Below are 56547 nucleotides of genomic sequence, written 5' to 3'. Positions count from 1 at the left end.
CGAGCAGGCCGGGGTGGAACTTGCCCTGCGCCAGATCTGGGATGCCCCTGCCGTCCCGTTCGACCGACGCTGCATCGACATGGTATCTGACGCCGCGCGTGATGCCGGATTCGACCCGATGGAAATTGTGTCCGGCCCCGGCCATGATGCCGCCTATATGGCGCGCATGACCCCAACCGCCATGATTTTCGTCCCCTGTCGTGACGGGTTGAGCCATAACGAAGCCGAAAGCATTACCGAAGACGAGGCCGAAGCCGGTGCAAATGTGCTGCTGGGCGCCCTGCTGCGCGCCGACAAGGTATTTTGAGGCCAGGTGAGCCCGCAAGACAGGATCCCGACGGCTGAAAAAGCAGGAGACAGGACGGAATGACCGATAATACTGCGCCCCTCGCCGGAAGGATCCTGCCCCATAAGGATCACCTCGCCTCTGGTCACCATGACAGCGCAGGCAGTGACCTCGCCCCTCGTGGCTTCATGGCAAAAGCGTCACCTAACGCCGACACAATCAAGAAGCCCAGAAGACCCAGTGCCCCGCGCCAGGCGATGCTGCCCCAGATCCTCAATGCCGCCGAGACGACCTTCGGGACGCGAGGCCTGAACGGCACGCGCCTGGAGGAGATTGCTGCGCTGTGCGACATCCCCAAGGCCAATATCCTCTATTATTTCGGCTCCAAGGAGGAGCTGTACAACGCCACGCTCAAAAGGCTTCTCGATGTTTGGCTGGATGATGCCGATCACTGGCTCAGCGCCGATCGTGACCCGATTGACGGCATGGAAGGCTATCTGCGTGCCAAGATCGCGTTTTCACGCACCCGGCCGGAAGGCTCGCGGCTTTTCGCTCAGGAACTGCTTTCAGGGGGGCAGCGGCTCGAAGGCTTTTTGAAGGACGTGCTCCGCGCCCATGTAGACCGCCATGCCGCGATCTTTCTCGACTGGCAGTCACGGGGGCTCATGACCCCCATAGACCCCACCCATTTCCTGTGCCTGCTCTGGTCCGGAACACAGGCCTATGCCGATATGCAGGTCCAGTTCGAGACCCTGCTCGACACAGCCCCTCTGGGTGAGCGCGATTATGATACCGCGCTCGAAACCTTCATGATTCTTGTGAGGCCGCTCTTCCCCCGCGGGGGCTGAGGCCCGAAAGGCCGAAGTGAAACACGCCGCCGGTCACAAGCCCGATCACCCAGGCGTAATTCTGCGCGACATTCAGGGCGGGGACGAAGACCACCATGAGCCCCAGCACCACCGATAGCGCCAATGCCAGAACAGCACGCCGATTGACGCCGCCCCGGTACCAGTACGGGCCATCAGGCGCGGTGGAATAAAGACCGGGCAGATCGAGACTGGCTTTTTGCACGTGATAATAATCGACCAGCAGGATGCCTGTAACTGGTGCAATGAACAGGCCGAGAATATCGAGTGTCAGATGAATAAGCTCGGGATGAGCGTAGAGATTCCACGGTGTCAGCAGGACCGCCCCGATTGAGGCAATCAGCCCCCCTTTGCGCCATGAGATGCTGGCGGGGGCAACATTGGAAAAATCGAACGCGGCCGAGACGAAATTGGCCGAGATATTGATCCCCATCGTGGCGGAGACAAGGGTGATCGTCCCGACAAGCATGATAGTCGGACTGTCGAACATCATGATGGTTCCGGCAGGATCCAGGATCAGCCGCCCCAGTGCAGAACGCGCCAGCACGAGTGTGGTCAGAACCAGCATGACAAACGCCATGAAATTGACGGGCAATCCCCAGAAATTGCCCCGACGCACATCAGACATGCTCGTGCCGTAACGGGCAAAATCACCAAAATTGAGAATGATCGGCGAAAAATAGGCCAATGTCAGGGAGGCCACGCTGAAAACCCCGGCAAGGGCGACCGGCCAGCTGACGACCGACTGGGGTAGAACGGAGAGATGGAAGGCACCGTGCGTGCGCCATAAAAGCGCGATATCGAGCCCGAGAATGACAATATAAATGGCAGGCCCTGCCCAGTCGATGAAGTGCCTGATGGACTCCATCCCTCGCCAGAACACGGCAATCTGCAACAGCCAGACAAAAAGGAAGGCACCCCAGCCCAGCAGGGACAGCCCCAGAGCACCGTGCAGATGCGAATCCGCATAGCCCATCACACCAGGGTCCATGTGCAGGATGAAGAGAACGATTGCGTTCGAGGCCAGCCAGGTCTGTATGCCGTACCAGCCCACCGCGATGACGCCACGCACCAGCGCGGGAACGACCGCGCCATACACGCCAAAGGCCCCCCGTATGACCACCGGAAACGGCACGCCAGCGCGCAGGCTGGGTACCGCCACCAGATTGCACAGCACATGCACGATGATCACCGCCGTCAGAAGCCCAGACAGCACAGCACTGACCGGCAGCCCCATGGTGAAAAAGCTGCCAATGGTCATGTAGCCTGCAACGCTGTGAACATTGGACATCCACAGGAACAGATAGTCCTTCCAGGCCCAGTGCCGCTCCGACACGGGAGCGAGATCCTCATTCGATAACGGCCCAGAGAGCATGTTCACGTGTGCCTGCGTCATCGCCATCCTTTCCGGTCGTCCCGTCATGATCATTCTGTCATGACTGCCCCGCCCTGCCGAGCTTGTCACGACCCTTACGGCATGGCCATCCTGCATGATTCAGCCGAACGCCCTGCGTACCAGCAATAGATTGACCATCTGGTCAGGCTAGTCTTATGATTTCGGTATTACAACGATATTATAGCTGGTTCTTTTATCCGGGCTTTTTCACAGGAGAACAGTGTCATGCTGCTCATCAAGGGTGGAACGATCGTCACAGCCGAGCGCAGTATGCGCGGTGATGTCCTGTGTGACGATGAAGGCCGGATTGCCGCCACAGGTCCCGATCTGGAACAGCCAACAGATTGTACGCTGGTCGATGCCACTGGGCTGCTGGTCATGCCGGGTGGAATTGACCCCCATACCCATATGGAAATGCCGTTCATGGGTACGACCGCGAGCGACGATTTCTACACCGGCACGGCGGCAGGGCTGGCGGGTGGTACGACCAGCATTATTGATTTTGTCATACCCGCAGCCGGGCAGCGGCTGTTCGAGGCGTGGCAGGACTGGCGATGCAAGGCCGAGAAAGCCACCGCCGATTACGGATTCCATGTCGCGGTCACGCATTGGGACGAACAGGTACATGAGGACATGGGTCGTTTGGTGCAGGAAGGCGGCGTCAACTCCTTCAAGCACTTCATGGCTTATAAAAACGCCCTGATGATCGACGATACCGTCTTTCTGCGCTCCATGAGCCGTGCGGGCGCGCTGGGTGCCCTTTGCACCGTCCACGCCGAAAACGGTGACGCCGTATCATTCCTTCAGGCGCAGCTTCTCGCTGCCGGCGAAACCGGCCCCCACGCCCATCCGCTGTCACGCCCCGCCGAGGTCGAAGGCGAGGCAGCCCAACGCGCCATTGCCTTGGCGACACTTCAGAACACACCGCTCTATATCGTGCATGTCTCGACCCGCGAGGCCACGGAAGCCATCGCTGCAGCCCGTCTCAAGGGCATGAAGGTTTATGGCGAGGTACTTCCGCAGCATCTCGTTTTCGATGAGAGCGTCTATCATAAAGAGGACTGGCTCTCCGCTGCCCGCCATGTCATGAGCCCGCCCTTTCGCGCCAGATCCCATCAGCAGGCCCTGTGGGGCGGGCTGGTTTCGGGGCAGCTACAGACAACCGCCACGGATCATTGCTGCTTCTGTCGCGACCAGAAGGGACGTGGCCGCGATGATTTCACGAAAATCCCCAATGGCGTGCCAGGGATCGAGGAACGCATGAGCGTGCTCTGGCATCACGGGGTTGTCAGTGGTCGCCTGACACCGGAGCAGTTCGTGGCCATCACGTCGACCAACACGGCCCGTATCTTCAATATCTTCCCCAGAAAGGGCTGTATTGCACCGGGAGCAGATGCCGATCTGGTGTTGTGGGACCCAACCGCCTCACGCACACTCTCTGCCGCCACCCTGCATCAGAACGTCGATTACACGCTCTACGAAGGCATGACCCTGACCGGCGTTGCAAGAAAAACCATCAGCCAGGGCGAGGTCGTCTGGGATGATGGAACCCTTCGCGCCGTACGCGGCAAAGGCCGTTACGTACCCCGACCCGCTTTCAGCGCCGCACAGGCGTTCTGACGAAGGCGCATCCGGGGCTTGTCACGCCCCGCCATAGCCATGGGGATGCGCCTCGCGCCAGCGAAAGGCGGTCTCGACCATCGTGTCGAGATCCGACAGGCGCGGTGTCCAACCTGTATCTCTGCGGAAACTGTCTGAATCGGCGATCAACGTCGCCGGATCGCCCCCGCGGCGCGGTGCGGCATCCCATGGCAGCTTGCGACCACTGACGCGCTCGACGGCACGGATGACTTCGATATTAGAGAATCCGCGCCCACTTCCGATGTTGTAGAGCACGCTGCGATCGTCGATGCTAGCGAGCGCACATTCATAGGCGGTCGAGAGATCGCCAACATGCAGGTAATCGCGCACGCATGTGCCATCACGGGTTGGGTAGTCGGTACCGAAAACGCTCAGTTGCGGGCGACGCCCCAGGGCAGCGTCGATGGCAATTGGCACAAGATGCGTTTCGGGCCGATGATCTTCCCCGGCGCGGCCCAAAACATCGGCGCCGGCTGCATTGAAATAGCGCAGGCAGGCGCTGCGCAAACCGTGGATGCGATCGGCCCAGTGCAGCACCCGCTCGATCATGTATTTACTCTCCCCATAGGGGGAGCCGGGATCGACCGGCGCATTTTCCGGGATCGGGGCATCACGCTCAGGACCACCAAAAAGCGCAGCCGTCGAGGAGAATACAAGCTTGCGCACATCATGCCTGACCAGCGCGCGAATGAGGTTGAGGGACGAGACATAGTTCTGTTCGAAGTAGCGCAGAGGGTCGGCCATGCTCTCACCGACGAGTGAGATTGCCGCAAAATGCAGGGCCGCATCGAAATCCTGGCTGCCGACCACCGCGTCCAGAGCCTGCGCATCCATCATATCGATCTGATGAAGCGTCACACCCGATGGCACGGCCGCCAGATGGCCTGTGCTGAGATTATCGACAACAACGACCTCGTGCCCGGCATCCAGCAAGCCCAGCACGGCATGGCTGCCTACAAACCCAGCCCCGCCGGTTACGAGGTAACGCATCTCTCACTCCTCCATTCTGCCCTTGCGCGCCTCGCTTGCATTCGCCGCGTCTGAGGCAGGATGGATATGGCTCTACCTGATCATTGCCATAAAATATACGAGCACCTGCGGGCACTCATTATTCGTCATCCTGTTCTTTTTCGTTTTCATTAGACGAATAGATACGACAACAATTGAGTCTGATACACCGTGATAGACTTTTGCTTTGATAGATCAGGGCGTGACGGTTCATTTGACAGCACCATAATCTCATTACCCTGCGATCAGGCGCTGAACACATCTCAGCGAGGCAATGTGCCATCCTGCTTTAGAACCACACCTGCCAGATAGAGACTGCCGCAGATCAGCACCCGTGATGGTGGCCCCTCGAAACGGGGAAGGACCGCTGCGATTGTCGGCCCGGCAACAGCATGACCACCTGAGGCCTCGATGATGGCTTCAACGGGCAAAGCAAGGTGCTGGCCCTCTTCTGCCACAGCATGAAGTGTCGTCGCATGACGCTGTACGGGGCGGAGAAAACCCGCAGCATCCTTGCTCTGCTTCATGCCAACAATGACATGCAACGGACGGTCGGACCAGTCGGCTAACGTGGCCGAGAGCGCTTCGCCAGCGTTGGGGTTGTGCCCGCCATCGAGCCACAATTCCCACCCTGCGGGCAAAAGGGCGGCAAGCCTGCCCTCCAGACGCTGCAATCGGGCGGGCCACTGCGTCTGGGCAATTCCGGCCCAGGCCCGGTCAGGCAGGGGGAAGCCACTGGCCCGTAGAGCCGCCACGGCCAGGGCAGCATTCGCAACCTGATGCACCCCCTTCAGCCCCGGTGCCGGCAGTGACAGGACCCCGAGCGGATCCTGATAGGTCAGGGTGCCATCATGATCACGATCGCAGGTTACATCGCGTCCAACCTCCCACAGAGGGGCCTTGCAGGACGCGGCCTGGGCCTCGATCACCTGTCGGGCCTCATCATGCTGGAGAGCGCATACAACCGGCACGCCCGGCTTGATGATACCAGCCTTCTCGGCAGCAATCAGGCCGAGTGTTTCACCCAGAAAGGCCTGATGGTCGAGATCCACCGGCGTGATCACACACACAATCGGGCGCGCAACAACATTGGTCGCATCCAGACGACCACCCAGACCGACTTCAAGGATCGTCAGATCCGCAGGTGTTCGTGCAAACAGCAGCAGACCCGCAGCCGTCAGAACCTCGAACACGGTAATAGGCGCGCCATTATTGATGCGCTCGATTTCCTCGAGTGTCGCAACCAGCGCCTCTTCGGTCACCAATGTGCCCGCGACGCGAAACCGCTCCGTCACGTCCACCAGATGCGGACTGGTCATGACATGAACGCGCAGCCCGGCCGCCTCGGCTATGGCGCGCAGGGTGGCGCAGGTACTGCCCTTGCCATTCGTCCCGGCCACGTGAATGACGGGCGGCAGCGCGCGTTCAGGGTTGCCCAGCTTGTCGAGCAGGGCGTGCAGCCGCGTAAGGGAGAGATCGATCAGCTTGGGATAAAGCGCCTGCACACGGGTGAGCACGACACCGGTCCGGCCCTCATATTCATCGCTGAGTCTGGCCGGGGCGGCTTGGGTCGTCATGGGTCAATCCGTGTGGGAGAGAAAGAAAAAACCCCGCCCCGTTGCGCAGGACGGGGCCAGCAGGGAGCAGAGCCCGTCAGGCTGCTTCAGAGGCAGCAGCAGGCTTGTTCATCATCATGCCAATCAGACGGCCGAGCATGGTCTGAAGCTCGGGACGCGCCACAACCATGTCCACCATGCCGTGGTCACGCAGATACTCGGAACGCTGGAAGCCCTCGGGCAGCTTCTCGCGCACCGTATCCTGAATGACGCGCGGGCCGGTAAAGGCAATCAGCGCCTCGGGTTCGGCAATCTGCACATCGCCCAGCATGGCGAAGGACGCCGAGACACCGCCCGTGGTCGGGTTGGTCAGCACAACGATATAGGGCAGACCGGCATCCTTGAGCATCTCGACGCCAATGGTCGTGCGCGGCATCTGCATGAGCGACAGAACGCCCTCCTGCATGCGGGCACCACCCGAGGCGGTGTAGATCACCAGCGCTGCCTTCTGCAGCACGGCCAGACGGCAGGCCGCGATGAAGGCTTCGCCAAGAGCCGTGCCCATGGTGCCTGCCATGAATTCATAGGCCATGACGGCCACAACGGCATCATGACCACCGATCTTGCCGTGGGCCACAGCCAGCGACTCATCAAGATGGGTCTTGGTCTTGGCGTCCTTCAGGCGGTCGGCATATTTCTTCTGGTCACGAAAGCCGAGCGGATCGCTGGGAACCTTCGGCAGCTCGATCTTTGTGTATTTGCCGTCATCGAAGGTCCACTGAAGGCGCTCATTGGCCAGCGCCTTGCCATGATGGCCGCAATGGGGGCAGACGCGCTGGGCCTTCTCGAGATCCTTGATCAGGATCATCTGCGAGCAGGACTCACAGCTGGTCCACAAATTCTCCGGCACTTCGCGCTGCAGAAGGCCACGGATTTTCGGTCGAACGTATTCGGTCAGCCAGCTCATCTTGATCCTACTTCTCGCCCGATCCGCATGAATTTCCCTGGCGTGCAGGCGTTGCGGTCGAATGGGCAATCGTCATTCAGAGGCCGCTTTTAGCGATTTCTGCGGCGCAATGCCAGTTTCACGAAAAAGGGGTGGCCCCTCCCTGAAAGGCCACCCCTATCGTCAGGCGAACTGCCCTCCCGAAGCTATATGGCTCAGGCGGCGGCCTCTTCCTGAACGTCCTCAGAAACGATGCGTGTTTGCCCCTTGCTGGGGCGAAAGCGCTTTTCGTGCAGGGCGAGCTCGATATCCTCAAGCGTGGCGCCGGCTGTTTCTGGCACGAAGAAGAAGATGAACGCCACCGAGGCCAGATTGACCGCCGCATAGAACCACATGGTGCCACCCAGCGTGATGAGCTGTACCAGCGTCAGCGCTGTGCCCGTCACCAGCAGGTCAGAGCCCCAGAGCGTTGCAGCATGAAGGCTGGTGGCCTGACCACGCATGGAAAGCGGGAACATCTCGGCGCCAAGCAGCCAGCCGCAGACCTGGATGCCGCCCGAATTGAACGCCATGAACAGCAGCAGGAACACGATCACCAAATAGGAGCCCACGCTGCCTGCGGCAGGGTGCATGGCAAAGACAATGCCAAGACCAATCAGACTGACAATGGAACCCGGCCCCATGATCAGCATGAGACGACGACGGCCCACCCGGTCGACAATCAGACAGCCAATGAAGGTCATGATGCAATAGGTGATGGCCACACCCAGCGAGGCCATAAGCGCCGATGAAGCGCCGAATCCCGCATCGCGCAGAAAGGTCGGCGCGTAATAGATCATCATTTCCAGACCGCCGCACTGGGTGAAGAAGGCCACGCCCAGAGCGGCAACAAGGGCCGGACGCACCCAGGGCCGGAACAGTCCCTTCCAGCCACGATTGCGCGGATCGGCGGATTCCGCGTTCTCGCGCATCTCGCACACTTCCTTGCGGATCACCCTCTTCGATGTCCGGATGCGCCCGAGCTCGATGATAGCGCGCTTCATGCCTTCATTTTCAGCAGTCCAGCGTGGGCTCTTGGGCATGAAGAACATGGAGACAAAGACAATGGCAGCAGGCACGGCGGCAAGGCCCACCATCGGGCGCCAACCCCAGGCCTCACGTTCGGTATAGCCGATGATGTTGGCCAGAAGGATGCCAAGCCCGATGGCCACATTGAACATCGTGACCAGTGTGCCGCGCTTCTCCGCCGGTGCGAGCTCCGAAATATACATCGGCACGACCTGCGTGGACCCGCCCACGGCGAAGCCGAGGAACACGCGTGAGATAATCAGCAGCCAGACATCGGGCGAAAAGGCGCAGGCCAGCGCCCCAAGCACGAATACCCCGCTGACCAGCGTCACGCAGGCGCGCCGTCCGTATTTCTCGGAAAAGGACCCGGCCGCCAGGGCGCCAAGAATGGCGCCTGCCAGAATGGCAGAGGCCACCATCTCCTGCATGGTGCTGCTGAGATGAAAATCATCGGCGATCAGCAGCAGCGCACCGGAGATGATCCCGGTATCATAGCCATACAGACCGCCACAGATTGCAGCGACCACGGCCGCCAGAATCAGGATATATCGTGCATAGGGAGAGACCTCGATCGGATGATCGTCATGAGGGCGCGCCCCGGCGTCAGTTGTCTCTGAATTATTTTTCATGACGATATAACTGAAGACCAGCAAACTGGTTTAAGATCGTCGGGCAAAAAACAAGAAGGAGCCAGTGATGGCAAAGCCGCAGAAGCCCCGGCAGGATGTGCCGACAATCAACGTGCGTGAGCTGATCATCATGCATATCGTCCTTGCGCTGTTCGTAGTCGGCATCATGCTGCTCGACTGGCATCTGAACTGAGCCGTCGAGAACTTCGCCGACCAGGGAAACGGCAGACGCTCCGTCACGCTTTCAGAGCGGCAAATCCAGAGGACGGTATGATTCGTCCAAGAAGACGTGCTTTTACCGTTGTGTCAGCTATAGCCGCGCCGGTCGGATCATGAACGCGCAGCTGCGATAAGCCCGCGACTGGCGATGGCTCGCGCCAGCAGATAGCAAAGCGCCGCCCCCGCACTAATGCAGAACGAGACCGGCACCCCGGTATACCAGGCCACGACAAGCCCACCCCAGGACAGAGCCAGGGCCAGAAGTGCGGAAACCAGAAGCCCGATCCAGGGTGAGAGGCCAAGGCGCAGGGTGCATGAGGCTGGCCCGACCAGCAGGCTGAACACCAGCAGGATCCCGATCGTGCGCGAGCCTATGGCCGTGGCCAGCGCAACAAGTATCATGAAGCCGCAGGCCACAACGCGCAGCCGCACGCCCTTGGCTGCTGCAAGGTCAGGGTCGAGGCTGGCAAACAGCAAGGGCCGACCCAGCACGCAAAGCCCGGCCAGAGACACACCACCAAGCGCTAGCAACATACGCAGGGTCGCCCGGTCCACACCAAGCACATTGCCAAAAAGCAGGGCCGTGGTGCTGCTGGCAGGGGTATGGGCCATTTGCAGGAACAGCAGACCAAGCCCGAGGCTGGCAGCCAGCACGAGGCCGATCACACTATCCCGCTGACTGGCGCTCGCCGCATTGGCCCGCAGATCGCCCTGCGGCTCCCAGCCGAGCACCAGCGCTGCCGCCAGAGCAGAGAATACCATACCTGTCAAAGGCGTCATGCCGATGAGTACGGCACCGGTTGCCCCTGCGAAGCCGATATGCGAGAGCGCATGCCCCGCAAAACTCTGGCCGCGCAGCACCAGAAACCACCCCACCAGCCCGCACAGAAGCGCCACGACGCCCGACGCCATGAAGGCATTCTGCATGAACTCATAATGCAGCATCATGAAGCTCCAGTTTCTGATCACTGATCCGGAGCAGATGATCGGCATAGGGCCGGACGGCGTCGAGCCCGTGGCAGGACATGAGAACCGACATGCCGATGTCGCGGCATCGTTTGTGCAGCATGGATAAAATCCGCGTCTGCCATTGCGTATCCATACCGCTCAATGGCTCGTCCAGAACAAGAAAGGACGGGCTATCCAGCAGGGCCTCGGCAAGGAAAAGCCGTTGCCGCTCCCCACCTGAAAGCTGGCTGAGCGGTTGCCGGACCAGGGCCTCGGCTCCTGTGAGAGTCAAAGCAGCCCAGATACGGGCATTCAGTTTCTCGCCCCAGCCCGGCAGGCCGAAAGAGGCCCCCCGCCATGAAGCCGCCATGAGCGCATGGCCGGTCATCTGCGGCGCAGGCAGACGACGATCCTGAGGCATGTAACCGATCTGCCCTCTTATGGCGGCAGGATTGCGACCCAGCACTTCCATTCGCCCCTGCTGAGGGCGATGCAGACCAAGCAACGTGCGCAGCAATGTCGTCTTGCCATGACCGTTCGCCCCGTCCAGCACGGTGAAGCTTCCGGCCGGCAAGGTGAGATTTGCCTGCGCAAACAGGACCCGGCTGCCATGGGCCAGGGTCACATCATGCAGGGTCAGGGCATCGGGCAGATCAGTCATGGCTAATCAGTTACGAATGTCCAGCGCAGCTGCAAGCCGGTTGAGCCGCACGGTCATCCAGTCCTGCCACAGCAAAGGGGGGGCAGGAAATTCGTCAAAGGCCACGACAGCAATACCGGAGCGATGGGCCAGCGCGATCAGGCGTGAGATGGACGGCGTTTCGACCGCCGGGTTGATGACAAGCGCCTTGACGGCCTTCTGCTGGAGGGCCTCTTCCAGCCGCGCCACATCGCGCGGCGCAGGATCAACATGATTCATGACCGCCAGCGCAAAGTCCGGATCGATAATCTCCAGACCAAGCGCTGCAAAAAGAGGTCCCCCAACGGGCTCTGTAACAGCAATCTTCATGCCCTGCGTGCGGGGATGCAAGGTTTTCAGCCGGGCATTGAAGCCATCGAGCATCTGGTGAAACCGCGCCTGTGCGGCGGCAATATCGTCTGCCTTGTGGGGAAGCAGCGCAGCAAGGTCACGGGCAAGGGCATCCACCACCCGGCCGACAGCCTCGGGGTCATCGAAGAGATGCGGGTTGTCACCCGGCTTCAGCCCGGCAAGATCGAATGCCGATATGACACGACGCGCCGCATTGGGCTGGGCATCCAGCAGCGGGGTCATCCAGTCATCATAATGGCCACCCGTCATCACTACGAGACTGGATTGCGCCAGAGTAAGCGCCATATCAGGCGTGACCTGAAAATCATGCGGGTCGATGCGCGGTGAGGTCAGGACACTGGCAGGGCTGACAGAATCCCCCCCCAGCCCTGTGGCGAGATCGCACCAGAGCGCTTCGGCACAGAAAATCCGGGCCTTGGGCGGCTGCGTTGCGACCGGCGTACCGGCAGCAGACTGCGCCCGGCTGGTTCCGGCAAGGCCGTGCAGGGCGAGGACACAGAGCATGATGAGCAGAAGCTGGCGCAAAAAAGTCGCCTTTAGTTATATTATAACGACTGGGATACGCGATATAGAGGCGGAACTCTGGTCAGGACAAGCCGGAAAAGGAATTTCCAGATGCTCACCCTTACGGCAACGACAGATCAGCCCGCGTTTTCGGCAGACACACAGGCCCTTCTGGACCGTGCAGCGTCTTTCTGCGCGACGCGTGCCAGCCGCCTGACAGAAACCAGACGGCTGGTGCTCGGCCTTATTCTGGAAAGCAGCAAGCCGGTAGGTGCCTATGAGATACTCGACCATCTCAGGCAGTATCAGCGCAATGCCGCCCCACCCACTGTCTATCGGGCACTCGACTTCCTGCTCGCGCAAGGGCTGATCCATCGTATCGAGCGCATGAGCGCCTTCATTGGCTGCGCGCATCGTCTGGAGTGTCATCATGGTCACGGGTGCGGCCATCGCGCCCAATTTCTGATCTGCAGTGGCTGCGGCATGGTGAGCGAGGTGGAGGATAGCGAGATCTCCCACGCCATTGCGCGTGCGGCCGCAAAGATCGGGTTCAGGCCGCACCAGTCCACGGTCGAGATCGAAGGGCTGTGCGCAACGTGTCAGAAAGGCTGATCGGTCAAAGCCGCTTCTGATGGCCTCCTCGGGAAAGCTCCCCTTCACCGATGGCGAAAGCCGCTCGCGCCCTGCCGCTCGCCACTCACGCAGGACGCCACCCGGCCTGGTGTCCCCTGACAGCACCCAGCCCGACCTTTTCGATTATGTATCGCCCTTCAGACGCACCCGTCTCGACCCCGAGGAGGCTCCCCTTCTGCTGGTCACGACAAGGGCCTTTTCCGACCGGGAAAAAGACGATGGCTGGCTTTACTGCCTGACGAGCGCTGAAGCTGGCGAGGCATTGCTTCTGGACGGGCTTCCCCTCAATGCACGCCATCCCCTCCTGCTATGCGCCCGCCCCGCCGTGCTGGCGCTGCTGATCGACCACGCGCAAACAGAAGATGGGGTGCAGGTTGTTCTTCTGCGTGTGCGCCAGGCCCATGTCGCACCGTGGCTCGAAAATGACCCCGACATGAGTGCGCGTCTGGGCGCATCCTGCTATCTGCTGTCGAGACAGATACCGCTCGGCTGAGCCCGGGCCCTTCCAGCTTTCAAGGAAACCGTCATGGACGATATCGCTATCGCCGAAGTCACACGCGGCGGCCGCGTTGAATCACGTCACCTCGGGCGCATCGCTGTCATGGACGATGCCGGTCGCGTCGTTCATGGTCTGGGTGCCATCGACAAACCCGTCTTTCCACGCTCGACGGTCAAGGCCCTGCTGGCCCTGCCGCTTGTCGCTACGGGCGCGGCCGATCGTCTTGGCCTGACTGACGCCGAGCTTGCTCTGGCCTGTGCCTCGCATAATGGCGAGCCCCGCCATGCCGAGACGGCGGCTGCCATGCTAAGCAAGGCGGGTCAGGGTCTGACCTGTCTGGAATGTGGGGCGCACTGGCCCACCTATGACAAGGCAGCACAGGCGCTTGCCGCCTCGGGCGGCGTGCCAAATGCGCTGCACAACAACTGCTCTGGCAAACATGCCGGGCTGATCTGCCTCGCCATTGACCAGTCTCTCGACCCGAAGGGCTATATCGATCCGTCCCACGCGGCGCAGCGTCAGGTAACCGAGGCGCTCGTCATGGCGACCTCGATCCCGCATAATGACGAAAACCGCGGGCTGGATGGGTGTTCCATGCCAACCTACGCCGTTCCTCTGGCGGCACTGGCCACGGGTTTTGCCCGATTTGGCACAGGCAAAAATTTTTCACAAAGCGATGCGTCGGCAGCGTCACGCCTGCGTTCAGCAGTCGCGTCCAATCCCTTCATGGTGGCAGGGAGCGGACGTTTCGATACGACATTGATGACGCATTTCGGTAACCGAATCTTCTGCAAGATGGGTGCAGAAGGGGTCATGGTCGCGTCTCTACCCGAGCTGGGGCTGGGAATTGCGATCAAGACCGATGACGGGGCAAACCGGGCAGCCGAAGTGGCGCTTGCCGCCCTTCTGCTCGACCTGAAGGACGCGCACTGGTCTGACCAGGACCGCGAAGTGCTCGCCGGATTGTCGCATCAGGTCATGAGAAACTGGAATGGACGAGAAGTCGGCACACTGCGTGCCGCCGGTAAAGGATAAGACCTAAAGATGGCGATAGATACAGATGCCGGAAACTCAGATGGCGTGCTGGCGTCGGTTTTCGATGCAACCAAGTTCAAGATCATCGTAATCGGGGTATTGGCCGCGCTTGCGGGTTTGATGTCAGGTCTTGATATCGGCGTGGTGGCCGGTGCGCTCGATTTCTTCGCCAAGCAGTTCAATGCCTCAACCTTTGCCCAGGAATGGGTGGTGAGTTCCATGATGGCGGGTGCTGCCGTAGGCGCGCTTGCCGCGGGCTGGATGTCTCACGCGCTCGGCCGCAAGCGCTCACTTATCGCGGGTGCGTCGATTTTTGTCATCGGCTCCATCGGTTGTGCGCTGAGCTGGTCCATTCCCTCCATGATCACCTTTCGCGTGATCATGGGGCTAGCCGTCGGCATTTCGGCTTTCACTGCGCCGCTCTACCTGTCGGAAATCGCCAGTGAGGCAACACGCGGTGCAATGGTATCGACCTATCAGCTGATGGTGACAGTCGGTATTTTCCTCGCCTTCCTGTCCAACACCTATTTCTCCTATAGCGGCAACTGGCGCTGGATGTTCGGTGTGGCTGCCATTCCGGCTGGTCTCTTCCTGATCGGGGTGCTCTTCCTGCCCTACAGCCCGCGCTGGCTGATCATGCAGGGACGTCACAAGGAAGCGCGGGAAGTGCTGCTCTCCCTGCGTGAAGACCCGCTTGAGGCTGCGAAGGAAATCAAGGCTATTCGCGAGCAGCTTGAAATCAAGCAGCACGGCTTCGAACTGCTCAAGACGAACTCGAATTTCCGTCGCTCGATCGCACTCGGCATCATGCTGCAGGCCATGCAGCAGCTCGCCGGCATCAATATCATCATGTATTACGCGCCGAAAATCCTCTCGAGCGCCGGATTCGATGCGACGTCGCAGATGTGGTGCACGGCCATCATCGGTCTGGTGAACATGCTCGCGACGTTCATCGCGGTTGGTCTCGTCGATAAATGGGGCCGCAAGCCCATTCTCTATATCGGCTTTTCCGTCATGGCGCTGGGTATGGCTGCGCTTGCCGTGCTGCTCAACACCGACATGTCCGGTGAGACATCGAAATTCATCGCCATTTTCCTGCTGCTGCTGTTCTGCACGGGTTTTGCGATGTCAGCGGGCCCGCTCATGTGGGTGCTCTGCTCCGAAATCCAGCCGATGCAGGGGCGTAATCTGGGTATCTCGCTTTCGACACTCACCAACTGGATTACCAACATGGTGGTGGGTGCGAGCTTCCTGACGCTCATGAACACGTTCGGCACCTCAGGCACGTTCTGGCTGTTCGCCGGACTCAATGCCTTCTTCATCGTGCTTACCTTCGCCTTTGTGCCCGAGACGAAGGGTATGTCGCTTGAAGTGATCGAAAAGCGCCTGATGAGCGGCGAGAAGCTGCGCAGACTCGGACGCTGAATTTCCCACCGGGGGGCCACCATGCCCCCCGGCAGTTCATGGGCCCAACCGTGCCCTCAAGGCCCGAGGCAGTGTCTTTCCCTCGGCCATGTGACCCGCTCCTGATCGGTTTAACGTGGACCTTCCACGTTCCCATGCAGAGCCGGATGCGCCTTTCTCACCTTCAGATAGTTATCGGCCCCCTTTCGGGCGTCCCGTCCCCGAATCCTGACCATAGGCACGGGGCGATTGGCCCATTGCCCGCTTGAACGCTGCGCCAAACGCACTCTCAGATTCATAGCCAACCGAAAGAGCCACTTCACCCAGTGTGAGAGGCGAATGCTGGATTCGATCCGCTGCGAGCATCATGCGCCAGCGGGTCAGATAAGCGATGGGCGTTTCACCCGTAACGCGCCGGAAATACGCGGCAAAGCTTGCTCGGGACATGCCCGCCACACCGGCGAGTTCGCGCAGCGTCCAGCGCCGGGCGACATCTGCATGCATGGCGCCAAGCGCTCGGCTCATGGCCGGAACAGCCAACGCTGCGAGCCACCCCTGTCGCGCCGCGCCTTCTTCGAGATGAGCGCGCAAGGCTTCCACCAGAAGCGCCTGAGCCAGATGACTGGCAAGAAGCGCACTACCCGGGCGCGGTGTCCCCAGCTCGCGCATAAGGCGCCGTATACCATCGCGAAGCACAGCCTTGGTGGCATCAGCATGGATATGCAAAAGCGGTGGCACGGCGTCGAGCAGGCTATCGAGCGCCACCCCTTCGAACCCGAAAAATCCACCGATACCCCGACAGGCCTCGCCCCCATTGAGTGTTGCCAGCGCACCCGGCGGCACACTTGTCAGAAGGGCTATGGCATCGACAGGATCGACCGCCGCAGACGAAAATAGAAAGACCTCCCGCCTTGCAGCCATCAGCACGAGATCACCCTCCTGCAGGCGCACAGGCGCTTCATCTCCCGCGAAGCGGAACCAGCAGCTTCCCGCCTCGATTGCAAAGCAGCGCAGTCCCTCTGCTGCCGGGAAGGAGAGCGCCCAGTCGCCCCCGGCTGCCAGACCACGAAAGCCATAGCCACCCGGGCGCATCAGCGTGAGGATATCGGAGAGAGGGTCCATCAGTCTCAGACGATCGCGACGAGAATACCGACCATCGAGCATGGAGGGTCCATATCGATTACGCCTAGATCATGGTCAGCGCTATCAGAAAGGACGCACCTCATGGTTGAACACGCTGCCCTGTGGCTGCCCGCCAGACGTCGTGGGCTGATTGTGGGTCCTGCGCCCACTGTTGCGCCGGGCCCGGGCGAGATCGTGATTCGCGCCCATGCGGTCGCGGTCAATCCATTCGATCGCTACATCCAGACAATGGGCGACGTGATAACGTCCTATCTGACCTACCCCGCTGTGCCGGGTACCGATGTGGCTGGCGAGGTTCTCGCGATTGGCGCAGGCGTGACGCGCTTCGCCCCGGGGGATCGCGTAGTCGGGCAGGCCGCAGGGCTTGAAAAAAGCCGCAACCGGGCTGCCGAAGGGGCTTTTCAGGAGAAGGTCCTGCTGCTCGCGCATATGACCGCGCCCATACCGGCGCACCTCTCCTATGAACAGGCGGCCGTCCTTCCTCTGGGGCTATCCACAGCAGCATGCGGCATGTACCAGAAGGACTTCCTTGGCCTCGCTGCACCGCAGATCAACCCGGTCCCGACCGGAGAGACCCTGCTCGTCTGGGGTGGTTCGACCAGCGTAGGCAGCAACGCCATACAGCTTGCCCGTGCATCGGGTTATGAGGTCATCACCACATGCAGCCCTCATAATTTCGGCTATGTCCGGTCGCTCGGTGCAAGCGAGGCGTTCGATTATAACAGCCCCGACGTCAAACGCACGATTATCGGGGCGTTGCGTGGGCGAAAGATGGCCGGTGCCATCGCAATCGGCCAGGGATCGGCGCAGGCCTGTATGGAGATCCTTGCCCAAAGCACAGGTCGGCGCTTCGTAGCTCAAGCCACACCGCCTACATCGTTCGACAGTGTTCCAGCCGGAAAGGGACGATGGCGCAAATTGGTGCCTTCCGTCGCCAGAATGATCATGGGCAATCTTGCCCTGACGCTTCGATCCTACCGCCTTGGGGCTGCCACCAGGATAATCTGGGCCGGCTCTCTTATCCACAACGACGTCGGGCCGATGATTTACGAGACTTACCTGCCCAAAGCGCTCGCACAGGATGCTTATAGAGCCATGCCGCCCGCCTATGTTGTCGGGCATGGTCTTGGCCACGTTCCAGAAGCCATGGAACAACAGCGCCGTGGTGTCTCTGCGCGCAAGCTCGTGGTGACCTTGTGAGACAGCGCCCGGATATCGCTCGACCGAAAAGCCATCTCATCCCCTTGAAAGCTGCAAACCAGATTCAGACGGCCAACAGAACAAGAGAAACCTTCGCATAATATCCCCCTCGCTGGCCGGAGAGACATGACCCGGAATGGGCGCAGGCGGAGGCAGGAGATCCTCTGCGGCTGCGCTGCCTGGTGGAGGACAGGCTGGAACTCTGGCGAGATCGCGTCCCTCTTCCCTGCAATCATGAAGTTTCAGAGAAACCCTGCGTCAAAGTCTTTCACAAACGTCAACGCTGACAGAGATTGGGAGCATCCTGCTGCAAGGGCTTCCTGATCGATGCTTCACTTTGCTCCTTCCTCCACGGGATCGCTGATCATGCTCGCGATCTGCTTCCTGCTTGTCTGTCTCTTCGAATTTGCCAATGGCTTTCATGATACGGCCAACGCGGTTGCAACGGTGATCTATACCAACTCGCTCAAGCCCCGTGTGGCTGTTATCTGGTCGGGACTCATGAACCTGCTGGGTGTGCTGCTGGGCGGCATTGCCGTGGCGTATGCGCTGGTCGAGCTGCTCCCGCCCGATGTGCTGACACCCCCCAATGGCAACCCGGCGGTGCCGATGCTGGTGGCGCTTTTCGGCACGGCTCTGGCCTGGAATCTCTGCACCTGGTGGTTCGGGATTCCAAACTCATCCTCGCATTGCACGATCGGGGCGCTGATCGGCATCGCTATCGGCGATTCATTTCTGCATGCGCGGGATTTGGGTCATAGCGTCGATTGGGGGCAGATCTGGAAGGTCCTGCGTGCGCTTGCCATCTCGCCTCTGCTCGGCTTTTTTCTGGCCGGGATGCTCTATCTGCTCATTCGCTTCGCTGTGCGGATGCCAGCCCTTTTCACCCCCCCAAAACCCGATGAGAGCCCAAACCCGATTGTCCGGGCGCTGTTGATCCTGACCTGCACTTCCGTCAGCTTCTCGCATGGCAGCAATGATGGGCAAAAGAGCATCGGGCTTATCATGCTGACAATCATCGGCCTGATGCCCGCCACTTATGCCATGAACCCGGATCATCCGACCGACCGGGCAGCTCTGGCCCAGATGGCGCAGGAGGCAAGGCCCCTGATCGCCCAATATGACCGCTACAGCTTCAAGCCGGACGCACTGGCCTCCATCGACCGCCTGGAGATGGTTACCACACCTGCAACACCGGCCCAGATCCGCGGCGACGTTTATGAAATTCTCTCGGGACTGCGGGATGTCAGTGCCAATCCGGCCTCCTCGTCGCAGGAGAAACAGACGAGCACCCGACTTGCCAGGGCGCTTCGCCCGACTGTCGAATATGCGCCTTACTGGGTCCGTGTGCTCAGCGCCCTGTGTCTTGGTGTCGGCACGATGGTGGGGTACCGCCGCATCGTCAAGACGCTGGGAGAGGGCATAGGCAAGCAGCATCTGACCCCCGCGCAGGGGGCTGCCTCCGAACTTGTCGGCGCTGGCCTCATTGCCTCAGCGGGCTATACCGGATTGCCGGTTTCAACCACGCATATCATCACCTCAGGCGTGGCAGGCACGATGGTTGCCGCCGGATCGGGCATCAATATGCGTATGCTCGCGAAAATCGCCCTGGCGTGGCTGCTGACCCTGCCCGTCACAATCACGGTTTCGGCCTGCGCCTTTTACCTTTTGAACTGACTGCGTGACCAGGTACCGGCCCGAATGGGATCAGGGCACAAACAGCGTGAATTGCTCCCATCCGTCTGGCACAAGACGATCGCAGCAGACACGCCCATCGGGCAAGGCGCACAGGAAGCGCCCGGTGGCATGGTTTTTCAGGGCGACCCTGTCATGTGCAATGCGCTGGTAGCGAAAGAAGACAACCGCACCCTGCTGCGTGTTCTGTTCCACTGACAGACAATCCCCCGTCGACGTCGTCAGGGCTGCCCAGCCGTGATCGTCCAGACTGACGAGCACCTTCTCGATACGCGCTCCGCCGCCGGATCCATGCCGCAGCAACCCTGTCTGCCGGTCAATCTGAAGGCAGGTGTCATGAGCCGTACGCAAGGCGCGATCCGGCATGCGGTCAACCCTGACCGGGGGATCCTCATCTTTCACCTGAGCCCATGCACCTTGCTGCACCAGATCGCAGAAATGGCGCGCGACCCTTGGGGGATCGGTGAGGCGGTAGATTGCAGGCTCTCCAATAACAAATTTTTCCGTCCTGATACCGGGGGTCTGGGCATAGGCCATCCTGGCACGATTGACCTTGTCCATGAGCACGTAGTTGGAAGACACCAGCCCATCGCAGCACAGGGCAACTCCGATGGGTCGAGCGCAGAAAATGCTGTTGTGAAAAGCCGACCCGACAAATCCTGCTGTCGGACGATGGGATGAGAACAGCCCGATCTGCTGCCTGATCGACAAGGCCTCCGGTGAGATCACCATAAAGCCTGCATGGTGAAGCCGGGTCGCAACCTGATCTTCGCCCAGGATGACACGCATCTGGCTCTGGAACCCCGAGCGTGTGAGGTAGAGCGGAGCCGAGTCTGTTATTTGCTCGCCATAGCGTTCCCCAAGGTCATTACAGAACCGCGCAAACGCATGATGGGCAAAGTGATTTTCCTCAAAAGCTGAACCGGCAACGACGACAGCGCGCAGGCGCGTGGGCCGGTCGAACACCACAAAGTCGTCGCGGCACAAACCGAGGAGGTCGAAAAGCTCCCTTATCCACGTAAGAGAGAAGAGTTCTTCAAGCGATTTCTCGGCATGGACCAGTATCCGCAACCCTTGGTAACTCTGCCGCCCAAGCCAGTAACGCGGCAGAGTTTCGGTGAGGAAATGACCAAAATGGTTGGTGATATTGCCACCATAGAAATAGAGCAGGTCGGGTGCTGTGGGGAAGGCCGATGAGGGGCTGACACAGCAGCTCTGACTTTGCCCCAAACTGGCATTGGGCCAGCCACGGCGTGGACCAGCGGTCTGGATCAAACGTCCGTAGGGATCATAAAGTCCGAATTCGGCATCGTAATGCCCCGGGATACGGGGGATATAGAGCGTGTCGTAGCGGGTTTCGACAGGGGGATCCCGATCGAACACCTTCATTCCCGCATCCATACAGACTGCATTCTCGTACATAAGGAAATTATATTTATAAAATTACTATTGTTAAATCTCATTATAGAAAAAATTACCTATTTACATACCGAATAGAGAGATTTTCTATTTTTATGGCGCCGAAATCCTGATCACGCCTCGCCTGGCCAAATCAACGGTTGCGCCCAGCCCATTCCCTTCTTGTCGGCTGTCACAAAAATAATCGCTTTGCCTGACTCAGAATCACCAACTTGTGAGCACCACTCGCGTTCGGGATGGCGCGAAGTCGATGCGGGAGGGGTAGCGCGATGATGGCATCATTCTGGGGTGGTCGAAAACGCAAGGCATGCGTTGGCTGCAGCGATGGCACGGGCTTTGATGTTCCCATCACCATGGCCTTCCAGCCAATTGTCGATCTCTCAACCCGGCAGATCTTTGCTTACGAGGCTCTGGTTCGTGGGAAGAATGGTGCCAGTGCGCATGAAATTCTGTCACGCGTTACGCCTGAAAACCGCTACGCCTTCGACCAGACATGCCGGGTGACAGCCATCACCCTCGCTTCAGAACTTGGACTGGCTGAGCAGGGAGCGCTCCTCTCCATCAACTTCCTGCCCAATGCCGTCTATGATCCGACGACCTGTATCGGCGCGACGCTTGAAGCGGCGGAGCGCGTCAATTTTCCAACCGATCGCATCCTGTTCGAGTTCTGCGAAAACGAAACGCTGGATACAGAGCATCTTCTGCACATTCTCCAGACCTATGATCGCATGGGCTTCAAGACAGCCATTGACGATTTTGGTGCTGGCTATGCCGGATTGAGCCTGCTTTCGCGCTTCCAGCCGGACTACGTGAAGCTCGATATGGGCCTGTCACGTTCCATCGATACCACCCCGGTCAAGCAGGTCATGATGCGCCATACCATCGCCATGCTGGAAGGGCTCAACGTCACGCCGATCTGCGAGGGTGTCGAAACCCCTGAGGAAGCCAAGGTCCTGTCGGATCTCGGTATTTCGCTTCAACAAGGCTATATCTACGCCAAACCGGCCCTGGCCGAGTTGCCGATGCTGCACTGAACGGTGCTGACCCGCGTCACATCCCCATGACAGCAACCGGTCGGAAGAATTGCGTTACACGCTGCCGTATCAACCCTGCTGGCATATGGCGTAGGTTGTGCTTGTTCCTCAGGAGAGCTGTCGTTTCCGTCCAAGCATAACGACCCGTTCCGCGCTGGGAACACGGAAACGGACCCCCAGACCGTATGACGCCCCGAGCCGTGCCGACGGGGCGCGGATCGCATCACGATGCTCAATCTAGTGGCTCGGTCGAAACCCCTGAACTCCACGATTACTTTGGTCGGTCCGCTTCCACAGGACACCTCCGATGCTCAAGGCTATGTCATGTGTCGCTGATCGCGTGTCATCAAGTCGAAATACGAGGATAACAGGAATCGACCGAAGATATCATTGAGGCCCGGAAAATAAGGATGTTGATCACGAAGTCAGGATTTAACGACATGTTCTTTGAGTACTCCAGGTAACCTGGCCCTCATCAACCACCGTGATCTCAGTACATGATCGTGACATGATGCCGTCACCATAAGTCAGATTATTAACATCGTATTGATTACGGTCCATCCTACCGGGTTGTTATATCGAGCGGGCAAAATGCGATGATTTTGCGATAAACCTGCCTCACGGATCGGCTCTGAAATGCCCCTCATTTATTCTGACGAACACATTCAGGTCTTTTTCCGACCCGGCCAGAGCGACGTCACCTATATCTTTTTTTCCGAACTTACCTTCCAGGCAAACGGTCGCAATTTCTGGGGGGAACATCTTGCCGAACGGCTTGATCTGAACTGTGTGGCCTTCGTCGCAACTGGCCCGCAATGGTATCCTGAGAAATCCATGCGGCGGGCAATCGCTGCTGCCATGCCGTTCCTCGTCGACCGTTTCACTCTTTCATATGCCGCAAGCATGGGCGCCTATGCAGCCCTGCGCTATGCAGAACTGCTGGATGCCAACATTACTCTCGCAGTGGCGCCTCAGTGGTCGATCGACCCTGCCAAGGCCCCATATGAGCCTCGTTTCACCCGCTACTTCGCCCCCCATCTTCACGGAGCGATGGAGATACGGTCCAATTCCGGCTATTCGACGCTCAGGAACAAGATCTACCTCGTATCCGATCCAGTCGATCCGCCTGATTACGCTCACACCCAAGCCATAATGGCGGCCCTGCCTCACGCAGAACTCATACCGGTTCATTATATCGGTCACCCCGCAATTTTCGCATTTTCCGGATCGGCGACGATGTCAAAGATCTTCGCTGCGATGATTGATGGAAATCATCATGACGTACGCACCGTTCTGCGACGTCAGAAGAAAGACAAGTTGCCTTACCTGCTTGGCCTGCTCTCGGCCCTTATCATCAGGCAGCATCCGCGTTGGGTCAAAAGCCTGATCGGCCGCCTTCAGGCCGAGGGCGTCAATGTACCGTCGCATATGTACGAGCTGGCCCTTGACGCGAAAGCCATGGGCGATCACGAGAAAGTCGTCGCAATCTGCAAGGAGATCGTGCGGATACATCCCGAACATATCGAAGCCTACCACCGTATTGCGGAGGCTTCGAGGAAGACAGGGAGTGTCTCTCAAGGCGTTTCATACCTGCAGCGCGCAATCGCCCTGTTCCCCAAGGAGTGCCATCTATATGGACATATGGGAATCGCCTTGCAGGAAGCGGGACAGTATCACGAGGCCATCAACGCGTTCGACAAAGCCTTGTCGCTCAACGCGGATCTGGCGGATCTGGTGGCTCGAAGAGAACGCTGCGTGGCGGAAGTATCGCCCTGTTGCGTATAACTTCAGCTACGCTCCTTCCGGCTGGAATACTGGCTGCGTTCCTGGCCGCACCAATAAGCTGGGCTCAGGAAGGGGAGGCAAGGATCTCCCATCATGCAATGATGATTGGGAGCAATGTCCGCAATGCTTCCGGACCGGGTCAATACTCCTATCAGGCAGATTATTCTGTCCCGACCAGTTTCGAGACGATGCGTCTCATCCTGGTCAATACAGCGTTGAGCCCGCAAAAGCTGGAAGGCATCATCGTTGCACCAAGCCTATCGATAACGGACATGACAAACCCGGAGGGCGGCGCATGGACCGTGGTAACAGTAGCCGGCTCCCGCACCCCCATATTGGCAGCAGCTACCAACCCGTCACTGCCTTCCTATACGCTCAGTGATGAGATCAACCTTCATTCCCTGCCGAGGTCAGATGGGAAAACGGGTAGCCTCGTTTTCACAAGAGTCGTCACCGCTCAAGACGCCTATAGCGTAGCCTATCTCGTCGGGTCAGCACCCAATGGAAGTATCAACATACAGACCTTCAAGTCGGCCTTTCCCAGCGAGACTGCTGAATGGGGTTTCGCCAAGGGGGATTTCGTCAACAGCAACAGGCTCGCAATGAGGCCGGACAACACAACCCGGGATATGGCCCTCTTCTATGTTGGCGGCGTCGTTTACGGAAGCCACACGAAGAGCCGAACATTGATGGGCGTTGGCGACAGCCTGACACAGGGCTTCGCCACTGCAACCGGCTATGATGGATTTGGTCGCGTTGCGGCTTCGGTTCTGACGACCGCAGGCCATCCAACATCCTATGTCGATGCTTCCTGGGCCGGGCAAACAACCGGAGAGTTCCTTGCACGCGCCTATACGCTACTCGGTGCGGGCATACGACCTGACTACATCACCATCCCGATTGACAGCCCCAATGACTATGACGAAAGATCCGGTCAGTTGAGTGGGCGCTCCGGAGCCCAGACCCCCATGATGCAACATATCTCGGCCTTTGCTCTGGCTGGGTATGCACGCTCGCTGGGTGTCTTTCCCATCATGATTCCACCACTCCCTCTTGGCATGAAGGGACAATGGGATGCGCCGGAGCGATTCGATCCAAAAGGATTCACGCCCAGAAGCGCTGGCCCGAAAAACGTTTGGTTCAATGCTCCGGCACTGATCTGTTCATGCGAGCCCGCCGCGTCGATGATACCGGAAATACCTGTCGATCAGCTCGCTCATGACAGCGCGCATTATTCAGACGCATTGCAGCAACGACTGGGGAAGGCACTGGCAGCGCTTATCGCTTATCTTGACGCGAACAAGTCAGGCACCGTTTCCGGAGTGCATTAGAAGGTCGCCCGCTTCGGGCGTATTGGAGCTCGCCACCAGGGGAACACTACCCCTGCCTGTCGAAATGGCGTTGCAAAGAAGGCAGAACATCGAACGATGCCTTCGTCTCGCAGGCGAGCACAGACGCAGTCGGATAAACCGCGCAGAGATCATCTGTTGTTCGGGTGCATCGTGAGAGTCATGGTGCCGGGTGAGGGATTTGAACCCCCGACCTTCGGTTTACAAAACCTGTTCGTTTTTCCAACAAGTCATTGATATAATTACGATAACACCTGAGACTTGCGATGATTTATCCGGCTTTCTATCCGGGTAGGTGCCACGGTTCTATAACCGGCCCATATACCAAGATGGCGAAAGACCCCCAGATCGAGGATCTTTCGCATCGCCATGGCTACTCGATAAAGCCGACCTCAAATTTTGCCTTGCCGGCAAGCGACTGCAGGTTGGTGTTTTCCGGGTAGGACTTCATGAGCGGGAAGAATACCGACCCGCCGATGATACTACGGCCGTCAGCGTCTTTAGGACGCAAGCCCCAGACATCCTGATACGTCATCGGCACGGTTTGGCCGTTCACGGTAGTATTCCCGATATACATCATGATGTGACCGGGAATGTGAATGAGCGTGGTGAACGGCTTGCCGTTTTTAACGAGATAATCGAGCCGCGCCTCCACATCTTCCTTGCCAAGATCGACGGTGCGGCTTGTCGCCTGGATCTGTGCCAGCGAGTTGCGCGGCATGAGGATGCCAAAGGGTATGAGCAGGCTACGCAGCTCCGCCGAGCAGTCGTTGTAGAAGTTATAATTGCCCCAACCATAGGGACGGCTGACGAGCGAGCGCACAAGCATGGCAATATTGGCGCGATTCATCGCTAGCGGCATTGGCGCAAAGGCTTGATCCTGGTCTGCATACCAGGCGATCTGCGCATGTCCTGTGGCATCGCTCACTGGGATAGCCACCTCGGTCACGCCAGATTTGGCACTCCTGAACGGCAGAATCGTACCGATGCGGACCGTGAAATGAAAAACGTTATCGTCAAAAATCGAGACGGGCTGACGGGTCGCTGCACCGAGATGTGCTGACGCCATTTTGACCCAGCTATTCACGAACGGCTCACGTGCCTGGGCGATATCCTCATAATGCACCCAGCCTGTGACATCCGGCGAGACAACATATCTCCAGCGATGATCGCGGCTGACGGTCAGTGTGTAGACCGGCGTGCCAGGCCGCACAGACGACATCTGAAGATTATCGAACGGATAGCCCTCGCCTGCCTTGCGCGGGTCGTTATAGGCGGGGTCATCTGTCGGAAGCACCCGCACGAGGGTTTCCCGCAGAGCGATACCGCGATTGGCAGCGTGATAGCCGTTATCGATGTCTACCGCGGCGTTATCGCGCACGGCATTTTTCCACGCGTCATCGTGAATTCTGAAGTTCTGCCCCCAGGACTGACGCGCCGCACCCAGATAAGCATTGATGCCCCAGTCGCGCGTGCTCTCCACGCCGGCTGCGAGCAGCTTGCCCACAAAAACAGGGTTCCAAGGGGAATGACCGTCATCACCCATACCGAAATATTGTGATTTCAGCGCCGCGAAATAACGCTGCTGGGTTGCTGCGTCGATAATGGCCGCAGTCGGGTCTGCGCCGGCCAGGATCCATTGATCGACCAACTGCGAGTAGTTTGTAAGAGGGAAAACGGATTTGGTTGGGTCGATATAGTCTGGGCTCAACCTCGCCGTGTCCTGGGGTGAACGATCTGGCCCGCTCTGACAGGCAGCGAGGACGAGAGGTATAATAAGGAAAGACGAACGTAATATATGGGTTGAAACTCTATTTCTCACGGCGTTCCCTTTTATTCATGAAGAATATAGTTTGACTATATATGAAAATTAAAAAATGTAACTCACGATATTTTTATCATTGATACCGCCCATTCCTTTAATACGTGCACATCTACGGCGCACGCTCACGCCACGCTATGCAGCCGCTCAGGCATCAGCTTTTCCAGTCTGGCGAGGCCCTTCGCGGTGATACGCACCTGCTCTGTCACCTTTTCCGAGCCGTCGGGACGGGTAACGGTGGTGATCTTGTGGTCCAGATCGCCATTGGAGGTGTGGGCCTGATAGCCCAGCCAGTGATCGGCGCCGGGGCGGCGGTAGATCCAGCCATTATGCGCCAGCCAGTCGAACAGAGCCTTGGGGCGCATATGGAGGTTCTTGGCGGCGGCGGTGATGCACAGACTGCCCTCGGCATTCACCAGCCGATCGTACACCTCCGCTTTGGGCAATGTTTCCGCCAGCGCGGCTTTCTGCCGGGCTACCGTGGCCTGCAACACGGCCAAAGCGCGGGCGGCGAGGGCCTCGGGTGTTTCCTCCGGGGCAGCTGTCATGTAGCCACCGGTCTTGCGTATGGCGGGCAGGACTTCCTCGAACACCCAGCGCTCGAAGCGTTCGGCCTCGGGGCGCTTGCTGCGGACGATCAGCCGCAGCACATCGGGCTCAGACAGAACGCGGACATCCTGTACTCCGCCCTCGGTCGAAAGGGGGTAGCGTTTCGTTACCCCCTTGCAGTGGTCGGTCATCGCCTTGCTTGGGTTGGCGTAGCCCAGCCGCTCGGCCACGTCCCTGCCGACAAAGAACGGCTTGCCGCCGATCGTCACCACACGGATTTCCCTGCCCTCGAAGCTGAGGGGGATAAGCATCTCATTCATAAGGCATTCCTTTGTGCGAAGAAGGCGGCGTCTTGGATGAAACTGAGGAGGAGACGGATTTCCGGGCTGCGCTCGTCCACCTCAAACGCGTGGAAATAGGAGGGGAGATACAGCTGAATGAGGCATGCTTTGGCCCCGAGCCCCGTGGGCGTGACGGCCCGGATCTCGGCCAGGTCATCCAGCTGACTGTCAAACTCGTCCATGAGAGCGAGGTATTCCTCGTCGGAAGACTTGTGCGCTCGATCATTCATGACCCGATGCGTTTCGATAGCGCGAGCGATATGCCCCAGTAGCGTGGCATCGGCTTCGCCTAGTACCTGCGCAGCTGGAATGAATGCGGCGATTGAGCCGAGAAGAGGCACAACAGCAAGTTGAGAGAGAACAGCACGTCGAGACGTGCTAGGAGAGGCATCAGCCTGTGGCATGGGGAGTGATCCCTGCTGGAGGTTAGTTCGGGCCTGAGGCTGCAATCCCCAGGTCCGAACACTCAACTTACACACCTTACTCAACCGCGCAACATATCTTACACACTTTGCGCATATGATGTTTTACGCTATCGCTCGAATATGAATGATGAGAAGCAAGATCAGCGTATCCAGCTTGTCGCCTCGAAGAGTTTTATATCTTCGGTGGACGAATGGCGGCGTCTGCAGCCAGATCTTCCGTCAAGATCGGAAGCGATACGTCGCCTGACCATATTGGGGCTTGAAACAAATCATGCGTCCCCTCCCGCGAACTGAACGCAGCGAAGCCTAAGAACCTTTCCGGCTATCATCTGCATTCGCGGCGTGTCTTCCGTTCATCCCGATGCAGTTCACCAGGCGATAGACAATCAACCATCTCGATCCTGCAGCAGGGCGTGGCCAGAATCGGGCGATTACCGCGCAAAGCGAGACGAGAAACGTCCCAACCAATGTCATATCGGCCGAGATCTCGGCCGATATGAATGGGAGAATGGACGCGTAAAGGCTTTGCCAATCTAGTGTCATGGCAGTGTGTCTCCATATTCGATTGTGGGAGAGAAGAGAGACGGTCAGTCAGACCGTAAACGGTACACCCGCAATTGGGCGGCCCTGATAAACAGAAAGCTCGATACGGCGACGGCGCTGAAGGCCAGGCAGCACGATAAGGCGGCCATTCACCGTGGCTTTGTCCCAGCGTAAAAGCTGTTGTCCCGCCGCCGCGTAGAGGCCCCTGTTCAGAAGCGAGACAAGCGTAGAGCTACGCATGGCGGCACTGCCCACATTGAACTGCCACGACAGAAGCGCCCCCTCCTGCCACGGAGCCAGCGGGACATGCACCGCTTCGAGCAGTGTCTTGCTCAGCCCGGCCAGCGTTTTGCCTGCAAGATCGAGCGCCTCGGTTTCTGTAACGGGTTTCGTGACAGCCGTGACGGGTGAGCCATCACCGAGGAAGCGATTGCCAATCCCGATGGTCCAATACCCGGCCGGGCAGAGATAGGGCGCAAGACGCAGCCCCTCGATATCCTCCCGACGCAGAAGCGCCAGAGCGATTTCCAATGAAGCGATCATCGATCATGTCTCCAGAACGAAAAAAGCCGCCCGGGTTGGGGCGGCTTGGGTCAAGATCATCGTCGGCTGTTGCGGTCAGCCGAACATATTCAGGTCGATATTAGGGATACCAGAGCGCATTCATTGCACTGGTTCAGGCGCGTGCTGCGTTGGTGCGTTTGCAGCGCCCCCTTGAATCCTCGACCGAGCCGACGCGAAAGGCCCCGTTGGGCTTCTCTCAGGGGCGAAACGCTGCAAGCCAACAGGTTGATCCATCCCGACGTATACGGCCTCGATACCGCCACGGGCGTGATAGGTTTCATGCCAAAAACCCGCACCCGCCGTCATCTCTCGTATACGGCGCCACCAGTCGGCATGCGGTTCGCTGCGCGTAAAACGCTCGAGCGCATCCATATCGCGCCAGTATTGACGAAAGCCGATATGCGTCAAACTGAACCTCAGGCCCTCGTCAGCAAGCAGGCCATCTGGGCGATCACGAGCGATTTGCGCTAATCCCTGCCCGATCCGTCGCATGGCAAGCAGGCTGCGCCAGCTCCGCATCCGAAAACCGAGCATGATCATCACGAGATCGGGATACGCAGAAAGGTCGACGGATTGGCGGTTGATTGCGGCTTGCATGATGCAGCTCCATGGAGTTTACAATGTAAGCGTATTGAATTTGGTGTACATTGTAAACATGAATGATTCCGTTTCCAGCGATCTGCGGACACGCCTTGTCGCCGCAGCTTTGGCGTCTCTCGAGCGAGGAGAAGCGGTGGGGCTACGCGCCGTTGCTCGCGAAGCAGGTGTGTCAGCCATGGCGCCCTACCGACATTTTCGAGACAAAGAGGCTCTTCTGGCCGCTGTAGCCGTGCATGGTTTCGAGATGCTTCGCGAAGTATTGCTGTCCGCAGACCAGCAGCCGGATGCCCAAAGGGCCCTGCTTGCACAGGGCGAGGCCTATGTCGCTTTTGCCCGGAATCAGCCTAAGCTTTTTCGCCTGATGTTTGCCGGACATGATGGCGGGCCACCACCTGTTGAAGACAATGCATATGGCGTCATGGTCCGGCGGGTCCAGCAAGTCGCACCTGATAACCTGGAGGCCGCGACACTCGCGTGCTGGGCCGCTGTTCACGGCCTCGCCACGCTGGCTCTCGATGGAGGATTATCGGCTGCTGGATCGCCCTGCGAACGTGCGGCCATTATGCTGGTGATCAGAGGGTTGTGTAAGGATGGTGCTGATGGATGAGGAGGAATGGGGAGCGTAATACCCGACCGCTTTCACACTCCCCTCGAACATCTGGCTAATCGAACCAGCCTGCTGACAGTCGCCGCTTCGCAGAAATATCAGCCGTCTGTCGACCGGGTTAATTCCTCCCATTCTGCAATCTCTGCCTTCAAATGTGAGATCCGTTCCCGAACCAATCGTAGAGCATCGCTGCCCAAGAGGAGTTGCGGTGGAGGAGCGTCCGACGCAACGAGTTCGAGCACAGCGGCGGCCAGTTTATGTGGATCGCCCATCTGTTTGCCGTCCTTTTCGTGTCGCGCCGCACGGATCGGATCGAACAGAGCATCGTAATCCGCTATTGATCGATGAGTCCGGACCATCGAACGCCCAGCCCAGTCTGTACGGAATGATCCTGGGCACAGCGCCGTAACATGAACGCCGAAGGGTGCCATTTCGGCTCGCATCACTTCCGAAATGCCCTGCAAAGCGAATTTGCTACCACAGTAGGACGCCAGGCCAGGCATCGTGATCAAACCACCCATCGATGTCACGTTCACGATAAACCCGTTACGTCGTTCACGAAAAAGCGGCAGAAAGGCTTTGGCGACAGCAACGGCCCCAAAGACATTTACGTCGAACTGACGGCGCATTTCTCCAAGAAAAGACTCCTCCAAAATACCTTCATGTCCATAGCCGGCATTATTGATGAGCACATCGACAGGACCGTAATCTTGCTCTGCCTGTGCGACGATGTCAGGAATACGATCAAAGGCGGTAACGTCACACAGGACCGAGCGTGCATCCGGCAGGCGCTCCAGTAAAGACGCTCTCGCGCTTTGCGACCGGACCGTACCAATTACCCCATGCCTGCTTCGAGGGCGGCCTGGGCAATCGCCAATCCAAAACCTGAATTGGCACCGGTGATAAAAAAATTTCGCTTTGGCATGGCTTCGCTCGACTGAAGTGGGTTCACGCCTTGACCGATAATATTATATCAGCGTGACTTCGATTGCATTTCCTCCAGTTTTCTTGCCCGATCCTATGAATTTGCCATCCCTACCCTCTCCTCTTGTCGAGCTGGCCGCTGACCTTGCACCGCGCCTCGGCTACAACGACACACCCTTTCCGGGTATTCGAATCCTGCGTTCGGATACTAATCTTGAAGATGTTCCGGTCCTTTATCGTCCCGGTGCAGTCTTTGTATTACAGGGGGCCAAACAGGGCTTTTTCAACGATCAGGTCTACCTCTATGACACTGACCATTACCTCGCGATTTCGATCCCGGTTCCATTTAGAATGGCATCACAAGCCAATCCCGAACATCCGCTTCTTGCCGTATATCTTGATTTCGACTTGCATCTCGCCGCGGAAATAGCGCAAGCGCTGGTTGGACAGATCGGTCGTAACGAGAGAGTGCGGGCACAAAGCCTGATTTCAAGCCGGATGACGCCTTCCATTGCGAATGTGCTCCAACGTTTGCTTCACGCTCTGCATCATCCGCAGGAGTTTGCCATTCTCGGCCCGGGGTTGCTGCGTGAGCTGCATTACCGTGTGCTGATCGGCCCGCAGGGTGAAGCCCTGATGGCAGCGCTGCGCGGTAATGACATGGCAGACAGGATCGTGCCCAGCCTGACGCTTATCCGCGAACGTTACGCTGAAAGATTGTCCGTAGCAGAGCTTGCGACAGCAGCCGGTATGAGCGGCTCCTCTTATCACGCCGACTTCAAGTCTCTCACTGGCATAACCCCAATCCAATACATCAAAGCTTTACGGCTTCACGAAGCGCGACTGATGGTGGCACGGCGTCAGGGATCGATCGCCATGATCGCGACCCAAGTCGGTTACGTCAGCCCTGCCCAATTCAGCAGGGACTTCAAACGTCACTTCCATCGCAGCCCGACAGAAGAAGCCAGATGGATGCGGAGACATCTAGGAGAGCCTGTCTGAATTTGAGGGATAAACCCGGCCGCGATGACGTAGTGGTCCGATCATCTTCTCTTGTCTATCCGCCTACAGGCTCGTCTCTACTCAAGTGGTGTACGATCAGGGCGATCGGCAAGCCGAACAAAAACAGATGAACGAGTAAGGCCGCTAGAGGGGGCATCGATGTTACGCCCGCGGGCACCGCAAAACGGCTATGCGGCAAGATGATCAATCCCATGACCAGAAACACGCCGAAGCCAAAAGCCGGCCCGGCAAGCCACGGCATCCGGTTAAGAAACGGAAGACGCGCAACTGCGAGCGCAAAGATGATGGCTGGGATGACCGAGACAAGAAAATGCAAAGCGGTGCCGATAAAAAATCCAGGCGCGCCGTCATAGGCAGCCAGTCCCATGACGCTGCTGGCTGCAAGCTGCATTTCAGGGATCACCCCCACCCCACGTGCCTTCTGGAGAATCAGGACAGGAATTAGACCTACGGCACCCGTGACTAGGCCGGCAATCAAACCGGTCCGGAGCGGATTGGCATGACCGGGCACCGGTCGTGCCCTTAACTGCGAATCATAAGGAACGTTCACAAATTATCTCCTAATCATTCTTGCATCAGCGTCCCCGGGGATTGACCACGACGGTTTCCAGTGGGGATGCGTCTTTATAGAAATTCGGTTTCCAAAGGTAATCTGATATCTCTTAGTTATTGGGGTTTTTGAGTTACCAGTTGGAAACCAGCGGGAGATGGAACGATGGTTCTGAAAGTGCGCACCACAGTCAAAGCACTGCCAGGATGCCCAATGTCGCAATGCATGTCTTTGCTTAGCGGCCTGTGGAGCCCGGAGATCATCTGGTCACTTAGTACGGGAGCCCGCCGGTTTTCCGAACTGCGCCGGAATATTCCCGGTATCTCGGCTAAGGTCCTTACAGGCCGGTTACGTGACCTCGAACAACGTGGTGTCCTCGCGCGCAGCGTGATTGCCACGTCACCCCCGACGGTTGAATACGAACTAACGGCACTTGGCGAGGAGCTGTTGCCGGCGATCCGGTCAATCGTGGAGGTCGGAACACGGCTGATCTTACGCGATCGTGAGCAATCTGTAGGTGATGTCGCCGCTAGGGGACTAGCCATACCTGACGCTGTTGACGAATAGCAATATATGGCTGCGCCATGACGTCAGCTTCAAGTCGGCCTATCGCCCGCTCGTCTCGGCCTTGCTAGTCTTTATTGTCTCCCTTTTACCCAGCGCTTCTCGCAACAGAACATTCTGCGTTCGCAACTCTTGGATCAGCTCGAGATTAACCTTCTCCCTTGCCTCCAGATTATCCACGCGGGCATTCAGTCGGTCGATCTCCTCCTGCTGCGACGCAATCGTGGCTCTCGAACTCGACGCGCCGAAGCCGATCAGCCAGCGGATGGTGAAAAGCAGCCCGCCGATCACCGCAACCCACCAGGGCTGCGGGGTAAGGTTCTCAGGCATTGCCCATTCTCCCCAGCGCTGCCCGGATATTGAGGAGGGCAAGCGCGCCATAGGCCGCGATCGCAGGCACAAGCGCGTTCGGGGCGATCAGTCCGAAAGCGATGAATGCCCAGGCCGTGAAAGCCGCGATCGCCGAAGCGCGACGCAGGGCGGGATGATTGCACACCGCCCCCACGATCTGCGCACCGCCCGTCAGCCAGGCAAGCAAGGCATAAACCAGCGTTGGATGATCGGCGCGGGGCAGAATGGCGAGAAGCTGCCCTATGCCAGGCCATGTCACATCCGTCCGCGGTAGCGCCAGAAGCAGACAGGCCCAAAGAGCAAGCGCCGCACCCAGGCAGAACTCCTGCATCCGCATGGTGTTATCCTCCTGTTCGTTCAGACCGAAAGCCATGTGAGGGCGGCATCGGACAGGGCCGGCGTGAAAGTGAAATCCTGACGACTCTTCTTCAGCGTCACGATCGTGATCACCGCCCGGACCGTTTCACCCTGATCGAGATTGACGGCCATAGCGTTGACGATGATGGGCATAGGTCCATTGCGGTCGACGCGCAGGCGCCTTTGCTCCGCCGTGTAAGGCGCGGCCGATCCATCCGACCTCAGACGGTACAAGCTGCAGACGATCTGCAGGAATCCCCAGTCGGTCGCCGTAACGCCGCCCCAGTCCTTGAGCTGGATTATGCCGGCAAACTCAGCTTTCAGCGTGATACCGCTGACCCGGATATCCTGGCTGAAAAAATCCCGGCGCTGATCGTCCAGTTCGGCACCGGGGATCGATACGCGCCCCTGCGTGGCAGGCGGGGTGATGGCTTCAACGGGAATGTCGGAATAGACATAGACCAGCCCGGTGAAGTTGAGCCGATCCTGACGGTCGAACGTGTTGCCCAGCACCTGATCGCGCGAGATCATGGCAGGCTGGCCATGCGTCAGTCGACCAATGCCCCATTCGGCCTTCGTGCCGTCATCGGCGAAGTAGTAAACCTCGCCATCCTCAAAAACACCACTCCAGCCGCGTCGACCAGGGGGCGCTCCGCTCAGGGCAAAGGGGCCTGTGCCGGGGTTGTTGGACCGCTCGAGCACGAACGGGGCGAATTTCGGCATCAGAGGCGCTCCTTGATGGTCATCGATGTTGCCAGCCGATCGGCAGCGCCTGCCGGGCAGGTGATGTCGCCCGGTGTGAGGCGCCCGAAGATCATCGCGCTGTTGCGATCGGCGGCAGAGAGATCGGGTACGAAAAGGATGTTTCGTCCGGTCGCAGCCGTGCTCTCGATGCTGCGGATCATCGTCAGCTCGGCGATGCCCAGAGACTGGTGATCGATCGCGATTGCGCGTTGGCGATAGCGCAGGGTGGGATATTCCACCCCCGAGAGGCTGATGGCCTCGTCGATGGTGGCCTGCTGGCTCTCATTGCCCTGCCAGCTCATATTGCGCTCGGGCTGCCAGAGCGGCCCGAGATAGGCGAGCGGGAAAGATAGGAAGCCGTCAGGATTGTCCTGATCGCTGATCGAGATATCGAGCTGCGTGATTGTCTGGTCGTTCGGAAACACAACGAGGAACTGGCCCGAGACGGTTTGCGTCTGCTGGCCGCCCGAAGCGTAAACGACACCCGCCCCGTTGCGGGCAACGAGGGAATATCGCGCTCCCGCCGTGAGATTGGTACGGTGAAACGAAAAGCCCCGGCACAGGATGGGCCGGGGCAGGTGCGCGATGAGATAGGCTTCCTTTCCCGGCACGCGCCAGGCGGTCGAAGGTGCCCCCTGATCGTTTTGCAGATTGCTCAGGGGCAGCTCCGCCACCTGGGCATTGCCCTCCAGCCGCGCCTCCATGAGCGCGTTCTCTGCGCCGAACGCGCAGGTCCAGGCCTCGGCCATGGCCGTATCTCCCTGTATTCAAAGAGTAGATTTATTTGTGGATAATTCAGCGCTTAATCATGCCGATATATACATAAGTATATATGTATATTTTCGATCAAACGCGTTATGCAGGACTCGTCTTTTCGGTCCATTATTTTGGACCAATACATATTTCTAGTCGAACGGGAGAACGCATCTCTCCTGGGAGGATATCCATGCGCAGTAAAATAGAAAACCTCATCGACGATATAAAATTCGCATTTCCAGCCTATGTTAATGTAATGTATAAGATATTTATTATGTATTTCTAATATATTTAAATATCAGATGGGTTTTATATGTTGATATCTATTATTGATATAAATCAGATTGATTTGTCCAGTTTTCGTAGAGTATATTCGGATCAATCCCGATTGCTGATCATGATATCTAATATATGCCGCTACACCGCCGGAAGGTTCGCTTCTTTCGACCTAGCCTAGCATATGCGGGTTTATGGGAACGCTCTCGAAGACCCGAACTATCGTGCCCGCTCATCAATGCGGCGTAAGGCAAAAGGTGGCCCAGCCGCTGCCATCTCGTTAAAAACGGTGGGCCACCTTGCCTGCGACAATGCAACGGGGAGGGAGGAGACGCTCTCACCCGAACCACCAGAAAGAAAACGCTGCTTTCCCGGTCACACCATCGAAGCTCGGGAAGCATCTGACTGACCTCAGGGTTGGTCAGTCAGATGCTCAATTAGCGTTCATGCATCACGCCATGCACACCCTAACCTAAACCCCGCGCATATGTAACGACAAAATAACGATTCGAATAACCGAATATCATACCATCCGAAGAAGATATCAGACCAATACAGTCAGGGTTATGATTGCCTCGGCAGAGCGGATCTGCTCGCCAATCACGAGCCCAGTCACGCCCCCTCGCAAACCCGGCGCTGGCAGATCGAGCCGCAGAGCCTGACCGAGATCGATGCCCCCCGCGACGGAGCGCGGCAGCGTTACGGCCCATAGATGGCGCTCCGTCCCCCAGAGATCGCCATGGCTATTGGCCGCGTTCTGGGCATCGTCCTCGTCGAGAAGTACGGTCGGGATCACCGGCAGATCGCCAGGCTGGCGATAGCGCAGCTTGATGCTAGGCAGGTACCAAGTCGCTACCCGGTCTTCCTGCAGCACATAACTCTGCCGCCCGACCGTGATGCGCGGATGCAGCGCGTTGCCACCCTGCTGCACAGTCTGATTATGTGCGTAGCCGATCCGCCACCGATAGGGAGGTGGTGCCAGGCCGCTATCGAGCGCAATCCCTGACAGAGCCGTGACCTGGTCTGCCGTCAGCACCCGTGTGGGCGTGCCGCCGGGTATTTGCAGGCGCAAGGGCGTGAGCGTACCCTCGTGGCTGGGCACCAGACGGATGCCGAGCCCCGAGAGCCAGGTATTGACGATCTGCCGCCCCGTGACCGTCTGGCTCCCGTCCCAGTACCAGCCAGCCTGGCGCGCATCCTCCCATGATCCGGCAAGCCATTGCGCGGGCATGGTCAGATCCTCGATCAGCATCTGGCGCAGGAGCGGCAACACGGTGCGCGGCGCTGCCCCCGAAGGAAAATCGCCTGTGGCATCCACCGTGATCGCATAGACGGGCTTCGTGCCGAGACGGATGAACAACCCGCCCGAACTGCTTTGCATCTGCCAGGTGCCCGGCACTGGTGCGACCCCGTAGAGATCGCCTACGGCCCCGGCATAAGCGATGCCCCCGGCAAACCCGCCCTCATAAAGGGCCGTGACCACACCCGGCCCGTCGCTGATCTGGTAAACGAGATTGACGGCATCGATCAGCACCGGGGTCAGGTTGAGCGCGGTACCACGCAGGCGAGGCATCGAACGGCCCTTAACGTTGGCATCCCCGCCAAAGCGCCCCGAACCGGCATAGGAGCCAACTGGCATGATAACCTCATCAAGCCAGCCCGATACCTCACGCAGCGGAATCTGCACGTTCAGACGGTCGGATTGCCACGAACTGCCTAGGCCAGTGAACATGGGCATGAGAGCGCCGCTCACCGGGTCGAGATCGATCTGACGCACTGAATCCCGCGACTTGAAACCGGCCTGGATACGCACCGGCATCCGGTCGATCACGCGCTCGCGAATCAGCGCGTCGAAACGTCCGTCTGGATTGGCGATGGTAATCGCCCCCCAGCTTTCGCGCACCGAAGGTGAAGCTGGCGACAGATCGAGCCTGCGATCGATCGCGAAGGCATCGGTCAGCCAAGGCGGATAGGGCCGACTCGCCTCATCGACATATCCCGCATCTGACAGGCGCAGGGTGTCGATGATGCTGATACGGAACGGCAGCTGCGTGATCGTGCCTGCCGCCGCTGTACCCAGACCACGGACGAAGGTGACATCCACCACGCGCTCCATGTCGATTTCGACAAGATGGAACAGAGCGCCGCTCATGCTGCCCTGCCTTGTGCCTGGTGGCGCTGCTCGGCCAGCTGCTTGTTTGCCGTATCAAGCAGACGCTGCAGCAATTCCGCCAGGGTCTGATTGTTGCTCGCCAGCATGGCCTTGAGCGCCGATTCAGTGATCGTGTTCGGTCTGATGGTCCCGATCGACTGCAGCAGCTGCTGCACGCGGGTGTAATCAGAGACGAAATCACGCCCTGACCCATTGTAGCTCTGGCTTTGCGCCAGAAAGGTCTCGGACGCGCTGCGCAGCGATTGCAGGGCCTCATAGTCGCCACGCTGGGCTTGCGCGGCGATACTGGTGAAGTTGTCATTCGCCGCACGATATTGCGCCTCCGCCGAGAGCGGCGAATAGCCCGAGAGGTTCAGCCCCTTGGCAAAGTCGAGCAGGTTGCTGATGACCGAGGCCGCCGAGCCTTCCGCCTGGTCGCGTTGCTGCTTGGCCTGTTCAGCCGCCCGCTCGGCCTCCTGTTTGGCCTGGGCTGCGGCGGCGTCTGCGGCCTGTTTCGCCGCCTCTGCTGCCTTGTCCGCATACTCCTTCTGAATGGCCAGACGTTCGGCCCCCAGCGTCTTTTCCAGATCCGATGCCTGTTGCAGGTAGGTCTGGTTCGAACTGTAGGCATCCCCCAGGAAGTCGCGCCAGCTCTCGGCAAGCTGGCGTCTCTGTTGGGTGGCAGACAGATCGAAACTCATGAGCGCCGCGCCCTGGTCGTCGCCGGTTGCGGTGAGATACCGCACCCGGAAGGCTTGGGCGCTCTCGGCCAGGCTTTGCATGTTCTTCGCATAGCCCTGCTCATAGAGCGTGCCGAATTTGTCATACAGAGCGTTGCCGTCCAGCCCATAGCTGCTCGCCTGTGTTGCGGCAGCCTCATAGGTTTTCTTCAGTGCCTCCATCTGCTCGACCCAGCTTTGCTGCCCGTTCACCGTCGCTTTCATGAGATTGGGCATGGTGTTGGACACAAACTCGGTGATGGTCGCAACCTGCGATTGCAGATCGCTTGTTGCCACCGTCTTGCCGTTGAGCATCGTATCCAGCGCCGTGCGCAGATCACCCGTCGCCTCGGTAAAGCCCAAGACAGTCACGGTGCCGTCACTGTTGAATTTCGACACTGCCACGCCGAGCGCATCCACCGTGTCGGCCATGCTTTTCAGCTGCGTTACCGCGCTTTGGAATGAGGCCACGCTATCGAAACTTGCGGGCATCCCCTGCGATAGCGCCTGGCTGAATGTGGCGCTGTCATCGCTGCGCAGCTGCAGCTTGCCGAGCAAATCGGTCAGGCTGACAGAACGTTGCGATGGATCCTTGTTGTTCGGGTCATCGCGTACCGTGCCGAGATAGAGATTTTCAGCCTTCAGCCCGAGGCTTTTCATGGTGGCGTTGACGCTGGCCATATCGGCCTTGAGTTGCGCCGTGATGGTGTCGGTCTGCTTCTGGTTCCAGCTTTGCCCCATGCTCAGCTGATCGCCCTCCATTACCACCTGGTCGATCGTGTAAGGGTTTTTCTTGTGCCCAAACAGGCCGCCCAGGAGGCCGCCAAGCCCACCGCCGAGAACCCCGCCCATGACCGTGCCCACTACCGGGAACGCGGTACCGAGCCCGGCCCCGATGACGGCACCGACACCCGAACCGAGCAGGCCATATGTTCCGCCGCCGACATTGCCAAGCGCGGAGCCAAGCGCGAAGCCGCCACCGATACCGGCCAGGGAGTTCCCTACGGTTGCCCCGCCGGTCAGCTTTGTTCCCATCGCGCCCGAAAGCCAGCTGCTCGAACTCGATACGCTCGATGCGGGCGTGCCAGCCCCGGTAATCGAGACACTGGCCGCCTTGTTGCCGACCGAGCCACCCGAGGCCAGGGCATCAGAGATGCTTGTGAACGTGTTGCGTGAGCCCCCGTCGAGCGCGTTCAGGGCCGGGTTGACCAGCGCCATCTTGGCCACCAGCCCGACAATCTGCGTTTGCAGGCCGGACAGGATCGAGCCAAAATCGACCGCCCCCTTGCCGCTCTGCACGAAAGCCTGCGTGACACTGTTCGTCAGCGTGTCGAACATGCTGCCCAGGCTCCCTGTCAGATCATCGAGCGCCGATTTCTGATGCTGATAGGCGTTGGTCGCCATTTGTATGGCCGCCACATTGTCGAGAGTGGCCTGACTTGTTTTCGAGTGGATATCGCCACCCGCTTCAAGAATGCGGTTGCGCTCTTTCATCACCGCAATCTGCACGGACACCGCATCGCTGTTCTGCCCGATCGCCGCCGTCTGCGCCTTGATGACTTCCAGATCCAGCGACTGCCCGTACAGCTTGCCCGCATTGGCCATATCGACCTGCGAGGCGGCGGCGGATTTCATGGCACCCGTCAGGATATCGAGTTGGCGGGCCTGTTCGGCCGTGCCGTCGATCGAGGTCGCCCGCACTTTCTCGGCAGCCTCCATTGCCTGTTGGTACTGTGTCAGTGAGCCTTTCGAGGCGTCATAGCCCGCCAGCATATCCTGCTCGGCCTGGGTATGTTCATTGATGGCCGCAACGGACTGATTGAATTGCCCTGTCAGGATTTCCTGTTGCCTGGCCTCGGCTTCTGCCAGCTGGGCGGCGGTCGCGTGCGCCTGGCCCATGCGCCGCGCTGCTTCCTCCACCTGTTGATGCACCTGCACCATTGCGGTCTCGGCGGCCGAGTAGGTCTCGGCACTTTGCGCTGCGAGCTTCTGTTGATGGGCGATGGTCTCGATCGGGTCGCGCAATTCGTTGAGCGCACCGCGCTGCACGTTGATCTTGTCCGTCAGTACGCCGGTTTGCGCGGCATAATCGGCATCCGACACCTTGCCTGCGGTGTGCAGGTCATTCAGTGCCTTCTGTGTCGTGGTCAGGGCCGTAATGGCCTGCTCATGCTCGCGGATCTGCGCCGCCGTGCTGCCATCACTGCCGCGCAGCTGGTCATCGACCCGGCCCTGACGCGATGCGATTGCCTGCGCGCCATAAACCTCGCCGCCCGTGGCCTTCTGGGCATAGGCCGCAACACTGGCAGGCGGGCTGGCGATCTTGCCCGAGAGGTACTGATCGACGTTCCCTTCACCCCAGTTATAGGCCATGGCGACAAGCGCCTGATTGCCGTCATATTTGGTGTAAAGCCGCATGAGCAGCTGCACGCCAGCCGTGACGTTGCCCGTGGTCGTGCGCAGATCATTGCCATTGGCGCTGCCCGGCATGATCTGCATCGCCCCCAGCGCACCGGCAGAGGATTGCACGACTTTTCCGCTGGCATCGTATTGGCCCGTTGCGCTTTCGATCGGCTGAATGCGATGGGCGAGTGCGAGCACGTCCGAGCTTGCGCCGAGACTGGCCCCCACCTTGTCGATGGTCTTGCCCACCCCTGCGACATCGGAGGCCGCGACCTCGCGTTGCTGCAGGTAATTGTGAACGGCCGGAATCTTGTCCAGCTGCGCCCACTCCCAGTCGCGCACCTCCCTGGCTTTGTCGAGCAGATACTGGATGCCCTGCACGCCCTTGAGCGCACCGGCCATGATGCCATTGCCAATCCAGTCGATGAATTGCCCGAGCGGGGCCAGCCCCTCACGCAGGGACGTGCTCATGTCGTGCAGGGCATGGTGCAGCGGCGTCACGCCCTGATCGGCCGCGTTGGCCGTGGCCTTACTGACCTGCCCCATGAGCAGGGACCAGGCCCCCATACGATCGCCGCTGCTCTGCAAATCCCGTATGTGCTGCACCAGGCCTTCATGGACACCAAGCAGGCCTTTCTGCGCGAAATCCTCGGCGGCTTTTGCCGGGTCATCGAAGGCAGCGGCCATGTCTTTCGCCGCGTCCGGCACGTCCTTGCCGAGCACGGTGGCGAGGTTACGTGCTGTCATGGCCAGCGCATCGAGGCTGCTGCCACTGGTGGACGGCATGGCGGCAAAGGTGGTGGTGACGGCGCGGCTGTCGGTGAGGGACAAGCCGCTCTTGCCAGCGATGCGCCGTGCCGCGTCCTCGGCAGCCCCGGCCATGGCCGCGTAATCGCTGCGCGTGGCGCGAAGGGTCTGGCCGAGGGCAGCGAGGTGCGATTCCTCGGTCTCGGCGGCGCTCCCCATCTTGTAGATGGCGACACCCGCCGCCAGAGCGAGGGCCGCCAGACCGGCTGGTCCCATCAGGTAGCCTGTTACGATCTGCGTTGCCTTGCCAAAGCCGCCCATGACCGTAACCATGTTCGGCACCTGGTAAAATGCCGCCTTCATGGCCCCACCACCGGCCAGCACCTGATCAGCGAATTTATGCGCCTCACCCGCCAGGATGCCGATCTGGTAGCTGGATAGTTTGGCGGCGGCCGTGCCCTCGGCCAGGGCGACAGCATGTTGCTTGCTCGCACCCGTCGCCGCGTCGAATTTCTCTTTCTGGGCTGCGGCTGATTTGGCGATACCAGCCAGCGACCCTGCATATTGTTCCTGCGTGATCTCGCCGGCAGCGAGCGACTTCTGCAGCGCCTCGATATTGGCCGTGCGCTGGCGGATCTCGCTGCTAAGCTTAGCCTCGGCCCGTGTCGTTTCATCGAACTGCCGCGCAACCGACGCACCGGAACGGCCCAGCCTGGTCACTTTCGTATCGGCCACCTCTGCCGCATCGCCAAGCCTGGTCAGGGATTGCGCATCTTCCTGCGCCTTGGCCAGATTGCTCGCAAAAGCAATGTAAAGCTCGGAGATCGTGGTGGGCATCGTTACGCTCCATGCGTGCAGCATCGGACCGCGCATTTGTGAAATGCGGATGAGTCGAAATGTTGCCGTCATCTGATAGGAAGGTGCGCGCATGCCGCGAAACGCGCAGGCAAGCGCAACAGGAAGTGGAGCAGGACCATGATTCGTAAATTGACGGGAGCCGCGATTGCTTTGACAGCCATGACCGCTGTTGCATCCGCGCACGCAGAGACTGGCGATTCACTCTCGATTCCACTGTCGTCGTCGACCGACATCCACCGTCAGACCGTGTCCTACAACTGCAAGGCAAAAAAAGGCGCGAGTTCAGCCAGGCTGCGTGCTGTCCTGCCAGAGAAAATCGTCAAGGTAAGCTATATCAACGCGGGCGATATCAGCCTCGCTGTGCTTCCGGTCGACGGAAAAACGCAGATATTTACCGACGTGATTGCCGCAAGCGGCGCCAAATACGCGGCGGCTGAATATGTCTGGTGGAGCAAGGGCGACGATGCCATGTTCTCAAGCGAAATGGATGCCAGTGCCATGCTCACCTGCCACGAAATCAAGGGCTGATTGTTTCCGGTACAGTTTTCATGACCGCAGGGTGATCTGCAGAGCCGGATAGGTCATGACCGTGCCAGCCCGTGTCCTGCGCTCGCCCGAGGCGCCGCGCAGGATGTACGGGGCAGAGGGTGCGATGCCGCTGCCAACGCGCACGAAGGTCTTGCCAAAAATGAGTGTCGGAAAGCGCCGCATGAGGGTTTGACGCACGCGCTCGATCTGGTTGCGCCGTATGCTGGGCTCAAGCGCCCCCGTCTCGATCTTGCGGGCATAAGGCAGCGGATTGACGATCAGGATCGTGCCATCTGCGGGCAGATCCTTGAGAGGCTGTTTCCAGGGCCTGTCGTCACAGATCAGCACCCAGGCATCGCGAAAGCGTCCGCTGCGCACGGGCGATGTTGAGCGGCACAAAGCAAGCGCCGCCTCTGCTGCCTCGCCCGTAAGATTGAAGCGATAGAGAATGGTGCCGTCCAGCCGCACGCTTGTTTCTGGGGCGTCGGCTTTGCCGTCCACATAGCGCCGCCAGCTGGGCGGCGCCTCGCCGCGTGCAATCACCGCGTCACGCGCCGCAATGGCTTGTCTTGCCATTTCAGCCCGCAGGGCATCGGGGGAAAGATTGCGATCGACAAAAAGGCGCAGCGACCGGCTGAAGGCTGCAGCTCTCGCCATAGTTCATCCCTTCATGAACTGTTCGATATCCTCGGTGATCCTGCGGTTTCGATACGCCATGAAGACGCTATCCATGGCGCGGATCTGGTCCTCGATCCATGGCCGGTCGTCTTCCGAAACCGCATTGGCCTCACACCACCGTGCCAGCGCCTGCCAGGAGATACCGCCTGGGCGCGATACGCCCCGGATCTTGCCCATGGCAGCCCCGACCAGATCGGTGAGCCAGGCGCGATCGTGTTGCAAATCGTGCCAGCCACGCCATGGGCGTTCGAGTGAGGGTGGGAGGGCAGGCTTGCTGGCGAGCATGGCCTCGCGGATCGCTGGCAACTCGTCAGGCCCCGTGAATGGGCCGTATTCGAGTTCCCAAGCCAGCGCCGCTGTCAGTTTCCCACCGCGTCCCGGTGATCTTCGGTGCGCTGTTCGCCCACCTTGGCTGCAGCCGATATGGCAAGGGCGATCAGCATCGGATGCTCACCGCTTGCAAGCAGCTGGCGGAAGGCATCGATCCCGATTTCGGAGCCGTCGTCATTCTGCAGGCCATCCACATCGAGCACGCAATGTTCGGCAATGGCCTGACCCTGTGCCCTGTCATCTTCGGTCGGCGGCAGGCTCTCGGCGGTGTAGCGCGTGGCACCTGGCTGCAGCGTGCGGTTGAGACGGCTCGCCACCGTATTCTTGAGGATATAGAGCGCGTCGCGATAACGCGGCGTGAAGCCGCGTGTGGTGATGAGGAACGTATTGCCGGGCGGCCCGACCTCGATCGTTTCGCCCTCCTGCACACGGCCAGCATCGCGGGAAAAGGCAGAGAGTTTTGCCATTGCGTTGTTCTTCCTGTTTTTTGAGATAGGTCGTTTCAGAGCGGGGACACCGCCTGCGATGTTGCGAGCAAAGACCAGGCGATCAGGCCGGGAAAATGCTCAGGGCGAAGGTGCCGCCCCCCGGTCGCGGGTTGCCCTCGATGTCGAAAGTCGCAACGATCGTGCTGTTCTTCGATCCTGCATTGATCTGCGGGTTCTGCAGCGAGGCGTTATAGAAAGTCAGGCCGTAGCCATTACCCTTTTTGTCCTTGAGCAGAACCTGAACCGCTCCCTGCCAGTCGTCCTGGAATTTCTGGTATTCGGTGCTGTCACGGAAAAAGAGCTGGATCTGGCCCGACACCATGAAACTGCCGGGCCGCTGCCCGACAGCTGCCACGCTGCCCATGGCGAAATCCTGCCCTGCGCCGTCGCGCGTGATTGTCAGCTGAAACTGACGGATCGGTGCCGTGACCCGTTTGCGATCCAGCCAGAGCGATCCCCATCCCTTGACCGGGTCGAGTACGAAACTGTCGGTCGGCGGCAGAAGGTCATTCGCAGGCGATGACGTCACGCGCTGCTCGTCGCGAAAATCGAGATCGGCAGAGAACGTCGCAAACTGGCCCTGGGCAATCGAGATCTGGATCTGCTTTACAAATCCGCCCGTTCGCACCAGCGTCTCATCGCCCAGCTGCTCGATAAAGGTGAGGCTGTTGAACGTGGCACCGTTGACGATGCGTGGACATTGTACAGAGGCCCCGGCATCGAGCAGGCCTCTGCCGGTGGTAAAAACCCCCTCGGCAGGATCGAGGAAATCGCCGCGCGCCTCATACGGGAAAATGGCATCGATCTTATCGACAGGCGAGCGCAGGCGCACAAAACCGACCGACGGCAGCACGTTCCAGATCGCTTGTCCTATGGTCGCGAGAACCACCTTGCCGCCTGACCAGGAAAAGGCATTGAGGTCAATTCTGACGCCCTGGGGAAAGGCAACGGATCGATCGTTTTGCGTGCCCGAACATGCGCAGGCCAAAAGCACGTCATAAGAGCCGAATGACAGGGCTCCGGACAATGTGCCGCCGACGGCCTGCTGTGTCGTGACGGCCTGGGAGGCCTCCCAGTTGGGATTGATTTCCTCAGGGCGCTGCCTCGTATTCTGTCTGCGGAAACTCTCACCGGTCAGGCGCAGGCGCTGATAGGGGCCACTCGGCGCTACCCCATATGTGACCTCGCGTGCGTAGGCGAGAATGGTGTCATTGGCCTGTACCCCGACCTGAAATCCTGCTGTTGCACCTGAAAAGGCCATATCACGCCCCCTTCACGGCAGGCGTGGCAGAGGAACCGCCGGAGTTGACGGCACTGCCCGCGTTGGCCGATGCCCCTGAATTCGAACTGGAGCCCGCCGAGGTAACGGAGCTGGGGCCGGTCGATCCGGAAGCATTGTTTGTCGATGACGTCTTTTCGGGAGGTGTCGTCGCGTCCGGACGATCTTCAGGCTGATGACGCATGAGCGCGACGCGGCGGCCGTAGCAAAGCTGCAGGGTGAGTGCGAGCGGGGCGGCATCGCTGCTTTGACTTGTCAGATACTGCCCGTCAGACGCGAATATGCCGGGCTCGTCCTCCTGTTCGACCAGAAGCACGTAGCTTGCCCCTTCTTCAGCACGCGAGGGCGTGATGGGGGATGGAATGCCGCCCATAGCCCGATAGGGTGACACGGCCACACGCAGGCCGGTTGCGACACTGGCCGCCACCTTGTCGAGGGCGATCGACGCGCTGGATGCATCAAAGACAGCACCGGTCAGCACGAAAAGACCGCTGTTGTCAGCGGTCTCCACGAGGGGAAAGAATTTCATCGCGAACCTTTCGGATGGGAAGAAGGCGGGTTTCGGCGATCTGCTTAAGTGCGCGGGTCGCCGTCGCTGTGCTGCGCGCATTAAAAAAGCCGCCCAAGTAAGGCGGCTTTTCTTCGTCGGCCGACGAAATTATTATAGCTAGGCGAGTTCGTCAGCAGGTCAAAATCTTATGCGTAATGCAGTAAAATACCGATCCTCTCTCACCCAAAGATGCCAAAGCATCGCTGCAATAGCTGCAACTCTGCACAGGAGCCGGCCTTTCATAGGCGACAGCCTCAAGCTTAGCGCCATCGATTCTGTCGGGAACTATATTTCCGGATAAATTAGAAAACTGTGAATTAACCGAAACAAACTCGGTTGTTGCAGGGCTGACCAAATGACTTTGAGGATGGATTGAAGCGGCATAGGCGACAGCTGCAAGCACTGCGATATTCATCGTTGAGTCCTCTTTCAATTAGGCCGAGTTTGGGCAACGCATACCCGAGAGCTATCATATCGTTATTATAACGATAATGCTACGAAAGATTGCTGGTTTAATTTTTTTTGTGAATCCACCTCAGAGCAAGTAAACCTGATAGCGATATCGGATCATCAGACTCATGCTGATCCAGTTTCCCGTTGCATCGGGATCGGGCGGATAGAGACTTTGGCCGTCGTAAAATAGCCCGTCAGGCCAAGGGGCATCCTCGCGCATTTGCGCGCGAAACATGGTGCTCATCGTCTTGCACAGGGTCAGCGCGTCAGGTGTCGAGATTCTGCTCACACGCATGGTCAGATGCAGCGCGATCTCGCCTTCTTCTTCCATGGCACTCTCGCCCAGACCGAGCCTGTCGGATCGACTGGTCTGTGTTTCCATGCGCCAGTGGATATCGGGCCGCTCCTCCGCGGGCTGCATCAGTACGTCGACCAGCGGCAAAGACTGCTGGTCCGCCACCCGTGAGGCGCGGGCATAGGCATCGTTCCAGACGGTATCGGACAGCATTAGGAACCTCCCGAGGCGATCAGGGTCCAGCCGCACAGCGTACCCCGATCGTAAACCGGGCTGGCGTCGGTCAGGGTGTAGGTTTTTGGCCCATCGCGCAGGGTGTCTCGCAGGCGGGGCCTATAACCACTGCGCGAGGTTTCATCGGCGGTGATCTGGGCGATGAACGGTGCCTTACCAGCCCCTTCGGCGAGCTGCGCGGCCTGAGGTGGCAGGGCGTAACCCAGAACAGTCAGGCTCTCACTCAGATCGGCCCGGCTCAGCACCATGCAACGTCCGGCACGCAGGATTTGCCGCCTGCGTCGGCTGACGCCCACGCTCATGACAGACCCGCCTGCGCATAGCGGGCAAGGATGGACGCCGCATCGGGGGGCAGACCGCCAAGGCTTGCATCGGGCGTGGCCCAGCTGCTTGCGCCCACGCCTTGCTCGCTCTCGGAGCGCAGGAGCGGGTCGCCGCGCTGGGCGGTGAAGAACAGGGCCCGGGCGGTCGAGAGCGTGGCAGCACGGATATCGGCGGGGACAGTCGGGGCCAGAGGCTCGCCCTGGTCGTCTTTCATGCCCGGCACAATCCAGCCGCCCCGATAGGTCACGCGGTAGCAACCGGGCCACCACCATGCACCCTGCAGGTGGGAAGGATAGAGCAGGCCGGACCAGGCCGCGCACTCCCAGCCCTCAGGGCTGGGGTCGAGGGTAAAACCATCCTGCGTGACAGTGACGATCTCGACCACAGGCGAGGCCGTGAGAGCGAGCGAAAGGCGGCGCTCGCCATCCCCGACGCGCAGGGTCTGGCGATACAGACCCGCCAGAACCGGACGACCCAGCGTGGCCTGCACGAGGGCTGTGGCCTGGGCCAGATACTCGTTCAGGGCCGGGTCATTGTTCTGCCCGCCCGGCTCGCCCGCCAGCTGATCGCGCAGGGCATCGAGCGAGACCAGGGGGAGGTTCTTGTCTGGCGCTTCGAGAATGGTGAGCGTCATGGTGCCCCCCGATCAGGATTTCTTTGCAGCGGTCGCATCGGGCGGCAGGGTGCCGGTGATGAAGGATTGCTGACGATAAACGACGAGGCCGGTGCGTTCCTCGATGCGAACGGTAACCATGTTCTTCTCGAAATCGTCGCCCACAGTGGCTACCTCGACCGCCACGGACTGCCGGTCGAAAATCTGCGCACCGGTGGCAAAGGCACCCACCAGAAAATCGCCCTGTCGGATCGTGTTGCTGACGACAACCGGCAGACCCCACAGGGACCGCGTCGCGACAGACTGCGGATCCCCGAGGACATAGCGGCCGATGCCGTCCTTGACGGATGTGATACGAAACCAGTCGATCTCATGCAGGACAATGCCAGTCGCCGGGTAGAGCGCGAGCGATGCCTGCAACATGGCCATTCGGATCGTATCGAGAGCAGCATCCGGGACCGTAAGGCCGGCAGGCGCCGCAAAAGCTGTCGCCTGCTTCATGAGACCGAGGACATTCGCCCCGGTCCCGTCACCGTACATGAACTGGTATTCCTCGACCTGCTCAAGCCCTGCGACGCCCTGCGCATTGATGATCGAGACGAGCTCGGGGGCATCGTCGAGTGCCTGTTTCGAGGCCTTGAACAGATGAGCGATGACCGCGACATTTGCCCGGCTAAGCTCGAAACTAACATCCGAATACGGCTTGGCCGCACCTTCGGCGACCGGTGCAGCCTTATTGATGAAGCTTTTCTGCCGGACGAATTCGATAATGGGTGACGAGGTCGCTCCGGAGGGGATGAGGCTGCGCAAGGTGGGTTGCGGCAGGCGGATCATATCGATACCCGGCAGGCGCATTGCGGGGATGAGAGATGTTCCGGCAGACGTCGTGGCGCCCATGGTGGCGGGCCCTGTCGTCAGCGCCTTTCGTTCCATCTCGGTCCTGACCCGTCCCTGGAATGAGGATTTGAGGTTGCGTGCCGCATCGCTGGCCATGAACTCTTCGCCCAGGCTTAGAGACTTGCTCTCGGCGGTGTCGCTACGGCGAGCTGCTTTCTGTTCCAGATCGCCCAGGCGGGCGGAAAGCCCGTTCATTTCAGCCAGGGCCTTGTCGGCGCTGGCTTTGGTTTCTTCCGTCACCTTGCCGAGGTTGCGCAGTTCCGTGGTTGAGGCTTCGGCAAAACGCTTGACCTCATCGGTGGCGGCCTTGAGGTCGCGGGCGGCCTGTTCGTAATCGGACATGGGGTTTTCCTCATGAAAAAGGGCGCTCGAAGCGCCCTGTTCTGTGTTCAGTATGAGAGAGATGAGAGGGGGCGATCAGCCCGACCGGCAGACCCTGCGTGGGTCAGGCAGGCTGAAGCCCGAGCGAAGAGCCTCGATCAGTTCCCGTTCGGCCGTGCGTAATTCGGGTGACTGTTCCGGCGGCAGTGAAGCCACCGGATAAAACCGCCTGCGCATTTCAGTCACGCGGGCGAGGGCATTGGACGGGTCATCCACCAGGCTGACCTCGTGCAGGTTTGCGGCCCTGATCTGACGGCGCGGGCCGCCCGGATCGGTGCCGGGAGTTGCGCCGTTCTTGCGCACGGAAAAGCCGATGGAGAGGCCACCGAGCGCGCCGTCTTTCACCAGGCCGTAAAGCCTGCGCCCGTAATCGGTATCCATGCCGGACAGACGCCCGCGCAGATGCAGCCCGTGCGCATCTTCGCTGGCATCCTCCCACACACCCACCGGCAGGCCATCACCGCCAAGGATGCCGTGCATGACGTGCATCGGGATGCTGCGCCCCTGCGCCTTGCGCTCGGCCAGGGTCTCGGCAAAGGCACCGGGCAGGACGATATCGCCATGCGCGTCCTGATGGCCGAACACGCTGCCATAGCCCTCGAAACTGCCTTCTTTCGCGTCGGGCGCAAACTTCCACTCGAAGGCAGCGGCCAGATAGTCATTCATTGTCGTCTCCCGTGATGCCGGATTGCGTGCCGGGCGGTCGGTTGCTGGCAGGCGGATCTTGCCCGCTTGTGGCGGTCAGGTTGCGGGGCTTGCCGATATCGGTGAGCGGGATCATCTGCGCCTGCACCATGAGCACATCGCCGCCCGGCATGGGGGGCAGGTTGTCATTGGCGCGGGCCTCGTTGACGGTCATCCAGCCCGAGCGCAGCGCGGTCTGCATGTAGCCCGCCCGCGCCGTGCTATCGCCGCGCAACAGCGCATCGACATTGAACCGGGCGAAATACCGGTCACGCTCGGCAGGCGAGAGCAGGCAGCGCGAAACGGCCTGTTCGATGCGTTGCAGCCAGGGCATGAGACCATATTGCAGGAACCAGAGATTCATTTGTTCCAGCCCGGTGCCCCAGGCCGTGGATTTTTCCATCGCCCCGATCATGACCGGCTGCACCCCGAACCACCGGCAAAGCGTGGCGACGCCCAGCTAACGGGTTTGCAGGAGTTGCAGATCCTCGGCCCTGAGTCCGATGCTTTCGACCTTCCACCCGCCCTCGAGCAGGGGCGTCTTGCCCGCGTTGATCGCGCCCGAGTAATCGGCGAGGATTGCCTTTGCCTGTTCCTTTTGCGCTGCGCTCAGATAGGTCGGAGCGGAAATATAGGTCTGCGAGAGCAGGCCGTTGCGGAACATGCGCCCGGCCGTTTCCTCGGCGGCGAGCGCGGCCCCGATGGATTGCCGTCCCGCCGTGATCGGCGAAATGCCCATGAGCCCGTCAAAACAGAAGCCCTTGATGTGGAAGATGTCGCCCTCATCGAGCACGAGTGTCTTGCCCTGATAGCTGTAGCGATAGACCACCGCCCCGGTGCTGGGATCGCGCTGCACCGTCATCCGGTCAGGGCGCAGCGGATTGAGCGCCAGGATCTGTCCGTCACCGCGCCGCATGATCTGGGCGAAGCCATTGCCCCAGGCGAGGCAGCACGCGGCCATGCACGACCAGAACTCGATGGGCGTCATATCGGCATTCGGCGCGCGGGCCAGCACCCGGTAAAGCGGGTGATCGCGGGCCAGGGACGATTGCCCGTCACCCTGCTGTTCGTGCAGCTTGAGCGGCATCGAGCCGATGGTTTCGGACAGGGGCCGGATACAGGCCCAGACCGTATCGAGTTGCAGCGCGGTATCGACCGAGACACGCTGGCCGGAAATGCTTGGCCCGCCCGCCATGAAAGCGCCGAGGCGCAGATCGGTGAGGGGTACGCCCGTAACGGACTGGAAAGCCGCGCTTGCGGCCTTGTAGGCCATGCCGCGCAGTCTCGTGGCGATGCTCATACGGCAATGATCCCGGTTGAAAGAAAATCATCCATTCGGCCGCCACCGGGCGGCTCGGGGTTGCGGCTCATCAGCGTCACCGCATTGAGCAGCGCCATCAGCGGGTCGATCTTGAGATAGCCCGCCGCCTGTTTGGTGATGATGATGGCATTGCCCCTGGGCTCCACCTTCGCGTTCGAGACGGCCCAGGCCATGATCGGCCTTGCCCCGTGGCAGAGCGTGCCATCTGCCAGCTTGCGCTCGGCGGTCTTGATGGCGCCCGAGAGCGTCCAGCCCTGAGAGATGCCCACCACACGCTCATGGGCGATGCCGATCTGGGCCAGCGCATCGACAATGGCGCCCACGCCCATCGGGTCGAGCCCGACGATCGCGAGCTTGTTGCTATGGTCGATCGTGCCGAGGACCGCCACCAGCTGCTCGATATCGGTGCCGGGCTCGGCGGTGATGACCAGATCGCCCTGTGTCTCGAAGTCGCGCAGCTGGCTGGCCTCACGCTTGCGAAGCGCCAGCACGCCCTCGAACACCCAGCTTTTCTGCCAGTGCAGCCATTGGCCCGTGATGGTATCGCGCCCGAGAACTGCCAGCGAAAGCAGATCGTCGAGGCCGCCGCCGTCGATGCCCGCCACGATCACCTCGCAGCGTTCGATCAGGGCCTCGAGGGTCAGCGTGTCATCGCCTGCGCCCTGCCAGTAATCGGCCCCCACCCAGCGATCGGAGCGCAGGGCAAGGCCGATCTCGACATTGAGATGCTGCGACGCCCAGCTGGCCAGCTCGCCCACGCCTTTCTCGCGGGCGTCCTCATACTCGCGCTTCAGGCGGTCCAGCGTGATCGACCGGCCGAGATTGGGCAGCACCATCGGCCAGTACGCGGGATCTTCCCAGGGCGCGGCCTCGCCGGGCAGTTTGGAGGGCTGCTGGATATCGGGCGGCAATTCGTACAGGACCGGCAGAACCGGCTGGAAGCGTTTGCCGTCGCGTATCTCGCGGGCACGGATCAGATCCTGCGCAAACACGCCCCGAGGCGGCCCGTCGCTCTGGGTGGTGATGATGGCGAGGAACGCCTCGGGCTGCGAGATCATGCCGCCGCGTATCTGGCGCATGACGCTGCCCGCATCGTTGCGCATGGCGATGACGTGCTGCTCGTCCACCAGCACGCCTGCAGGCTTTACGCCGGTCATGACGTCCGGACTGAAGGCCTTGACCTGCAGGGTCGCGCCTGTCGCATGAAACCTGAGGCGCTTGAGATGCTGCTGCACCTGAAAGCAGCGCATCAGCGTGCGGTCGTTCTGCACCATGCCGAGCGCCTGGCTGAAGGCGAGATCGGCGATTTCCTTGGTGGGTGCGACGATCAGAAACTCGGCGTTGGGGCGTTCATTCACGATCACGGCCGTCAGCATCAGCCCTGCGCCGTTCGTGGTCTTGCTGTTCTTTTTCGGTACCAGAAGAAACAGCTCCTGGATGGCACGCACACCTGTGTCGGGGTCGAGCGCGCCGAACAGGGCCGAGACGATTTCGCGGAACCAGTCGCCGCAGGCTTGCGCCATGGCAGGCGTGCCGGGCACATCAGGGATGCGCAGCCGATCGAAGCAGCGCACGGCCCGCGCCGCGAGATCGGGATTGACGGGCTTCAGATCCGGCAGGAGGGACCGGCCGGCACGCACACGCGCCTCCCAGTCCTTCCGGCTCAGATCCAGCATGGTCAGTTCCTTCTGTTGATCGGGGGCAGATCGTCGCCCCAGCCGCTATCGAGGCCGGGCAAGGCGGGTTGATCATCGCGCGGGGCTGCGAGGCGGGCATGAGCGTAGGGGAGCGCGGCTTTGGCGGCGTCGGCGCGGATGGCGGCGGCCAGGCCGCGATTGCGGTAGATATGCGTGAGGAAGGCCAGCGGCGAACAGGATGCCAGATCCTGCGGGTTCATGCCGCTCAGGGCATCGAGGCCGGGCGCAAGTGCGGAGGGATCGACCACGAGCGGGCCGTTCCAGTCCACCTGCTTCTTGTTCCGGCTGCCCTTTTTGCGTCCGGCGCCAGGACGTGCGCCACCGTGAGCCATTTCTGCTCCCTTTCCTTGATAACTTGATTTCCTTGATAGACCGGAAAATCTGCCGCTGAGCCTTGCGCGGTTGCGGGGGTAGGATCCGGCCGGACTTTTGACCCGCCCCCTCGGGGTTAGCGGGGCGAGGTTTCGCGGGTGCGGATGGCCCGGACGCGGGCCGTCTTGGAGCCGCCGAAAGTGTCTGCCCACCAGTCGGGACAGATTACATTTTCGACATCTTAAGGGGTTCCTGATATTGTAACTGCATGATTTCCTTGATGTCAGTGAATGCGGGGTTCGTACCCTGCAGCAAAAACCGCTCCCTCAAACCAGGGAGGGAGCCTGCTCAATGACGAAAGATCCAAGTTCTCATCCACATCTCGGATGGTTCAAACACAGGCGCCAGCTCAACCATCAGGATATCACCGTAGTCGACTCTGACATGCTCAGGCGTGCCGTCGGTGCCGCGGCATTGGGTAATGCCATGGAGTGGTTCGATTTCGGGGTCTACGGCTATATCGCCGTGACATTGGGCAAGATCTTTTTCCCAGACACCGACGCCTCGATAAGCCTGATTGCCACGCTCGCCACGTTCTCGATCGCCTTCCTCATACGGCCTATCGGTGGAGTCATTTTCGGTCCGCTCGGTGATAAATACGGTCGGCAGCGAGTGCTGGCCGCCACGATGATTGCCATGGCGCTTGGGACTTTTGCGATCGGTTTGATTCCCTCCTACGCCACTATCGGTATTTGGGCCCCGATAGCCCTGCTTGCAGCGCGCCTCGTTCAGGGCTTTTCGACCGGTGGAGAATACGGAGGCGCCGCAACGTTCATCGCCGAATACTCGACCGATCGTCGTAGAGGCTTGATGGGAAGCTGGCTCGAGTTCGGTACGCTTGCAGGATATGTCGCCGGCGCTGGTCTCGTGACGCTGTTGCAGGTGAGTCTGAGCGAAGAGACGATGCTCGCGTGGGGATGGCGTATTCCTTTTCTTCTCGCGGCACCTCTGGGGCTTTTGGGCCTGTACGCCCGCACAAGACTGGAAGAGACACCCTCATTCAAAGCGTATGCGCTCGAAGCTGAAAAGCGCGAGAATGCCCGTCCGGGCTGGCGCCACCTGTTTGCCATGCACTGGCGGCAACTGGCGAAGTGCGTGGGCCTCGTTCTCGTTTTTAATGTCACTGATTATATGCTGCTCGCCTACATCCCGAGCTATATGACCGTTTCTCTTGGCTACGCAGAGAGCAAGGGCCTGATCCTCATCATCGTCGTGATGATCCTCATGATGCCGATCAATATTATTGGCGGTTTCCTGAGCGATAGCATCGGGCGCCGACCAATGATCCTGGGCGCGTCAGCTGCCTTACTGCTTCTTGCAATCCCTTGTTTCCATCTCATTCAGAGTCACTCCGATAGCTTGATCTTTCTGGGATTGATGCTGCTCGGCATTGCCCTGGCCGGGTTCACGAGCTCCATGCCATCTACACTGCCAGCATTGTTCTACACCCCGATTCGCTATACGGCCCTCTCGGTAGCATTCAACTTGTCCGTTTCTCTCTTCGGCGGGACGACACCGCTTCTGATGGCCTGGCTGGTAAAGAAGACAACATATCTGGACATGCCCGCCTGGTACCTGATGGGCGCAGCATTCATCGGCATCGTTACAATGCTGACCGTTCGTGAAACGGCAGGAATGCCTTTGCGAGGCTCACCGCCAGCGGTAGGCAGTACGGAAGAGGCTAAAGACCTGTTGCAAAGCGGGGTGGCGGTTACGGTCGATCCTGTCCCTCCCGCGGCCACTTAACATTGCGCTCCCGACTCCGACCGCACACCAACCGATAAAAGGAACACATGGTCAGATGGCCTCTCGTCTCATTTCTGAACGTCATCCCTGGGTAAAGTATCTCGCACTCATCAGCATGGGCGTTGCGATCTATGCCGGGGCAATCTGGATCTCGTTCTCGCTTATTGTCGCTTTGGCATGGGGCGCAGTCATCGCCATTGCTGTACGGCCGATACAGCGCAAACTCGGACAGTTTATCGGTGCGAAGATGGCGGCCATCAGCCTTATCGGACTGACCTGCGTGCTCTTCACGATCATGGCTGGCATAGCGGGTTATGGCGCGGTGACCGAAATCGGATCGCTTTCGGAAAAAGCCCACCATCTCATCGCTCCTCACCCGACATCGGCCCCAGCAAACGGTCCTGACGCAGCCGCGCAAGATCGTGCCGCATCGCCGCAGAACGACGAGAGTGCGGGGAAGCCCGAGCCGACAGATCATAATGGGGAAG

Annotated in this window: 55 protein-coding genes and 1 pseudogene (2 of these 56 cut by a window edge); 19 read left to right on the top strand and 37 right to left on the bottom strand. The window is 59.7% G+C overall.

What is annotated here, in order from left to right; genetic code table 11:
- Both Asbog_RS00525 and Asbog_RS00520 read left to right on the top strand, forming a co-directional pair.
- Nucleotides 1-307: the 3' end of a M20 family metallo-hydrolase gene (locus Asbog_RS00525; RefSeq protein ID WP_062163701.1), read on the top strand. It extends 929 nt beyond the left edge of the window; the window shows 307 of its 1236 coding nt (coding positions 930-1236); its start codon lies beyond the left edge, outside the window; its stop codon occupies nt 305-307.
- A 59-nt stretch (nt 308-366) separates the two neighbouring features.
- Nucleotides 367-1134: a TetR family transcriptional regulator C-terminal domain-containing protein gene (locus Asbog_RS00520; RefSeq protein ID WP_231944604.1), complete on the top strand. Its 768-nt coding sequence runs from the start codon at nt 367-369 to the stop codon at nt 1132-1134.
- Here the strand turns inward: Asbog_RS00520 and Asbog_RS00515 are convergent.
- Entirely contained in the window at nt 1094-2548 is a 1455-nt protein-coding gene (locus Asbog_RS00515; RefSeq protein WP_062165604.1) for an NCS1 family nucleobase:cation symporter-1, read from the bottom strand. The two genes, Asbog_RS00520 and Asbog_RS00515, sit on opposite strands and share 41 nt — an antisense overlap.
- A gap of 225 nt (nt 2549-2773) precedes the next feature.
- On the opposite strand from Asbog_RS00515, the gene hydA reads away from it, so the two are divergent.
- A complete protein-coding gene (gene hydA, locus Asbog_RS00510; protein ID WP_062163700.1) occupies nt 2774-4168 on the top strand; it encodes a dihydropyrimidinase in 1395 nt (464 codons plus the stop codon).
- 21 nt (nt 4169-4189) lie between these two features.
- On the opposite strand, the gene galE is transcribed toward hydA, so the two are convergent.
- From galE to Asbog_RS00490, 4 genes are all read right to left on the bottom strand, one after another.
- A complete protein-coding gene (gene galE / locus Asbog_RS00505) occupies nt 4190-5179 on the bottom strand; it encodes a UDP-glucose 4-epimerase GalE (RefSeq protein ID WP_062163699.1) in 990 nt (329 codons plus the stop codon).
- A gap of 281 nt (nt 5180-5460) precedes the next feature.
- Nucleotides 5461-6774, bottom strand: coding sequence for a bifunctional folylpolyglutamate synthase/dihydrofolate synthase (locus Asbog_RS00500; RefSeq protein ID WP_062163698.1), 1314 nt, complete (start codon nt 6772-6774; stop codon nt 5461-5463).
- A 76-nt stretch (nt 6775-6850) separates the two neighbouring features.
- Nucleotides 6851-7720: an acetyl-CoA carboxylase, carboxyltransferase subunit beta gene (gene accD / locus Asbog_RS00495; protein WP_062163697.1), complete on the bottom strand. Its 870-nt coding sequence runs from the start codon at nt 7718-7720 to the stop codon at nt 6851-6853.
- A gap of 194 nt (nt 7721-7914) precedes the next feature.
- Nucleotides 7915-9396, bottom strand: a complete 1482-nt coding sequence (locus Asbog_RS00490) for a sugar porter family MFS transporter (protein WP_062165603.1) — start codon at nt 9394-9396, stop codon at nt 7915-7917.
- 67 nt (nt 9397-9463) lie between these two features.
- On the opposite strand from Asbog_RS00490, the gene Asbog_RS14715 reads away from it, so the two are divergent.
- Complete coding sequence (locus tag Asbog_RS14715; RefSeq protein ID WP_023978203.1) at nt 9464-9589, top strand: hypothetical protein; 126 nt, start codon at nt 9464-9466, stop codon at nt 9587-9589.
- 137 nt (nt 9590-9726) lie between these two features.
- Here the strand turns inward: Asbog_RS14715 and Asbog_RS00485 are convergent, their stop codons facing one another.
- Genes Asbog_RS00485 through Asbog_RS00475 form a run of 3 tightly spaced genes read right to left on the bottom strand, consistent with a single transcriptional unit; the run spans nt 9727 to nt 12139 of the window.
- On the bottom strand, nt 9727-10563 hold the full coding sequence (locus tag Asbog_RS00485) for a metal ABC transporter permease (protein ID WP_307723596.1): 837 nt from the start codon (nt 10561-10563) through the stop codon (nt 9727-9729).
- Nucleotides 10547-11224, bottom strand: coding sequence for a metal ABC transporter ATP-binding protein (locus Asbog_RS00480; protein WP_062163696.1), 678 nt, complete (start codon nt 11222-11224; stop codon nt 10547-10549). The genes Asbog_RS00485 and Asbog_RS00480 overlap by 17 nt, the downstream gene beginning before the upstream one ends.
- A 6-nt stretch (nt 11225-11230) precedes the next feature.
- On the bottom strand, nt 11231-12139 hold the full coding sequence (locus tag Asbog_RS00475; RefSeq protein WP_062163695.1) for a metal ABC transporter solute-binding protein, Zn/Mn family: 909 nt from the start codon (nt 12137-12139) through the stop codon (nt 11231-11233).
- 90 nt (nt 12140-12229) lie between these two features.
- Between Asbog_RS00475 and Asbog_RS00470 the strand changes: the two genes are divergently transcribed.
- Genes Asbog_RS00470 through Asbog_RS00455 form a run of 4 tightly spaced genes read left to right on the top strand, consistent with a single transcriptional unit; the run spans nt 12230 to nt 15710 of the window.
- Entirely contained in the window at nt 12230-12730 is a 501-nt protein-coding gene (locus tag Asbog_RS00470) for a Fur family transcriptional regulator (RefSeq protein ID WP_062163694.1), read from the top strand.
- Nucleotides 12731-12749: 19 nt separating this feature from the next.
- On the top strand, nt 12750-13244 hold the full coding sequence (locus tag Asbog_RS00465) for a hypothetical protein (RefSeq protein WP_062163693.1): 495 nt from the start codon (nt 12750-12752) through the stop codon (nt 13242-13244).
- A gap of 33 nt (nt 13245-13277) precedes the next feature.
- Nucleotides 13278-14285, top strand: a complete 1008-nt coding sequence (locus tag Asbog_RS00460) for an asparaginase (protein WP_062163692.1) — start codon at nt 13278-13280, stop codon at nt 14283-14285.
- Between the two features lie 9 nt (nt 14286-14294).
- Nucleotides 14295-15710 (top strand): sugar porter family MFS transporter, encoded by a 1416-nt coding sequence (locus Asbog_RS00455; protein WP_062163691.1) that lies wholly within the window; start codon nt 14295-14297, stop codon nt 15708-15710.
- A 171-nt stretch (nt 15711-15881) separates the two neighbouring features.
- On the opposite strand, the gene Asbog_RS00450 is transcribed toward Asbog_RS00455, so the two are convergent.
- Nucleotides 15882-16853: an AraC family transcriptional regulator gene (locus Asbog_RS00450; RefSeq protein WP_197669050.1), complete on the bottom strand. Its 972-nt coding sequence runs from the start codon at nt 16851-16853 to the stop codon at nt 15882-15884.
- 60 nt (nt 16854-16913) lie between these two features.
- Here Asbog_RS00450 and Asbog_RS00445 point away from each other — a divergent pair, with 60 nt between their 5' ends.
- Both Asbog_RS00445 and Asbog_RS00440 read left to right on the top strand, forming a co-directional pair.
- Complete coding sequence (locus Asbog_RS00445) at nt 16914-18032, top strand: zinc-binding alcohol dehydrogenase family protein (protein WP_062163690.1); 1119 nt, start codon at nt 16914-16916, stop codon at nt 18030-18032.
- A 327-nt stretch (nt 18033-18359) separates the two neighbouring features.
- On the top strand, nt 18360-19709 hold the full coding sequence (locus Asbog_RS00440) for an inorganic phosphate transporter (RefSeq protein WP_062163689.1): 1350 nt from the start codon (nt 18360-18362) through the stop codon (nt 19707-19709).
- A gap of 30 nt (nt 19710-19739) precedes the next feature.
- Here Asbog_RS00440 and Asbog_RS00435 read toward each other — a convergent pair whose 3' ends face one another.
- Entirely contained in the window at nt 19740-21116 is a 1377-nt protein-coding gene (locus Asbog_RS00435) for a glycosyltransferase 61 family protein (protein ID WP_171840635.1), read from the bottom strand.
- 299 nt (nt 21117-21415) lie between these two features.
- Between Asbog_RS00435 and Asbog_RS00430 the strand changes: the two genes are divergently transcribed.
- The 3 genes from Asbog_RS00430 (at nt 21416) to Asbog_RS00420 (ending at nt 25296) form a co-directional block, all read left to right on the top strand.
- A complete protein-coding gene (locus Asbog_RS00430) occupies nt 21416-22180 on the top strand; it encodes an EAL domain-containing protein (protein WP_307723595.1) in 765 nt (254 codons plus the stop codon).
- Nucleotides 22181-22816: 636 nt separating this feature from the next.
- Nucleotides 22817-23965: a tetratricopeptide repeat protein gene (locus Asbog_RS00425; RefSeq protein ID WP_062163687.1), complete on the top strand. Its 1149-nt coding sequence runs from the start codon at nt 22817-22819 to the stop codon at nt 23963-23965.
- Nucleotides 23966-24063: 98 nt separating this feature from the next.
- Nucleotides 24064-25296 carry an SGNH/GDSL hydrolase family protein gene (locus Asbog_RS00420; protein ID WP_062163686.1) on the top strand — a complete coding sequence of 411 codons (1233 nt, stop codon included), beginning with the start codon at nt 24064-24066 and terminating at the stop codon, nt 25294-25296.
- 391 nt (nt 25297-25687) lie between these two features.
- Here Asbog_RS00420 and Asbog_RS00415 read toward each other — a convergent pair whose 3' ends face one another.
- From Asbog_RS00415 to Asbog_RS00395, 5 genes are all read right to left on the bottom strand, one after another.
- Nucleotides 25688-27025: a C40 family peptidase gene (locus Asbog_RS00415; RefSeq protein ID WP_371861651.1), complete on the bottom strand. Its 1338-nt coding sequence runs from the start codon at nt 27023-27025 to the stop codon at nt 25688-25690.
- A 236-nt stretch (nt 27026-27261) separates the two neighbouring features.
- Nucleotides 27262-28005, bottom strand: coding sequence for a phage antirepressor KilAC domain-containing protein (locus Asbog_RS00410; RefSeq protein WP_062163685.1), 744 nt, complete (start codon nt 28003-28005; stop codon nt 27262-27264).
- On the bottom strand, nt 28002-28430 hold the full coding sequence (locus Asbog_RS00405; RefSeq protein ID WP_062163684.1) for a hypothetical protein: 429 nt from the start codon (nt 28428-28430) through the stop codon (nt 28002-28004). Before Asbog_RS00405 ends, Asbog_RS00410 begins: the two co-directional genes overlap by 4 nt.
- A 612-nt stretch (nt 28431-29042) precedes the next feature.
- Complete coding sequence (locus Asbog_RS00400; RefSeq protein ID WP_062163683.1) at nt 29043-29537, bottom strand: lysozyme; 495 nt, start codon at nt 29535-29537, stop codon at nt 29043-29045.
- A gap of 120 nt (nt 29538-29657) precedes the next feature.
- Complete coding sequence (locus Asbog_RS00395) at nt 29658-30155, bottom strand: phenylacetaldoxime dehydratase family protein (RefSeq protein ID WP_062163682.1); 498 nt, start codon at nt 30153-30155, stop codon at nt 29658-29660.
- Nucleotides 30156-30213: 58 nt separating this feature from the next.
- On the opposite strand from Asbog_RS00395, the gene Asbog_RS00390 reads away from it, so the two are divergent.
- On the top strand, nt 30214-30765 hold the full coding sequence (locus Asbog_RS00390) for a TetR/AcrR family transcriptional regulator (RefSeq protein WP_062165598.1): 552 nt from the start codon (nt 30214-30216) through the stop codon (nt 30763-30765).
- 98 nt (nt 30766-30863) lie between these two features.
- Here Asbog_RS00390 and Asbog_RS00385 read toward each other — a convergent pair whose 3' ends face one another.
- A complete protein-coding gene (locus Asbog_RS00385) occupies nt 30864-31553 on the bottom strand; it encodes an oxidoreductase (protein ID WP_231944725.1) in 690 nt (229 codons plus the stop codon).
- Between the two features lie 190 nt (nt 31554-31743).
- On the opposite strand from Asbog_RS00385, the gene Asbog_RS00380 reads away from it, so the two are divergent.
- Nucleotides 31744-32691, top strand: coding sequence for an AraC family transcriptional regulator (locus tag Asbog_RS00380; protein WP_231944603.1), 948 nt, complete (start codon nt 31744-31746; stop codon nt 32689-32691).
- 55 nt (nt 32692-32746) lie between these two features.
- On the opposite strand, the gene Asbog_RS00375 is transcribed toward Asbog_RS00380, so the two are convergent.
- Nucleotides 32747-33103 carry a hypothetical protein gene (locus Asbog_RS00375; RefSeq protein WP_062165597.1) on the bottom strand — a complete coding sequence of 119 codons (357 nt, stop codon included), beginning with the start codon at nt 33101-33103 and terminating at the stop codon, nt 32747-32749.
- A gap of 324 nt (nt 33104-33427) precedes the next feature.
- Between Asbog_RS00375 and Asbog_RS00370 the strand changes: the two genes are divergently transcribed.
- Nucleotides 33428-33829 (top strand): winged helix-turn-helix transcriptional regulator, encoded by a 402-nt coding sequence (locus Asbog_RS00370; RefSeq protein ID WP_062163680.1) that lies wholly within the window; start codon nt 33428-33430, stop codon nt 33827-33829.
- A 39-nt stretch (nt 33830-33868) separates the two neighbouring features.
- On the opposite strand, the gene Asbog_RS00365 is transcribed toward Asbog_RS00370, so the two are convergent.
- The 6 genes from Asbog_RS00365 to Asbog_RS00340 form a co-directional block, all read right to left on the bottom strand.
- Complete coding sequence (locus Asbog_RS00365; protein WP_062163679.1) at nt 33869-34156, bottom strand: hypothetical protein; 288 nt, start codon at nt 34154-34156, stop codon at nt 33869-33871.
- Nucleotides 34149-34550 (bottom strand): hypothetical protein, encoded by a 402-nt coding sequence (locus Asbog_RS00360; protein WP_062163678.1) that lies wholly within the window; start codon nt 34548-34550, stop codon nt 34149-34151. Before Asbog_RS00360 ends, Asbog_RS00365 begins: the two co-directional genes overlap by 8 nt.
- A complete protein-coding gene (locus Asbog_RS00355; RefSeq protein ID WP_062163677.1) occupies nt 34535-35257 on the bottom strand; it encodes a hypothetical protein in 723 nt (240 codons plus the stop codon). The genes Asbog_RS00360 and Asbog_RS00355 overlap by 16 nt, the downstream gene beginning before the upstream one ends.
- Entirely contained in the window at nt 35257-36027 is a 771-nt protein-coding gene (locus Asbog_RS00350; protein ID WP_062163676.1) for a hypothetical protein, read from the bottom strand. Before Asbog_RS00350 ends, Asbog_RS00355 begins: the two co-directional genes overlap by 1 nt.
- Before the next feature lie 827 nt (nt 36028-36854).
- Nucleotides 36855-38462 carry a hypothetical protein gene (locus Asbog_RS00345; protein ID WP_062163675.1) on the bottom strand — a complete coding sequence of 536 codons (1608 nt, stop codon included), beginning with the start codon at nt 38460-38462 and terminating at the stop codon, nt 36855-36857.
- On the bottom strand, nt 38459-43168 hold the full coding sequence (locus Asbog_RS00340; RefSeq protein WP_171840634.1) for a phage tail length tape measure family protein: 4710 nt from the start codon (nt 43166-43168) through the stop codon (nt 38459-38461). Before Asbog_RS00340 ends, Asbog_RS00345 begins: the two co-directional genes overlap by 4 nt.
- 138 nt (nt 43169-43306) lie before the next feature.
- On the opposite strand from Asbog_RS00340, the gene Asbog_RS00335 reads away from it, so the two are divergent.
- Complete coding sequence (locus tag Asbog_RS00335; RefSeq protein WP_062163673.1) at nt 43307-43717, top strand: MliC family protein; 411 nt, start codon at nt 43307-43309, stop codon at nt 43715-43717.
- A gap of 18 nt (nt 43718-43735) precedes the next feature.
- Here Asbog_RS00335 and Asbog_RS00330 read toward each other — a convergent pair whose 3' ends face one another.
- From Asbog_RS00330 to Asbog_RS00265, 14 genes and pseudogenes are all read right to left on the bottom strand, one after another.
- Nucleotides 43736-44374, bottom strand: coding sequence for a hypothetical protein (locus Asbog_RS00330; RefSeq protein WP_062163672.1), 639 nt, complete (start codon nt 44372-44374; stop codon nt 43736-43738).
- 3 nt (nt 44375-44377) lie between these two features.
- The gene (locus tag Asbog_RS00325) at nt 44378-44701 is read right to left on the bottom strand and encodes a hypothetical protein (RefSeq protein WP_146926411.1); all 324 of its coding nucleotides are present in this window, start codon (nt 44699-44701) and stop codon (nt 44378-44380) included.
- 53 nt (nt 44702-44754) lie between these two features.
- Nucleotides 44755-45192, bottom strand: coding sequence for a hypothetical protein (locus Asbog_RS00320; RefSeq protein WP_062163670.1), 438 nt, complete (start codon nt 45190-45192; stop codon nt 44755-44757).
- 82 nt (nt 45193-45274) lie between these two features.
- Complete coding sequence (locus Asbog_RS00315; RefSeq protein ID WP_062163669.1) at nt 45275-46474, bottom strand: phage tail tube protein; 1200 nt, start codon at nt 46472-46474, stop codon at nt 45275-45277.
- A 1-nt stretch (nt 46475) separates the two neighbouring features.
- The gene (locus Asbog_RS00310; protein ID WP_062163668.1) at nt 46476-47021 is read right to left on the bottom strand and encodes a hypothetical protein; all 546 of its coding nucleotides are present in this window, start codon (nt 47019-47021) and stop codon (nt 46476-46478) included.
- Between the two features lie 151 nt (nt 47022-47172).
- Entirely contained in the window at nt 47173-47457 is a 285-nt protein-coding gene (locus Asbog_RS14315) for a hypothetical protein (RefSeq protein ID WP_146926408.1), read from the bottom strand.
- Between the two features lie 120 nt (nt 47458-47577).
- Nucleotides 47578-48003 carry a hypothetical protein gene (locus tag Asbog_RS00305; protein WP_062163667.1) on the bottom strand — a complete coding sequence of 142 codons (426 nt, stop codon included), beginning with the start codon at nt 48001-48003 and terminating at the stop codon, nt 47578-47580.
- Complete coding sequence (locus Asbog_RS00300; RefSeq protein WP_062163666.1) at nt 48003-48326, bottom strand: hypothetical protein; 324 nt, start codon at nt 48324-48326, stop codon at nt 48003-48005. The genes Asbog_RS00305 and Asbog_RS00300 overlap by 1 nt, the downstream gene beginning before the upstream one ends.
- Nucleotides 48323-48982: a hypothetical protein gene (locus tag Asbog_RS00295; RefSeq protein ID WP_062163665.1), complete on the bottom strand. Its 660-nt coding sequence runs from the start codon at nt 48980-48982 to the stop codon at nt 48323-48325. The genes Asbog_RS00300 and Asbog_RS00295 overlap by 4 nt, the downstream gene beginning before the upstream one ends.
- Before the next feature lie 12 nt (nt 48983-48994).
- Nucleotides 48995-50200, bottom strand: a complete 1206-nt coding sequence (locus Asbog_RS00290) for a phage major capsid protein (protein WP_062163664.1) — start codon at nt 50198-50200, stop codon at nt 48995-48997.
- 75 nt (nt 50201-50275) lie between these two features.
- Entirely contained in the window at nt 50276-50905 is a 630-nt protein-coding gene (locus tag Asbog_RS00285; protein ID WP_062163663.1) for an HK97 family phage prohead protease, read from the bottom strand.
- Nucleotides 50898-52118 (bottom strand): annotated as a pseudogene (locus Asbog_RS14115) (phage portal protein). The gene Asbog_RS00285 and the pseudogene Asbog_RS14115 overlap by 8 nt, the downstream one beginning before the upstream one ends.
- Nucleotides 52119-52219: 101 nt before the next feature.
- Nucleotides 52220-53920 carry a terminase large subunit gene (locus Asbog_RS00270; RefSeq protein ID WP_062163660.1) on the bottom strand — a complete coding sequence of 567 codons (1701 nt, stop codon included), beginning with the start codon at nt 53918-53920 and terminating at the stop codon, nt 52220-52222.
- A gap of 2 nt (nt 53921-53922) precedes the next feature.
- Complete coding sequence (locus Asbog_RS00265) at nt 53923-54273, bottom strand: hypothetical protein (protein WP_062163659.1); 351 nt, start codon at nt 54271-54273, stop codon at nt 53923-53925.
- 331 nt (nt 54274-54604) lie between these two features.
- On the opposite strand from Asbog_RS00265, the gene proP reads away from it, so the two are divergent.
- Together proP and Asbog_RS00255 are read left to right on the top strand one after the other, a co-directional pair.
- Nucleotides 54605-56059, top strand: a complete 1455-nt coding sequence (gene proP, locus Asbog_RS00260; RefSeq protein ID WP_062163658.1) for a glycine betaine/L-proline transporter ProP — start codon at nt 54605-54607, stop codon at nt 56057-56059.
- 55 nt (nt 56060-56114) lie between these two features.
- Nucleotides 56115-56547: the 5' portion of an AI-2E family transporter gene (locus Asbog_RS00255; RefSeq protein ID WP_062163657.1), read on the top strand. Its footprint extends 791 nt past the window's final position; only the first 433 of its 1224 coding nucleotides appear in the window; the start codon lies at nt 56115-56117; the stop codon falls past the right edge of the window.

Source organism: Asaia bogorensis NBRC 16594, assembly GCF_001547995.1.
In the GTDB taxonomy this organism is placed as follows: Bacteria; Pseudomonadota; Alphaproteobacteria; order Acetobacterales; family Acetobacteraceae; genus Asaia; species Asaia bogorensis.
The sequence above is the reverse complement of the archived record's forward strand: the minus strand, read 5'-3'. Positions and strand labels throughout refer to the sequence as shown.

Bases quoted from the DNA above. Each gene is read 5' to 3' on its own strand.
- Asbog_RS00520 (WP_231944604.1), top strand. From the start codon at position 367: ATGACCGATAATACTGCGCCCCTCGCCGGAAGGATCCTGCCCCATAAG.
- Asbog_RS00515 (WP_062165604.1), bottom strand. From the start codon at position 2,548: ATGACGCAGGCACACGTGAACATGCTCTCTGGGCCGTTATCGAATGAG.
- hydA (WP_062163700.1), top strand. From the start codon at position 2,774: ATGCTGCTCATCAAGGGTGGAACGATCGTCACAGCCGAGCGCAGTATG.
- galE (WP_062163699.1), bottom strand. From the start codon at position 5,179: ATGCGTTACCTCGTAACCGGCGGGGCTGGGTTTGTAGGCAGCCATGCC.
- Asbog_RS00500 (WP_062163698.1), bottom strand. From the start codon at position 6,774: ATGACGACCCAAGCCGCCCCGGCCAGACTCAGCGATGAATATGAGGGC.
- accD (WP_062163697.1), bottom strand. From the start codon at position 7,720: ATGAGCTGGCTGACCGAATACGTTCGACCGAAAATCCGTGGCCTTCTG.
- Asbog_RS00490 (WP_062165603.1), bottom strand. From the start codon at position 9,396: ATGAAAAATAATTCAGAGACAACTGACGCCGGGGCGCGCCCTCATGAC.
- Asbog_RS14715 (WP_023978203.1), top strand. From the start codon at position 9,464: ATGGCAAAGCCGCAGAAGCCCCGGCAGGATGTGCCGACAATCAACGTG.
- Asbog_RS00485 (WP_307723596.1), bottom strand. From the start codon at position 10,563: ATGATGCTGCATTATGAGTTCATGCAGAATGCCTTCATGGCGTCGGGC.
- Asbog_RS00480 (WP_062163696.1), bottom strand. From the start codon at position 11,224: ATGACTGATCTGCCCGATGCCCTGACCCTGCATGATGTGACCCTGGCC.
- Asbog_RS00470 (WP_062163694.1), top strand. From the start codon at position 12,230: ATGCTCACCCTTACGGCAACGACAGATCAGCCCGCGTTTTCGGCAGAC.
- Asbog_RS00465 (WP_062163693.1), top strand. From the start codon at position 12,750: ATGGCCTCCTCGGGAAAGCTCCCCTTCACCGATGGCGAAAGCCGCTCG.
- Asbog_RS00460 (WP_062163692.1), top strand. From the start codon at position 13,278: ATGGACGATATCGCTATCGCCGAAGTCACACGCGGCGGCCGCGTTGAA.
- Asbog_RS00455 (WP_062163691.1), top strand. From the start codon at position 14,295: ATGGCGATAGATACAGATGCCGGAAACTCAGATGGCGTGCTGGCGTCG.
- Asbog_RS00450 (WP_197669050.1), bottom strand. From the start codon at position 16,853: ATGCTCGATGGTCGGTATTCTCGTCGCGATCGTCTGAGACTGATGGAC.
- Asbog_RS00445 (WP_062163690.1), top strand. From the start codon at position 16,914: ATGGTTGAACACGCTGCCCTGTGGCTGCCCGCCAGACGTCGTGGGCTG.
- Asbog_RS00440 (WP_062163689.1), top strand. From the start codon at position 18,360: ATGCTTCACTTTGCTCCTTCCTCCACGGGATCGCTGATCATGCTCGCG.
- Asbog_RS00435 (WP_171840635.1), bottom strand. From the start codon at position 21,116: ATGAAGGTGTTCGATCGGGATCCCCCTGTCGAAACCCGCTACGACACG.
- Asbog_RS00430 (WP_307723595.1), top strand. From the start codon at position 21,416: ATGATGGCATCATTCTGGGGTGGTCGAAAACGCAAGGCATGCGTTGGC.
- Asbog_RS00425 (WP_062163687.1), top strand. From the start codon at position 22,817: ATGCCCCTCATTTATTCTGACGAACACATTCAGGTCTTTTTCCGACCC.
- Asbog_RS00420 (WP_062163686.1), top strand. From the start codon at position 24,064: ATGATGATTGGGAGCAATGTCCGCAATGCTTCCGGACCGGGTCAATAC.
- Asbog_RS00410 (WP_062163685.1), bottom strand. From the start codon at position 28,005: ATGAATGAGATGCTTATCCCCCTCAGCTTCGAGGGCAGGGAAATCCGT.
- Asbog_RS00405 (WP_062163684.1), bottom strand. From the start codon at position 28,430: ATGCCACAGGCTGATGCCTCTCCTAGCACGTCTCGACGTGCTGTTCTC.
- Asbog_RS00400 (WP_062163683.1), bottom strand. From the start codon at position 29,537: ATGATCGCTTCATTGGAAATCGCTCTGGCGCTTCTGCGTCGGGAGGAT.
- Asbog_RS00395 (WP_062163682.1), bottom strand. From the start codon at position 30,155: ATGCAAGCCGCAATCAACCGCCAATCCGTCGACCTTTCTGCGTATCCC.
- Asbog_RS00390 (WP_062165598.1), top strand. From the start codon at position 30,214: ATGAATGATTCCGTTTCCAGCGATCTGCGGACACGCCTTGTCGCCGCA.
- Asbog_RS00375 (WP_062165597.1), bottom strand. From the start codon at position 33,103: ATGCAGCTTGCAGCCAGCAGCGTCATGGGACTGGCTGCCTATGACGGC.
- Asbog_RS00370 (WP_062163680.1), top strand. From the start codon at position 33,428: ATGGTTCTGAAAGTGCGCACCACAGTCAAAGCACTGCCAGGATGCCCA.
- Asbog_RS00365 (WP_062163679.1), bottom strand. From the start codon at position 34,156: ATGCCTGAGAACCTTACCCCGCAGCCCTGGTGGGTTGCGGTGATCGGC.
- Asbog_RS00360 (WP_062163678.1), bottom strand. From the start codon at position 34,550: ATGGCTTTCGGTCTGAACGAACAGGAGGATAACACCATGCGGATGCAG.
- Asbog_RS00355 (WP_062163677.1), bottom strand. From the start codon at position 35,257: ATGCCGAAATTCGCCCCGTTCGTGCTCGAGCGGTCCAACAACCCCGGC.
- Asbog_RS00350 (WP_062163676.1), bottom strand. From the start codon at position 36,027: ATGGCCGAGGCCTGGACCTGCGCGTTCGGCGCAGAGAACGCGCTCATG.
- Asbog_RS00345 (WP_062163675.1), bottom strand. From the start codon at position 38,462: ATGAGCGGCGCTCTGTTCCATCTTGTCGAAATCGACATGGAGCGCGTG.
- Asbog_RS00340 (WP_171840634.1), bottom strand. From the start codon at position 43,168: ATGCCCACCACGATCTCCGAGCTTTACATTGCTTTTGCGAGCAATCTG.
- Asbog_RS00335 (WP_062163673.1), top strand. From the start codon at position 43,307: ATGATTCGTAAATTGACGGGAGCCGCGATTGCTTTGACAGCCATGACC.
- Asbog_RS00330 (WP_062163672.1), bottom strand. From the start codon at position 44,374: ATGGCGAGAGCTGCAGCCTTCAGCCGGTCGCTGCGCCTTTTTGTCGAT.
- Asbog_RS00320 (WP_062163670.1), bottom strand. From the start codon at position 45,192: ATGGCAAAACTCTCTGCCTTTTCCCGCGATGCTGGCCGTGTGCAGGAG.
- Asbog_RS00315 (WP_062163669.1), bottom strand. From the start codon at position 46,474: ATGGCCTTTTCAGGTGCAACAGCAGGATTTCAGGTCGGGGTACAGGCC.
- Asbog_RS00310 (WP_062163668.1), bottom strand. From the start codon at position 47,021: ATGAAATTCTTTCCCCTCGTGGAGACCGCTGACAACAGCGGTCTTTTC.
- Asbog_RS14315 (WP_146926408.1), bottom strand. From the start codon at position 47,457: ATGAATATCGCAGTGCTTGCAGCTGTCGCCTATGCCGCTTCAATCCAT.
- Asbog_RS00305 (WP_062163667.1), bottom strand. From the start codon at position 48,003: ATGCTGTCCGATACCGTCTGGAACGATGCCTATGCCCGCGCCTCACGG.
- Asbog_RS00300 (WP_062163666.1), bottom strand. From the start codon at position 48,326: ATGAGCGTGGGCGTCAGCCGACGCAGGCGGCAAATCCTGCGTGCCGGA.
- Asbog_RS00295 (WP_062163665.1), bottom strand. From the start codon at position 48,982: ATGACGCTCACCATTCTCGAAGCGCCAGACAAGAACCTCCCCCTGGTC.
- Asbog_RS00290 (WP_062163664.1), bottom strand. From the start codon at position 50,200: ATGTCCGATTACGAACAGGCCGCCCGCGACCTCAAGGCCGCCACCGAT.
- Asbog_RS00285 (WP_062163663.1), bottom strand. From the start codon at position 50,905: ATGAATGACTATCTGGCCGCTGCCTTCGAGTGGAAGTTTGCGCCCGAC.
- Asbog_RS00270 (WP_062163660.1), bottom strand. From the start codon at position 53,920: ATGCTGGATCTGAGCCGGAAGGACTGGGAGGCGCGTGTGCGTGCCGGC.
- Asbog_RS00265 (WP_062163659.1), bottom strand. From the start codon at position 54,273: ATGGCTCACGGTGGCGCACGTCCTGGCGCCGGACGCAAAAAGGGCAGC.
- proP (WP_062163658.1), top strand. From the start codon at position 54,605: ATGACGAAAGATCCAAGTTCTCATCCACATCTCGGATGGTTCAAACAC.